The organism is Thermus hydrothermalis (assembly GCF_022760925.1).
In the GTDB taxonomy this organism is placed as follows: domain Bacteria; phylum Deinococcota; class Deinococci; order Deinococcales; family Thermaceae; genus Thermus; species Thermus hydrothermalis.
The window spans coordinates 1-51,187 of the sequence record NZ_JAKTNT010000007.1 but is presented as its reverse complement, the minus strand read 5'-3'; the positions used below and the strand labels follow the sequence as shown (position 1 = coordinate 51,187).

The following is a 51,187-nucleotide window of genomic DNA, read 5'->3' as shown; positions in this document are numbered from 1 at the left end:
CCCCCGTGAGGCCCACCAGAACCAGAAGGGGCACCTCTTTAGCGGGAAGGAGTCCCTCTAAGGGGTCCAGGGAAAAGGCCGCCTGCATGGGCCCATGCTACCTGGTAGGATGGGGGGGATATGAAGCGCGCCCTGGCTTTCCTCTTCCTCCTGGGCCTGGCCCTGGCCCAGGCCCCGGCCTACCCGGAAAACACCCTGGGCGTGGGCTACGCCCCGGACAAGGGAGCCTACCTGCAAGGAAGCCTTCTCCTCCCCTTTAACCCCTTGGGGATTGACACCGGGCTAGACGCCGAGGCCCTCCTTTCGCCAAGCCCCGAGGTCTACGCCCTCCTTAAGGCCAACCTTTTCCCCGGGCTTGTGCTGGGAGACTTCTACACCTCCTTGGGTCTCGGGCTTGACCTGCGCTACCCCTTGGGGGCCCACGTGGGGCCGGTGGCGAGCCTGGAGCTTCCGGGAGGAGCCCTTTCCGGCACCTTGGGCCTTGGGTACCAGACGGGTAGCGGGCTCCACCTGGCCTGGGGGCTAGGGCTCAGGCTCTACCTGGAGCCCATCGCCCTCGAGGCCGCCACCTCGGACCGCTTTCCCTTCCGCCTAAGCCTCCTCTACCTCTTCTAGCGTGCGCCGCCTGCCCTTAGTCCTCTTTTCCCTTCCCGCCCTCCTCACCCTGGGGGTCTTCGTCCTCTACCCATTTTTGGATGTAATCCGTTTTTCCACCTGGGAGTGGTCGGGCCTTTCCGAGCCCAAGCCCGTGGGGCTCAAAAACTATAGGGACCTCCTCCTAGACCCCGCCTTCTGGGGAAGCCTCTGGGTGACGCTCAAGTTCATGCTCCTGGCCCTTCCCCTTTTCGTGGGGCTTTCCCTAGGGCTTGCCGTGGCCCTGGAAGGGGCGCCTTACGAGCGCTTCGCCAAAAGCCTCCTCTTCCTCCCCGGGCTCGTCACCCTGGGCGGGGCCACCCTCTCCTGGTACACCCTCTTCACCCCGGAGTACGGGGCCTTGGCCCAGTTCCTCCCCATCCCCCCGTGGGACCGGGAGGGGTTCTGGGCCTTGGCCATGGTGGTCCTCTTCACCCTCTGGCGGCACCTGGGCTACGGGGTCCTGGTGGCCTCGGCAAGGCTCAAGGCCATCCCCAAAACCCTCCTGGAGGCCGCCTACGTGGACGGGGCGGGGCCTTGGGAGGCCTTCCGCTATGTAATCCTCCCCCTCATGCGGCCGGCGGTGGCCTTTTTGGTCGTGGTGGGCACCATCCTCTCCCTCCAATCCTACGCCGCCGTCTTCCTCCTCACCCGGGGCGGGCCCTACGGGGCCACCCGGGTCCTGGGGTACTACCTCTACGAGGCGGGCTTTGAGAACTTCCGCTTAGGCTACGCCGCCGCCGTCACCGTGGTCATCCTCCTCCTCACCCTGCTTTTCGCCTACGCCCAGCTAAAGCTCCTCCGCTACGGGGAGGAGTAGCGGTAGCGGGCGAGGTCTTGGAGGTGGGCGGCAAAGTCGGCGTTCAGGTACAGCTTCCCTTGGGCGTGGAAGAAGTAGAAGTAGGGCCGGCCCTTGGGGTCCTGGCGGATGGGGTTTAGGACGGCGAGGAGGGCCGCCCGTCCGGGGTTGCCGATGGGGCCAGGGGGAAGGCCAGCGTAGCGGTAGGTGTTGTAAGGGGAGTCCACGGCGAAGTCCCCCGCCCTCCGGGAAAGCTCGGGCAGGCGCTTGCCCAGGGCGTAGGCCACGGTGGGGTCCGCCTGGAGGGGCATCCCCCTTTCCAGGCGGTTCAGGAAGACGCCGGCGATGTAGGGCATCTCCGCCTCGCTTCCCGCCTCCGCCTGCACGATGGAGGCCAGGGTCACCCAGGCGTGGATGGAAAGCCCCCGCTCGGCCAAGAGGGCCCGCACGGGCGGGGTGAGCTCCGCTTCAAAGCGGCGGAGCATGGCCCGCACCACCTCCTCCGGGGTGGCCAGGAGGTCAAAGGTGTAGGTGGCGGGAAAGAGGAAGCCCTCCAAGGTCCTTCCCTCCACGTACGGGGGCTTTAGGCTTCCGGGGTTTTCCACGAGGCCCAGGAAGCCTTCCCCGTCCAGGCCCGCCTGGGAGAGCCGGGCCGCATAGTCCTTGGCCCTTTCCCCCTCGGGGAAGGTGAGGGTGAGGGTCAAGGGCCTTTCCCCCCCGGTGAGGGCGCGGGCGAGGCGGAAGGCCCCTTCCCCCTCGAGGCGGTAAACCCCCGGCACGAGCCGCCTTTCCCGGCCGGAAAAGCGCAGGTAAGCAGAGAAAAGATACCCCGAGCGCAAAAGCCCCGCCTCCTCCAAGATCCTCGCCACCTCCGCCCCCTTGGCCCCCCGGGGGATGCGCACCAAGGCCTCCTTCCCCGTGGGCCCCAAAAGCCAAAGGGCGTAGGCGAGGAGGAGGGCGAAGGTGAGGAAGAGGGCCAAAACCCCCCGCCAAAGCCACTTCCTAGAGCCTTCGGGCAAGGTAGTCCTCCAGCAACACCACCGCCGCCAGCTCGTCCAGCTTCCCCTTCTCCCGCCGCACCCGCTTGGGGGCGTGGGCGAGCCGCCTTTGGGCGAGCTTGGTGGTGAAGCGCTCGTCCACGAGCTCCACCGCCACCCCGCGGGCCCTTAGGGCCTCCACCAGGGGAAGGACCCTTTGGGCCTGGGCGCTTTCCTTCAGGTCGGTGCGCAAGGGGAGGCCCACCACCAGTTTGGCCAACCCTTCCCGCCGCACGAAGTCCAAAAGGGCCTCCACGTCCGCCTCGAGGCCTTTCCGCACCAAGTACCCCCGGCCGAAGGCGAAGGGGCTTCCCTCCTCCCCCACCGCCAGGCCGATGCGGGCCTCCCCCACGTCAAGCGCGCCCACCCGCATAGACGCTCCGGTCCGCCAGGACCACCCCCAGGTAGAGGAGGGCTACCCCCACGGCCCGCCCCAGCTCCTCGAGGCCCACCACCCCGAGCCGGTTCAAGGTGCTGGTGGAGGCGAGCACCAAGGCGGCCCCGAAGATGAGGGCCGTGCCCTGAGCCCGCAAGGGGTTCTGCCGCCAGAAGAGAAGGGTGGTATAGAGGGCCACCCCGGCCATGAGGAGGGTACCCAGGAGGTTAAAGGGGATGGTCCAAAGCCTGGGGGAGGTGAGGCTCGGCTCGGGAAAGGCTTTCCCCGAGGGGGCGTAGGGGGTGGGAAGGGCGGTGAGGTCCAGGGGGGCCGAGGCCACCAGGTAAAGCCCGTAAAGGATGAAGGGGCTTAGGAGGAGGAGAAGCCCCCGGGCCGCCCTGGGGTTAAGGAGGGCCAGGCTCCCTAGGCCCAGGAAGGTCACCCCGTGCATGGCCCCGGCCAGGTACCAAAGGCGGTAGAGGACGGGGTCCCAGGCCCCCGCAAGCCGCGCCCAAAGCTCCGCCGTCACCGCCAGGGCGAAGAGGAAAAGCCCCAGGGAATAGAGGGCGTTGTGCAATGCAGGCCGCCTCCGGTAGCGGGCGAAGGTGAGGGCGAAAAGGCCCCAGGAGAGGGCGGCCGCTAGAAGGCCCCATAGGGTTCCCATGGGGCTATTCTACGGGCAAAAGCCCGGGCAGGGCCTCCTTGGCCCTCGCCAAATCCAGCCCCGCCCCCTGGGCCAAGGCCCCTTTGCCGCCCCCCCGGCCCCCCGCCCGCTCCGCAAGGGCGCGGAAGAGGCTTCCCGCCTCGAGGCCCCTTTCCTGGGCGCGGGGGGAAAGCTTGAGCACCGCCTTCCCTTCGGAGAGCACCAGGGCCACATCCGCCCCCCGCGCCACCAGGTCGTCCGCCGCCCGGCGCAAGGCCTCCCCGTCCAGCCCCGGCATCTCCACCACGGCGTAGCGGAGGCCGCCCTTCTCGGAAAGGGCCACCTCCTTCCTGAGCTCCGCCTGGACCAGGCGCGCCTTAAGGCTTTCCACCTCCCGCTCCTTGGCCTTGAGCTCGGAAAGGAGCTTCTCCAGGCGCTCCTCCAGGACGCTTTCCCCCACGGAAAGCCTTTCGGCGAGGGCCCTGAGGCGGTTCAGGGTGCCCCGGGCGAAGCGGATGGCCGCCTCCCCCGCCACCGCCTCCACCCGGCGCACCCCGGCGGAAACCGCCTCCTCCCTCTGGACGAGGAAGGCCCCGATCTCCCCGGTGCGGCGCACGTGGGTGCCGCCGCAGAGCTCCTTGGACTCCAGGCCCGGCAGGGGGCTTCCCTCCACCCGCACCACCCGGACCACCTCCCCGTACTTTTCCCCGAAGAGGGCCATGGCCCCCTCCTTCTTGGCCTCCTCCAGGGGCATGTAGCGCCAGGTGACGGGGAAGTCCGCCATGATCCAGCGGTTGACAAGGAGCTCTATGCGCTCTAGCTCCTCCGGGGTCAGGGGCTCAGGGTGGGTGAAGTCAAAGCGGAGGCGGTCCGGGGCCACCAGGCTCCCCGCCTGGCGCACGTGGGGGCCGAGGACGGCGCGAAGGGCGGCGTGGAGGAGGTGGGTGGCGGTGTGGTGGCGCTCGGTGTCCCGCCGCCTCGGGTCCACCACCGCCCGCACCTTCTCCCCCACCCGCAGGACGCCCTCCTCCACCTTTGCCTTGTGGAGGAAGATGCCCCTTTCCGTCTTCTGGGTGGTCTCCACCCAGGCCCTACCCCCGGGCCACTCCAGGTGGCCGAAGTCCCCGATCTGCCCGCCCCCTTCAGCGTAGAAGGGGGTCTTGTCCAGGACCACCTGGACCTCGGTGCCGGGGCCCGCCTCCCCTAGGCCCTGGTCCCCAGCCAGGAGAGCCAACACTTCCCCCTCGGCCTCGAGGGTCCCATAGCCCAAGAACTCCGTGGCCCCCCGCTCGGCGTAGAGCTCCTCCAGCACCTGGGCGCCCTTCTTGAAGATCTCCCGCTCAAAGGCCATGGCCGCCCGGGAGCGTTCCTGCTGTTCCTCAAGGGCCTGCCTGAAGCCCTCGGTGTCCACGCCAAAGCCCTTTTCGGCGGCGATCTCCACCGTGAGGTCCAGGGGGAAGCCGTAGGTGTCGTAGAGGCGGAAGGCCTCCTCCCCAGGAAGCGCCTCCCCCGGCCTGAGCCCGGAGAGGAGGGCGTCTAGGCGCTTCAAGCCCCCTTCCAGGGTTTCCAGGAAGCGCTCCTCCTCGAGGCGGATCTGCTTCTCCACCATGGGGAGGTTCTCCCGCATCTCCGGGTAGAAGTCGCCCAAAAGCTCCGCCACCACGGGGGCGAGGCGGTGCAGGAAGGGCGTTTTGAGGCCCAGGAGGTAGCCGTGCCTCAGGGCCCGGCGGAGGAGGCGGCGGATCACGTAGCCCCGGCCCGTGTTGGAAAAGGTCACCCCGTCCGCCAGGGCCGCCACCACCGCCCGCACGTGGTCGGCGATGACCCGGTGGCTCACGCTCCCCTTGCCCTCGTAGGGCTTACCGCTCCAAAGGGCTACCCGCTCAATGAGGGGGAAGAAGGTGTCCGTGCGGTAGAAGTCCTCCACGTCCTGCAGGATGGCCGCCACCCGGTAAAGGCCCATCCCCGTGTCTATGTTCTTCTGGGGCAGGGGCTTGAGGATGCCGGGGCCGGGGATGGGGCCTTGGCGGTCGTACTGGGTGAAGACCAGGTTCCAGATCTCCACGAACCGGTCCCCGCTCCCCGTGTTGGGCCCGGTCTCGTCCGGGGTGCCAAAGGCCGGCCCCCGGTCGTAGAAGATCTCCGAGCAGGGGCCACTGGGCCCGTTGGGCCCGTGGGTGATGGCCCCGCCCGGCCAGTAGTTCTCGTCCTCCCCGAAGCGGCCGATCCTCTCCTCCGGCACCCCCACGAGGTCGCGCCAGATGGCGTAGGCCTCGTCGTCGTCCTGGTAGACCGTGACCCAAAGCCGGCTCGGGTCTAGCTTAAGGTGCTCCGTGAGGAACTCCCAGGCCCAGAGGATGGCCTCCTTCTTGAAGTAGTCCCCGAAGGAGAAGTTGCCCAGCATCTCAAAGTAGGTGTTGTGCCGGGAGGTGCGGCCCACGTTCTCAATGTCCCCCACCCGGAGGCATTCCTGGCAGGTGGTGATCCTTCGCCACTCCTTGCCCCCGAAGATGGGCTTGGCCCCCAGGAAGTAGGGCTTGAGGGGGGCCATGCCCGCCGAGGTAAAGAGGAGGGAGGGGTCGTTCTCGGGGATGAGGCTGAAGGAGGGCAGGCGCAAGTGGCCCTTGCTCTCAAAGAAGGAAAGGTACTTTTCGCGGATCTCCGCCGTGCGCATGCCTCTGATTATAGGACCGCCAAAGCCACCTCCTCCCCCTCGGGGAGGAGGAAGGCCCGTACCCCATCCATACCGAAGATGACGTAGGGCACGCGCCAGCGGGCCTCCCGGATGTCCGTGGGGCTAGGCAAGGCGGGGCCAGCGGGGTGGGAGTGGTAGATGGCGAGGAGGGAAAGCCCCTCCTGCTCCAAGGCCTTGAGCGCCTTTAGGAGGGCCAAGGGCTCCGCCAGGTAGCCCGTGAGGGGGTTGGGGTGGGCGTTGGGGAGGGGGATAACCCTTTCCACCTCCCTCCGCCCCGCCCACAACCCCACCCCTTCCCGAGGGGCCTCCCTTTGGAGGTGGGCCCGGGTTTCCTCCAGGAGCTTTTTCGGCACGTAAAGGATTTGGGACAATCGCCCCCTCCTTGGCCCTATACTATGGGCACCAAGAAGGAGGAACCATGATCCGTACCCTAGCCCTGGTGGGCCACGCAGGTAGCGGCAAGACCACCCTAACGGAAGCGCTCCTCTACCACACGGGCGCCAAGGAGCGGATGGGCCGGGTGGAGGAGGGCACCACCACCACGGACTACACCCCCGAGGCCAAGCTCCACCGCACCACGGTGCGCACCGGGGTGGCTCCCTTGCGCTACAAGGAGCACCGCATCTTCCTCCTGGACGCCCCCGGCTACGGGGACTTCGTGGGGGAGATCCGGGGAGCCTTGGAGGCGGCGGACGCCGCCTTGGTGGCGGTGTCCGCGGAAAGCGGGGTCCAGGTGGGCACGGAGAGGGCCTGGACCGTGGCGGAAAGGCTGGGCCTCCCCCGGATGGTGGTGGTGACCAAGCTGGACAAGGGCGGGGACTACTACGCCCTCTTGGACGACCTCCGGGCCACCTTGGGACCCATCCTCCCCATTGACCTCCCCCTTTATGAAGGGGGGCGCTGGGTGGGGCTCATTGACGTCTTCCACGGCAAGGCCTACCGCCTAGAAGGGGGCAAGGAGGTGGAGGTGCCCCTGCCCGAAGGGGAAAGGGAGCGGGCGGAGCGCTACCGCCAGGAGGTGCTGGAGGCCATCGTGGAAACGGACGAGGGCCTCTTGGAGAAATACCTGGAGGGAGAAGAGGTCACGGGGGAAGCCTTGGAAAAGGCCTTCCACGAGGCGGTGCGCCGGGGGCTCCTCTACCCCGTGGCCCTGGCCTCGGGGGAGACGGGCATCGGCGTCCTGCCCCTTCTGGACCTGATCCTGGAAGCCCTCCCCTCCCCCGAGGAGCGCTTCGGGGAAGGCTCCCCCTTGGCCAAGGTCTTCAAGGTGCAGGTGGACCCCTTCATGGGCCAGGTGGCCTACGTGCGCCTGTATCGGGGGCGGCTCAAGCCCGGGGACACCCTGCAAAGCGAGGCGGGGACGGTGCGCCTTCCCCACCTCTACGTCCCCATGGGCAAGGACCTTTTGGAGGTGGAGGAGGCGGTGGCGGGCTACATCCTGGGCCTGCCCAAGGCGGAAACCCTCCACCGGGGGATGATCCTCTGGCAAGGGGAGAGGCCGGAAAGCGAGGCCGTGCCCTTCGCCCGCCTTCCCGAGCCCAACGTGCCCGTGGCCCTCTACCCCAAGGGGCGTACGGACGAGGCCAAGTTGGGGGAGGCTTTGAGGAAGCTCTTGGAGGAGGACCCTAGCCTCAAGGTGGAAAGGCAGGAGGAAACCGGGGAGTTCCTCCTTTGGGGGCATGGGGAGCTTCACCTCACCACCGCCAAGGAGCGCCTCGCCGACTACGGGGTGGAGGTGGAGTTCTCCGTGCCCAAGGTGCCCTACCGGGAAACCATCCGCAAGGTGGCGGAGGGGCAGGGTAAGTACAAGAAGCAGACCGGGGGGCACGGCCAGTACGGGGATGTGTGGCTCAGGCTCGAGCCTGCCCCCGAGTACAGCTTTGAGTGGCGCATCACGGGAGGGGTCATCCCCAGCAAGTACCAGGAGGCCATTGAGGAGGGCATCCTCGAGGCCGCCAAGAAGGGGGTCCTGGCGGGCTACCCGGTGATGGGCTTCAAGGCCATCGTCTACAACGGCTCCTACCACGAGGTGGACTCCTCCGACCTGGCCTTCCAGATCGCCGCCAGCATGGCCTTCAAGAAGGTCATGGCCGAGGCAAACCCAGTCCTCCTGGAGCCCATCTACCAGATCAAGGTCCTAGCCCCACAGGAACGGGTGGGGGACATCCTTTCCGACCTCCAGGCCCGCCGGGGCCGCATCCTGGGCATGGAGCAGGAAGGCGCCTTGAGCGTCGTGCGGGCCGAGGTGCCTTTGGCCGAGGTGCTGGAGTACTACAAGACCCTCCCGAGCCTCACCGGGGGGGCTGGGGCCTACACCCTGGAGTTCAGCCACTACGCCGAGGTGCCCCCGCACCTGGCGCAGAAGATCGTCCAGGAGCGCCGGGCCCAGGAGGGGTAGGTGGAGGCCCTAAAGCGCCTCCAGGAAGCCCTGAACGAGACCCTCTTCGGCCAGGAAGAGGCCGTTGAGGCCCTCCTGGCCACCCTCCTCGCCCGCGGGCACGCCCTTCTGGAAGGGGTCCCGGGCCTGGGCAAGACCCTTTTGGCGGAAAGCTTTGCTCGGGGAAGCGGCCTGTCCTACAAGCGCATCCAGTTCACCCCCGACCTCCTCCCCCAGGACCTCACGGGGAGCGAGGTTTTCCGGGAGGGGAAGTTTGCCTTCGTCAAGGGCCCTATCTTCGCCCAGGTGGTGCTGGCGGACGAGATCAACCGGGCCCCGCCCAAGGTGCAGTCGGCCCTCCTCGAGGCCATGCAGGAGCGCCACATCACCGCAGGCGGGGTGCGCTACCCCTTGCCCGAGCCCTTCTTCGTCATCGCCACGCAAAACCCCCTGGAGCTGGAGGGCACCTACCCCCTCCCCGAGGCCCAGCTGGACCGCTTCACCGCCAAAATCCCCTTCCGCCCCCCAAGGCGGGAGGTGTGGCTTAGGATCCTCACGGAAGAGCCCAAGCTCCCCGAGCCCCAGGGCGTGGACTTCCTCCAGGCGCAACGGGAGGCCCAGGAGGTGCGGGTGGCCAAGGAGGCCCTTTCCACCATCACCCACGTGGCCTTCCTCACCCAGGAGGACAGGCGGCTCCGCATGGGGCTTTCCCCCCGGGGGGCCAAGGCCTGGCTCGCCCTGGCCAAGGCCCTGGCCTACCTGAGGGGCAAGCCCCTGGTGGACTGGAAAGAGCTCAAAGACGCCGCCTTCCTCGCCCTTCCCCATCGCCTTTTCCTCACGGAGGAGGCCCTTTACGAGGGGGAAAGCGCCGAAGGGGTGCTGAAAGAGGTGTTGAGGAAAGGAGGGGTGCCATGAGGTGGGTGCGGTTTTTCCACGAGGTGGGCCTGGAGGACGTCCCCTTGGTGGGCGGCAAGAACGCCTCCTTGGGGGAGATGATCCGGGAACTTGCCCCCTTGGGCGTCAGGGTGCCCGGGGGCTTCGCCACCACCAGCGAGGCCTACTGGTACTTTCTGGAGCATAACGGCCTAAAGGAGGCCATCGCCCAGGAGCTAATGGGCCTGGATGTGGAAGACCCCAGGGCCCTCCAAGGGGCAAGCCGCCGCCTGCGGAACCTGATCCTTAAAGGGGAGTACCCCAAGGACCTGAAGGAGGAGATCCTCTCCGCCTACCGCCGGCTTTCTGAGGAGGCGGGGGAGGAGGAGATCCCTGTGGCCGTGCGCTCCAGCGCCACGGCCGAGGACCTGCCCACGGCGAGCTTCGCCGGACAGCAGGAAAGCTACCTTTACGTCCAAGGGGAAGAGGAGCTCCTCCTCCACGTGAAGCGGGCCATGGCCAGCCTCTTCACCGCCCGGGCCATCAGCTACCGGGCCCACATGGGCTTTGACCACCTGAAGGTGGCCCTTTCCGTGGGGGTGCAGCGCATGGTGCGGGCGGATAGCGCCGCCAGCGGGGTCATCTTCACCCTGGACCCGGACACGGGCCACCGGGGCTTCGTCTACCTCACCGCCATCTATGGCCTTGGGGAGAACCTCGTCCAGGGGCGGGTGGTGCCGGACGGGTACTACGTGCACAAGGAGGCCCTAAAGGCGGGGTACAAGGCCCTCGTGTACAAGCGCCTGGGGGCCAAGGAGCTCACCCTGGTCTTTGACCCCAAGGAAGGCCGGCTGAAAAACCGCCCCACCCCCCCTTACCTGCGCCAGCAGTTCGCCCTAAGGGACGAGGAGGCCCTGGTGCTTGCCGACTGGTCCTTGAAGATTGAGGACCACTACTCCAGGAAGCGGGGCGCCCCCACCCCCATGGACATTGAGTGGGCCAAGGACGGGCCCACGGGGGAGCTTTTCATCCTCCAGGCCCGGCCCGAAACCGTGCACTCGCAAAAAAGCCCCGTGCTTAAGGTCTATAGGCTTTTGGCCCGGGGAGAGGTGCTGGTGGAGGGCCTGGCGGTGGGGGAGGCCATCGCCGCAGGGCGGGCCCGCATCCTCAAAGACCCTAAGGAGATGGACCGCTTCCAGGAGGGCGAGGTTCTGGTCACGGAAACCACCAACCCCGACTGGGAGCCCATCATGAAGAAGGCGGCGGCCATCGTCACGGAACGGGGCGGGCGCACCTCCCACGCCGCCATCGTGGCCCGGGAACTGGGGGTGCCGGCGGTGGTGGGGGCGGTGGGGGCCACGCGGGCCATCCCCGAGGGGGAGGAGGTCACCGTCTCCTGCGCCGAGGGGGAGGTGGGCCGGGTCTACCGGGGGGCCTTGCCCTTTGCGGTGGAGGAGACCCACCCAGAAAGCCTGCCCCGCACCCGCACCCAGATCCTGGTCAACGTGGGCACGCCGGAGGAGGCCCTGAAAGCGAGCCTCCTTCCCACGGACGGCGTGGGGCTTGCCCGGATGGAGTTCATCTTCGCCAGCCACGTGCGCATCCACCCCCTGGCCCTCACCCGCTTCCACACCCTGCCCCCCAACATCCAGCGGGAGGTGGAAGCCCTCACCGAGGCCTATGGCGACAAGCGGGCCTACTTCGTGGACCGCCTAGCCCAGGGCATCGGCCTCATCGCCGCCGCCTTCCACCCGAGGCCCGTGGTCCTGCGCTTTTCCGACTTCAAGACCAACGAGTACGCCCGCCTGGTGGGGGGGCACCTCTTTGAGCCCAAGGAGGAGAACCCCATGCTGGGCTGGCGCGGGGCGAGCCGCTACTACCACCCGGATTACAAGGAGGGCTTCCTTTTAGAGGTGGCCGCCGTGAAGCGGGTACGGGAGGAGATGGGCCTGAAAAACCTCCACGTCATGGTGCCCTTCTGCCGCACCCCGGAAGAGGGGGCCAAGGTGTTGGAGGCCATGGCGGAAGGGGGCTTAAGGCGGGGGGAGGAGGGGCTTAGGGTCTACGTCATGGCGGAGATCCCCTCCAACGTCCTCGAGGCCGAGGCCTTCGCCGAGCTCTTTGATGGCTTCTCCATCGGCAGCAACGACCTCACGCAACTGGCCCTGGGCCTGGACCGGGACTCCGAGCGGGTGGCCCACCTCTTTGACGAGCGGCGGGAAACGGTGAAGGCCCTCTGCGCCCTCCTCATAGAAAAAGCCCACGCCCGGGGCAAGACGGTAAGCATCTGCGGCCAGGCCCCTTCCGACTACCCCGAGTTCGCCGCCTTCCTGGTGGAACGGGGGATTGACGCCCTTAGCCTCAACCCCGACGCCCTTTTGCGCACGGTGCGGAAGGTAGCCGAGGTGGAAAGGAGCCTGGGCTTGGGGTAAGCTTGGGCATGGTCCGCGAGCCCTTCAACGCCCTAAGCCACGCCGTAGGAGTGCCCTTAGCCCTTCTGGGTAGCCTTTTTCTCCTCCTTTTGGCCCCCAAAGAAGCCTGGGGCGGCGTCCTCCTCTTCGGCCTCACCATGGCCCTGATGTTCGGGGCCAGCGCCCTCTACCATGCCCTAAAGACGGGGGAAAGGGCCCTCGCCTGGCTAAGGCGGCTGGACCACGCCGCCATCTTCCTCTTCATCGCCGGGAGCTACACCCCTTTCCTCCTGGAAGGCCTGCGGGAGGGCGCCGGATGGGCCCTGGGCCTGGTCTGGGGGCTTGCCCTTTTGGGCGTGGCCTTCCGCCTCTTCTTCCTCAGGGCCCCCCGTTGGCTTTATACCCTGGCCTACCTGGGCCTGGGGTGGCTTTCCGTCTTTTTCCTTCCCCGTTTGGCCCTACCCCTTTCCACCTTCGCCCTCATGGCCCTGGCGGGGGCTTTCTACACCCTGGGGGCCTTGGTCTACGGGCTTAAGCGCCCCAACCCCTGGCCACACGCGATGGGCTTCCACGGGCTTTGGCACCTCCTCGTGCTTTTGGGAAGCCTCTTCATGTACCTGGCGGTCCTCAGCCTCTACACCTAGCTTTCTCATGAGAAAGTGAGTATCCTGGGGGGTATGGAACCCCCTTTGATCCTCATCGTGGAGGACGAGAAGGACATCGCCCGCTTCATAGAGCTAGAGCTCCAGGCGGAGGGCTACCGCACAGAGGTGGCCCACGACGGCATCACCGGCCTTTCCCGCTTCCGCGAGGTGAACCCCAACCTGGTGATCCTGGACCTGATGCTTCCCGTGATGGACGGGATTGAGGTGGCCAAGCGCATCCGCAAGACCTCCAACGTGCCCATCCTCATCCTCACCGCCAAGGACCGGGTGGAGGACAAGGTGGAGGGCCTGGACGCCGGGGCGGACGACTACCTGGTGAAGCCTTTCTCCATTGAGGAGCTCCTCGCCCGGGTGCGGGCCCACCTGCGCCGGGTAAGCCCGGCCATCACCGGGGAGATCCGGGTGGCGGACCTCATCATCAACGTGGAGGGGCGGGAGGTCTTCCGGGCAGGACGGCGCATAGAGCTTTCCAACAAGGAGTTTGAGCTTTTAGAGCTCCTCGCCAAGAACCCGGGCAAGGTCTTTAGCCGCTACGAGATTGAGGAAAAGGTCTGGCCAGGCTACCAAGGGGGAAGCAACGTGGTGGACGTGTACATCGGCTACCTGCGCAAGAAGCTGGAGGCCGGGGGGGAGCGCCGCCTCATCCACACGGTGCGGGGCGTGGGGTACGTCCTGAGGGAGGACTAGCCCTCCTCCATGACCCTGCGCACCCGCATCACCCTCCTCACGGCGGGCCTCCTCTTCGTCACCCTTCTGGTCCTGGGGCTAGCCCTGGAAGGGGTCTTGCGGAGCTTCCTCTACCGTAGCCTCCGGGCGGAGCTTTTGGAGGCCAGCAACCAGGTGGTGCGCCTCCTCAACCTGGGGGGGCAGCCCCTCCTGGAGGCGGGCCTTCCCGCTGGCCTTTACGCTGAACTCCAGCTCCTACCCGAGGAAGACCCCGCCCTCCTGGCCCGGGAAGGGGGGATTAGCCTCCAGAAAAGCCCCGCCTTGGGAAGCGGGCGCCTCCTCCTGAAGGAGGAGGACTACCGCCTCCTCCTGGCCCGGGGCGAGGTCTGGGCCCGGGTGGAGCTACCCCGGGAAGGGAGGCCCCTTCCCCTTCTCGTCTACGCCCGCCGGGTGGAGGTGAACGTGGCCGGCACGGTGTGGAAGGGCCTCCTCCTGGTGGGGCGGCCCACGGAGGAGATAGAGGCCACCCTCACCCAGTTCACCCGCATCTACGCCGGCACCGCCCTTTTGGTGCTCCTCCTTAGCGTCCTGCTGGCGCGAAGCCTGGTGGCCCGGGCCCTTTCCCCCCTGGAGTGGGTGGCCAAAAAGGCGGAGGCCATGCCCGAGCGCCCCGAGCCCCTGCCCGAGCCCGAAGGGGAGGACGAGGTGGCGGCCTTGGTCAAGGCCCTAAACGGGATGCTTTCCCGCATGCAGAAGGCCTTTTTGGCCCAGACCCGCTTCCTCCAAGACGCCTCCCACGAGCTTAGGACCCCCATCACCGCCATCCTGGGCCACGTGGGCTACCTCCTCCGCCGCACCCCCCTCAACGAGGTCCAGCGGGAAAGCCTGGAGACCGTGAAGCGGGAGGCCGAGCGCATGGGAAAGCTGGTTTCCGACCTCCTGGAGCTTTCCCAAAGCGGAAGCTGGCGCATAGAGCCCGTCCCCGTGCGCGTCCTAGACCTCCTGGAGGAGGTGCGGGAGGAGTTCAAGCGGAGCTTTGAGGGGGAGATCCTGGTGGAGGCCCCCCCGGAGGTGTACGTGCGGGGGGACCCGGATAGGCTCCACCAGGTCCTGGCCAACCTGGTGTCCAATAGCCTCAAGGCCGGGGCCCGGCACGTGTGGCTAAGGGCCTTTGACCTCGAGGACAAGGTGGTGGTGCGGGTGGAGGACGACGGGGAAGGCATCCCCGAGGAGCACCTCCCCCACCTCTTTGAGCGCTTCTACCGGGTGGACAAGGCCCGGGACCGGGAACGGGGGGGCTCGGGGCTTGGGCTTTCCATCGTGAAGGCCATCCTCGAGGCCCACGGGGGAGAGATCTGGGTGGAAAGCGAGGTGGGCAAAGGAACGGCCTTCAGCTTTTCCCTCCCCGCAAGCGCGCCACCGCCTCCTCCACGCTGATCTCCCCCTTGCGCAAGGCCTCCAGGACCTCCAGGCGCGCCGCCTCCGCCCCCTCCGGCTCCGCCTCGTCCTCGTAGCCCAAAGCCCGAAGCAAAGCGTCCAACCGGGCCCGCACCGTGGGGTAGGAAACCCCGAGGAGGCGCTCCACTTCCTTGAGGTTCCCCCGGGCCTTCACGAAAAGCCGCAGGAAGTCCAGGTGTTCCTTGGAAAGGAGGGCGAACTCGTTTAGGGCGAAGCGCCCGGAGACCTCCGTGGCGCAGGCGGGGCAGAAAAGGACCTTCGCCGCCAACGGGCTTTCGCAAACCGGGCAACGCACGGGAAGCGGTCGCATCACCATAGTCCCACCTTTACCTTCACCCCCTCCGCCTCCACCTCCAAGAAGACCACGGGCGGAAGCGCCCGCAAGGCAAAGACCGCCCTAGGGGGAAGGGAAACCCGAGGGGGCTGGCCCCGGAGGGCCCGCCTCTTCTCCACCCAAAGGAGCCCCAAGAAGAGCCCTTCCAGGAGGCAAAGGGGAAGGAGGAGCCCCAATGGAACCTTTCCCACCCACACCCACAGGTAGAGAAAGCGAGGACGAAGGGCAAAGGACGCCTTCAAACCACCTCCACCAGGATGCGCACGGGCTTGCCTTCCTCCTCCGCCTCTATCTCCACCAGCTTCCCCTCCGGCACCCCTTGGCCCAAGGCCGCCAGGAGTTCCTTCAGGTTTACCCCCTGGCGCCCCAGGGTGAGCTGGGCCTCCTCGGGGAGGAGCTTCTCCAAGAGCTCCGCCAAGGCTAGGGGGAGGTTAACGTGCACCTTCACCGGCTTCCCCTCGTCGTGGCCGTCCACCCGCACCCGCAAAAGCCGGGCCGGGGAGGAGGCCTTGGGCCCACCCCCCAGGGCTTCTAGAAGGGCCAGGGCCTCCTCCACTCCGATCTCCCCCGCCTTCACCATCTCCAGGACCTTCCGCTTCTCTTCCATCACGCCTCCTTCGGGCAAAGCTCCCGATTGCCAAGCCGCACCCAGGCCTCCAGGCGGGCCCAGCCGTCCCCAAGCCCATTCCCTCCCCAGGCCACGTGGCCCCCTTGGGCTTGGGCCACCACCGCCTTCCTGGAGCCAGGGAGGAAAGGGAGCTTAGCGTGGCCTAGCCCCACCCAAAGCCGGCGTGCACCCCCCCGCACGGGAAGGCTTGCCTCCAGGTTGCCCACCGGGAGCTCCACGCCCCATCCCCCCAAGGCCTCCTCCGGGGTAGCGGCGCCTGCCCGTAGCGTCTCCAGAAGGGGTCCCTTAGCCTCCACGGGCCACCTCCCACCGCTCCTCGGGCGCCAAGGCCTGGGCCAGGCGCCACAGGGCCTGGGCAAGCCGTACCCGCCAGGGGCGGCGCAGGGGAAGGAGACGCCTCTCCCGCTCCGCCTCCCAAAGGCGCTCCCGGTACCGCTCCAGGAGGGCCTCCCGGTCCCAGTGCCCAAGCCCCATGGCCACCTCCTGTTTAAAAGAGTAAACCATTGATTTATAGATTGTCAAGTGTTGGTTTCTATATTTAAAGGGGAAGCCTCGAGGGGTGCCGGGACCCCAGGAAGGGCGCCCCCAGGAAGGCGAAGAGGAAGAGGGCGTAGGCGAGGAGGAGAAGCGCGGCCCGAATCCGGCCCCGAAGCCGGTCTTCCAGAAGAAAGTAAATGGTAAATAGGAACCACCCCCAAAATGCGGAAAGCTCCTTGGGGTCCAAGCTCAAAGGGCTTCCGAAGTAGCTAAAGGCCCAGGCCATGCCGCTTCCCAGGCCCAAGGTGGCCGCCCAGTAACCCACCCGCAAATACCCCCGCTCAAGCCGCCTTAGGCTCCAAAGGGGTGGAGCCCCCAAGGCCTTCTCCGGGTGGGCCCGCAGGCGCAGGTCCTGAAGCGCACACATAACCCCCGCCCCCACCCCCACGGCCAAGGCCAAGTAGGCCACCAAAAAAGCCCCGGCGTGGAGGAGGGTGAGGAAAAGGGGAAGCTCCCCTCTGGGATGGGGCAGGGCCTTGAGGGCGAAAAGGCCCAGGACCAAGGAGAGGGCGAGGAGGTAGCGGCGCAAGGGGGAAAGCCTAGGGCGGAGGGCGAGGGCCTCGCCCCGCAGGGCCAGCAGGCCCCCAAGGACCAGGGCGGGCTGGGCCGGCCCGGAGAAAACCCCCTTGGACAACGCATCCGCCAAGGCGGCCCCTAGGTAGAGCCAGGCTCCAAGGCCAAGCCCTCGAGGCCAAAACCACCCCAGGGCCAAGAAGGCCACCCCCAGAAAGGCCAGGGCGCTCGCCGAGGTCATGGCCGGGCCTGGGCCTTGAGGGCCAGGATCAAAGGGTGGGCCCGGCGGCCCGCCTCCTTGTGCCAGGTGAGGGGGTCGGCGTGGGGGAGTTCCCGGGCCACCTCCCTAAGAAGCCTCTCCTCCAGGGCCCGGATGGCCTCCCGCACCCGGTGGCCGGCGTACCACTCCAGGTAGTCCCCCAGGGCCTTCTCTATCAGGGCCTCCACCTTGGGCACCTCGCCCAGGCGGGCCTTAAGGTTTTTCTCCACCACCCGTTCCAGGTCATCCAGATTGTAGAGGTAGGCGTGGGGAAGCCGTCCCACCCGGGGGTCAATGTTCCGGGGAAGGGCGATGTCAATGAGAAAAAGGGGCTTAGCCCGCCGGGGCAGGTCCTCGGGGCGCACCAGGTAGTGGGGGGCGGCCGCCGAGGCCACCACCAGGTCCGCCTCCGCCAGGACCTGGGGCAGGGCTTCCAGGGCAAAGGCCTCCCCGCCCAAGCGCTCCGCCAAGGCCCTGGCCCTCTCCGCCGTGCGGTTCACCACCAAAACCCGCCCCACCCCGTGGGCGCGGAGGTGGGTGAGGAAAAGCTCCGCCATCTCCCCCGCCCCCAAAACCGCCACGGCAAGCCCCGTGAGGTCGCCATAGACGGCCTGGGCCAGGTCCAAGGCGGCGTAGGCCACGCTTACCGCCCCAGCCCCGATGGCGGTTTCGCTCCGGGCCCGCTTGCCCAGGGCGATGGCGGACTGGAAAGCCTTTTCCAAAAGGCTTTCCGTGGCCTTGTGCGCCCTGGCCAGGAAAAGGGCTTCCCGCACCTGGCCGAGGATCTGCGCCTCCCCCACCACCAAGGAGTCTAGCCCCGCCGCCACGCGGAAGAGGTGGCGCAGGGCCTCCGTCCCCTCCCGAAGGTACAGGTACCGGGGTTCCACGCCCCGTTCCCGAAGGAGGGCCCTGGCCTCCTCGGGGGTGCCCACCCCGTAGATCTCCGTGCGGTTGCAGGTGGAAAGGACCACCGCCTTGCCCAGGCGCCGGAGGGCGGCGGGAAGGGCCACGGCCGGGTCCAAAGCCGCCCTTTCCCGCACCTCCACAGGGGCGGTCTTGTGGGAAAGGCCCACCAGGTAGAGGGGTAGGGCCATAGCCTTCCGCCAGTATACCCAAGCCGGGTAGGGACACCTGTCCCTCAAAGGGCCTCTAGGATAGCCTCCCATAGCCCCTCCAGCCCCGGGCGGGGGGCTTCGTACACGGGAAAGCCAAGCCCCCTCGCCGCCTCCGCCGTGGAAGGGCCGATGCAGGCCGCCTTGGGCCGCCTCGAGGTCCAGCGGGCGTAGGCCCGCACCCCGCTTGGGCTAAAGAAGGCCGCCACCTCCGCCTCCTCCAAGAGGCGGCGCTCCCTTTGGGAAAGCTCCCTCTCCCGGGTGGCGTAGACCTCGAGGCGCACCACCTCCACCCCCCGCGCCCTAAGCCCCCGCTCCAACCCCTCCCCCGCCAGGTCCCCGGCCACGAAGAGGACCCGCTTGGCCTCCGGAAAAGCCCGGGCTAGGTCCTTGGCCGTGGCCCTTTCCGGGAGGAAGGTGGGGGGAAGCCCCCCTTGCCGCAGGACCTCCCCCGTCCCCTCCCCCACCGCCGCCACCCTAAGGGGGGGCCTTCCCGCCCGCTCCCAGGCCCCAAGGAGGCGCCTCGCCCCCTCCTTGGAGGTCACGGCCACCCAGTCAAACCCCTCCCCGAGGGCCTCGGGAAGGCGGGCGAGGCCCGGGAGGTCCACCTGTTCCAAAAGGGCCACCTCCGCCGCCCTTACCCCCAAGGCGGCAAGCCTCTCCAAAAGCGCCCTATCCTTCCCCCTCGTGAGGAGCACCACGGCCCTTCAACACCTTTTGGAAAAGCCGCATGGCCGCCAGAGCCCGGGGAAAGCCCAGGAAAAGGGCCGACTGGAGGATGGCCTCCCGCACCTCCCGTTCCGTGGCCCCCACCCTAAGGGCCCCTTCCAGGTGGGTGGCGAGCTCCTTGGGGCTTCCCAGGGCGATGAGGGCGGTGATGGCGAGGAGCTCCCGCGTCTTCAGGTCCAGCCCCGGGCGGGCCAGGACCTCCTCGTAGGCGAAGTCGCGGATGTAGCGGAAAAGGTCCTCGTCCACCGCCTTGAGGCTCTCCTCTATGGCCTCTTGCTTCTCCCCCCAGATGGCCGCCCGCACGCTCATGGCAGGAAGTCTAGCACCCTCTCCAAGGGGTGGAGGGCCTTCGGGTTTTGGCCCAGGGGGTCAAAGAGGAGGGGCCTCACCCGGGCGGCCTCCGCCCCCAGGAGGTCCGCCTCCGAGTCCCCCACATGCACCGCCTCCTCCGGGGCCACGCCCAGGGCCTCCAAGGCCTCCTGGAAAAGCCTGGGGTCGGGCTTGGCCACCCCGGAGAGGGCGCTCACCGCCAGGTGGTGGAAGTAGGGCCTAAGCCCCACCACCTCCAGGATCTCGGGCAAGGTGGCGTCCCAGTTGGACACCACCGCCAGGGAATACCCCCGCTCCCTTAGGGCCCTGAGGACCTCTTGGGCCCCGGGGGTGATGGGCCAGAAACGGGGGTTCTTCCAGTTTTCCACCAGTTCCTGGGAAAGGGCCTCCGCCTCGGCCTCGAGGCCCATGCCCACAAAGAGCCGCTTATGGAACTCCCGCCACAGGGCCAGGGCCGTGGGGAGGTCCTTGGCCTTTAGGTGGTTTTCCTCGTAAAAGCGGAAAGCGGCCAGGGCCGCCTCCTTGGGGTCTTTCCTCGGCTTTAGGCCCCGCTCCTCCAAAAAGGGCAGGAGCCAAAACCGGGGGCTTGCCAGGATCAAGGTGTTGCCCACGTCAAAGAGCACGGCCCGGGTCATGGCTCAAGTTTACGCCCCTTCCCTCTAACCTGGGTCTAACCCTCCCTAGCTACGCTTTTTATAGCAAGGGGGTGAACGGGATGCGGTGGCTTGCGTGGAGCTTGGCCCTTCTCCTACCGGCCCTGGCCCAGACCTTTGAGGTGGCCTCGGGGGAGGCCCGCTACCGGGTGAGGGAGGAGCTTTTGCAGGTGGGCATTGCCGACGCCGTGGGCACCACCAAGGCGGTGGAGGGGCGGGTGGTCCTCCAGGGAGGGCGGATTAGCGGGGAGTTCGTGGTGGACCTGAGGGAGCTTAAAAGCGACCAGTCCCGCCGGGACAACTACCTAAGGCAAAACACCCTGGAGACGAGCCGCTTCCCCACCGCCACCTTCCGCCCCAAGGAGGTGAAGGGCCTTCCCAACCCCCTGCCCCAAAGCGGCAAGGTCCCCATCCAGGTGGTGGGGGACCTGACCCTCCGGGACGTGACGGCGGAGGTGGTCTGGGAGGGGGAGGCGGAGTTTCGGGGCCAGGAGGTGCGGGTCTTTTTGAAAACGGAGTTCCCCTTTGAAAAGTTCCGCCTCACCCAGCCCCGGGTGCCCATCGTCCTTAGCGTGGAGAACCGGATCCGGCTAGAGGTGGACCTCCTCCTAAGGAGGCGGTGATGCAAAGGCGTGCGGTTTTGGGCCTTTTCCTCCTCCCCTTGGCCCGGGCCCAGGGGGCTTGCCGCCCCACCCCCGCCCTCACGGAAGGCCCCTATTACCTCCGGGAGGTGCCCCGGAGGCAGGACCTGCGGGAGGGGCTTCCCGGGCTTCCCCTGCGCCTCACCCTAAGGGTGCAAAGCGCCGCCTGCCGCCCCCTGCCGGGGGCCCGGGTGGACCTCTGGCACACGGACGCCCTGGGCCGCTACTCCGGGGTGGACGCCCCCGGCACCTTCTGCCGCGGGTGGCAGGCCACGGACGAAAAGGGGGAGGTGGCCTTCCTCACCCTCTTTCCCGGTTGGTACCCAAGCCGCACCCCCCACCTGCACCTAAGGGTGGAGGCGGGGGGCAGGGCCTTCGCCACCCAGCTCTTCTTCCCCGAGGAGGTGCAGCGCCAGGTCTACGCCCAGCCCCCCTACGCCCCCAGGGGGATGCCCCGGGTGGGCAACCGCCAGGACGGCATCTTCCGCGCCGACCTCCTCCTCGCCCTAAGGCCCGAGGGGGAAGGCTTCGCCGCCGGCTTCACCCTCACCCTGCCCTTCTAGTGGGGACATCCTCCCTTCCATCACCAGGGCATAATGGGGGTATGGAAACCCTGGCCTGGATGCAAGCCAAGCTCCCCGAGTTTCTCAAGGACCTCGAGGCCTTCGTGCGCCGGGAGTCCCCCTCGGGGGACCGGGCGGGCCTGGAGGCGGCCGCCGCCTTCCTGGAAGAGGCCTTCGGGCCCCTGGAGGGGCGGCTTTCCCGCAAGGACACCCCGGCAGGGCCCGTCCTCCTCCTGCGGCGGGAGGGGGAAGGGGCGCCTGTCCTGGTGCTTTGCCACTACGATACCGTCCACCCCAAGGGGAGCTTCCCCGAACCCTTCCGCCTGGAAAAGGACAAGGCGGTGGGCCCTGGGGTCTACGACATGAAGGGGGGGATCATCGCCCTCCTCTACGCCCTCCGCCACGCCGAGGCCACGGGAAGGCGGCTCCCCGCCCTGGAAATCCTCTTCACCCCCGACGAGGAAACGGGCTCCAAGGAAAGCCGCCCCCTCATTGAGGCGGCGGCCAAGAAGGCCAGGGCCGCCTTGGTCCTCGAGCCCCCTACGGCCACGGGGGACCTGAAGGTGGCCCGCAAAGGGGTGGGGCTTTACCGCCTAAAGGCCCGGGGCAAGGCCGCCCACCAAGGGGTGGAGCCGGAAAAGGGGGTGAACGCCATCCTGGAACTCGCCCACCAGATCCTCCGGGTGGCGGCCCTGGAGGACCGGGAGAAGGGCACCACCCTAGGCCCCAACGTGGTGCGGGGAGGAACGGTGAGCAACGTGGTGGCGGAGGAGGCCTGGGTGGAGTTGGATCTCAGGGCCTGGACCCTCGAGGAGGTAAGGCGGGTGGAAGAGGCCCTTAAAAACCTCACCCCCGCCCTCCCCGGGGCCCGGCTAGAGGTCTCGGGGGGCCTGAACCGCCCCCCCATGGAGCCCACCGAGGCCAGCCTCGCCCTCTTCGCCAAGGCCAAGGCCATCGGGGAGGCCCTGGGGCTCCGCCTGGAGCCGGGCCGGGTGGGCGGGGGGTCCGACGGCAACTTCACCGCCGCCCTGGGGGTCCCCACCCTGGACGGCCTGGGGCTTTTCGGCGGGGACGCCCACCAACGGACGGAGTACGTGGTGGTCTCGGAAATCCCCAGGCGCGCCGCCCTTTTGGCCGAGCTCCTCTACGCCCTATGAGCCCTTCCGCCCTCCGGGTGCAGGAAGCCCTAGAGGCCAAGGGTTTTGGCCACCTGAAGGTGGTGGAGCTGGAAGTCTCCACCCGCACCGCCCAGGAGGCGGCGGAGGCGGTGGGGGCCGGGGTGGGGCAGATCGTGAAGAGCCTGGTCTTCGTGGGGGAAAAGGGGGCTTACCTCTTCCTGATGAGCGGGAAAAACCGCCTGGACCTGAAGAAGGCCGAAGCCCTGGTGGAGGACTCCTTGCGCCGGGCCACCCCCGAGGAGGTGCGCGCCCTCACCGGCTTCGCCATCGGGGGCGTGCCTCCCTTGGGCCACGCCACCCCCCTGCCCGCCTTTTTGGACCAGGATCTCCTGGTCCACGAAGAAGTCTGGGCGGCGGCAGGCACGCCCAGGGCCCTCTTCCGGGCCACGCCCAAGGAGCTCCTCGCCCTCACGGGGGCGAGGGTGGCCGACCTCAAGGAGGCGTGATGTGGCCCTTCCGCCAAGACCCCCACGTGAAGCCGGAGGGCCCCTTGGCCTTCCGGGTGCGGGTGCGCACGAAAAGCGGGGAGGTGGTGGAGCTTAGGCTCTCCAAGAGCATGGAGATTAGCCCCACGGAAGGGGGCTACTACGTGCGCAAGGAGATCGTGGCTCCCCAAAGCCTGGACCGGGCGGTCTTGGAGATCTGGTTTGACCGCCGCTACCGCCCCGTGCGGAAGCAGGTGGAGGGGGGCGAACTCGTGCCCATCCGGGAGTGGAAGGGGTAGAATGGGAATATGGAAAAAATCCTGCTCCTCCTCGGGCTTCTCCTCATGGTTTACAACGTCCTTTACGGCCTCCGGCTCAAGCGGGCCATCCCCGGCGGGGTGATGGGGGAACGGAGTGGGCAGATGCTCTTCCTCATCGCCTTCTTTGCCCTGGCCTACCTCGCCATCCTCCTCCTCACCTAGGGAGCCCTCCAGCCTCCTCCTCCTTCTCCTCTCCTTGGTCCTCCTCTTGGGGGCGGTCTTCGTCTACCTGGTCCTGCGCCTGGTGGACGCCATCGTGGCCTCCTTGTAGCCATGGTCTTCCGCCGCAACCCCAGCCCTCCCGAGGCCGAGTGGAAGCCCACCCCCGAGGAGTGGCGGGTCTACACCCTCTGCGACGGCCGGCGCACGGAGGAGGAGGTGGTGCGGGATAGCGGCTTAGGGGAAAAGGCCTACGCCATCCTGGCAAGCCTCCTCAAGCGGGGGCTCATCCTGCCCGTGGAGGGCCCCAAGGAGCTTTGCGCCAAACTTGTGGGCCTCCTCAAAGCCCGCCTAGGCCCCCGGGCCGAGCCCCTTACCGCCCGGCTTCAGGCCTGCGAAAGCCGGGAGGCCCTGGAGGAGGAGGCCTTGCGCGTGGCCCTCAAGGTGAAGCTCACCCTGGACCGCAAGGCAGGGGAGGAGTTGGAAAAGGCCATCCGGGAACTTTTCCGCTAGCGGGGCGGCACCCAAGGCTCCCCGCGGAAGAAGCCGTAGACCAGGCGGCCCACCACGGGACCCAGGAGGACGAGCCCCAGGAGGTTGGGGATGGCCATGAGGCCGTTGAGGGTGTCGGAGATGGCCAAGAAGGCCTCGAGGCCCCCCAAGGGCCCCACGAAGGCCAAGACGGCGAAGGTCAAGCGGTAGGGCCAGCGCACCCCCTCCCCGAAGAGGTAGGCCGCCGCCTCTTCCCCGTAAAACCCCCAGGAGACCATGGTCCCAAGGGCGAAAAGGGCCACGGTGGCGGCCAGGATCACCCCTCCCAGGGGATGGGCCTGGAAGAGGGCCTGGGCGGCCTCGGCGGCGCTTCCCCCTTGGCGCCAAAGCCCCGAGGCGATGAAGGTGAGGGCGGTGAGGCTCGTGACCAGAAAGCTCACGAACATCTCCGTCACCCCCCAGAAGCCCTGGCGCACGGGGTGGTCCACCTGGGCCTGGGCGTGGGCGATAGCCGCCGAGCCCAGCCCCGCCTCGTTGGCGAAGATGCCCCGGCCCAAGCCAGCGTTGATGGCGGCGTAGAGGCTATACCCCGCCGCCCCTCCAAAAGCGGCCTCCGGGGTAAAAGCCGCCTGGAACACCAGGGCCAAGGCCTCGGGGATACCCCTGCCGTACAGGACGAGAAGGGGCAGAACCGCCACCAAAAAGAGGAGGAGCTTCAGGGGCACCACCACCTGGGCGAAGCGGGCCACCCGCGCCACCCCTCCCCCTAGCACCACCCCCACCAGAAGGGCGAGGCCAAGCCCCACCAAGGCCGGGGGCACCCCCAAGGAAACCAAGGCCCCTCCCACCGCCCCCGCCTGGGCCAGGTTGCCGATGCCAAAGGCGGCCACGGCGGCGAAAAGGGCGAAGAGAAAGCCTAAAAAACGGAGGCGGGGCAAGCCCCGGGAAAGGTAGTACATGGGACCGCCGGACACGGAGCCGTCGGCGAAGCGGCGGCGGTAGTGGACCGCCAAGGTAGCCTCGGCGAACTTGGTCCCCGTGCCGAAGAAGTAGCCCACCCACATCCAGAAGACCGCCCCCGGACCCCCCACCAAAACCGCCGCCAGCATCCCCAGAAGGTGCCCGGTCCCCAGCGTGGCGGAAAGGGCCACCATGGTGGCCTGGAAGGGGGTGATCTGGCCGCCGAAGCCGTAGGCCCTTTCCCGGATGGCCCCGAAGGTCTCGCTGAAGGAGACCCGCATCATCCGGAAGGGGGCGCTAAACCAACGGATCTGGAAAATAACCAGATAAGCCCCCACGAGCAGGAAGACCAGCTTCATGGGGAAGCCGTATACGATGCGGTTGAGATACTCGTTTAGGGTCAGGATATCCATAGGCTACACCTCCGGCACCGCTTCCACCTTATCCCCACGCCTGAGGCGCAGGCGCCTCAGGTCCTCCTCCAAAAGCCCAAGCCGCCCAGGGATGTTGGGCCTAGGCCGCACCTCCATGGTGGTCCCAGGCGGGGTGACCCGCAAGCGGAAAGCATGGCGGATGGCGCGGGCCCACGCCGCATAAAGGGCCTCGTCCACGTAGGCGATCCCGTGCCCCGGGCCGTAGATGGGCAGGACCAAGAGGTGCTCTGGGGCCACCTCCACCACGGGCACCGCCTCCAAGGCCCCCATCCCGAGGAGGGTATGGAGGATGCGGGCGAGGCGCAAGACCCCAGGGGCCGCCAGGACCTCGGCGATGCGCTTCCCCTCCACCTGGGCCAGGACCCTTAAGGCCTCCGGGGTAAGTTCCGCCGTTCCTCCCTGGCTCGGCAGGCGCAGGACATACCCCCAGTCCGAAGGGAGGTTTAGGGACTGCCACACCGCCTGGGCCTCCGCCAGCCGGGCGGGCACGGCAAGCCCCCCAAGGAGGGTGGTGTGGGGGGGAAGGGTTTCCGGCTCAAAGCGGAAAGGGGCCCGCCTAAGCCCCACCAGGAGGTCCAAGGCCTCCTCCCCTTCCAAGGCCCGCTCCCCCGCCTGGACCCGGGCGTGGACCACCTGGCCGCCCTGCAGGTAGACCTCCCCCTCGAGGTGCGGGGAGCGTACGAGAAGCCTCCCCGTGCGCCCAGCGCTCATCAGGGCGCCCACCAGGGAAGGAAAGGGGAACTCCGCAAGGTTACCCTCAAGCATTCTCCCCCGTTTTACCATGCCGCCTTGGGGGCGTCCAGGCGGGGTATTCTGGAGTATGCACCTCCTTCTCCTGCACGGCTTCACCTCCCATCCCGTGCTCACCCTGGGGCCCTTACCCGGGGTGTTGCGGGAGGCGGGCTTCGCCGTGGCCCAGCCCGCCCTGCCCGGCCACGGCACCCGCCCCGAGGACCTCTTAAGGGTCCGCTGGCAGGACTGGCTGGCCGCCGCAGAGGAAGCCTACCTGGCCCTCCCCGAGCCCCGGGGAGTGGTGGGGCTTTCCATGGGAGGCCTCCTCGCCGCCCACCTGGCGGCGGCCCACCCCACGGGGGCCCTGGTGGCCCTGGCCCCCGCCTTCTCCCTGAAAAACCCCCTGGCGCCCCTGGCCCCTTACCTCGCCTGGCTCATCCCCCGCTTTCCTGGGCCCAACTCCATTGAAGACCCAGCGCTCAGGAAGCAAAACCCCAACTACCCCTACTTCCCCACCCGGGCGGTGGGGGAACTCCTCCACCTCATGCGCCAAACCCCAGAGGTCCTCCCCCGGGTCAAGGCCCCCGCCTTGGTGGTGGAGGCGGGGCGGGACCGGGTGGTGCGGGGGGTGCGCCGCTACCATGCGCTTTTGGGAAGCCGGGAGAAGGCCTACCAGGTCTTCCCGGAAAGCGGGCACGACCTCCTCCTGGACCGGAACCAGCAGGAGGTGGCGGAGGCAGTGCGGGACTGGCTTATTGCTATTAGTAATCGCTTGCAGTAAAGTAGAGGCGGTATGGAGGCTTTACCCATTTCCCCCTGGAGCGTTTTCCTCTACGCCTTCCTCACCGCCGTCGCCACAGGCCTGGGTGCCTTGCCCTTCCTGTTTACGAAACACATCCTCCGGCGCCACCTGGGCCTGGCCAACGCCGCCGCCGCCGGGCTCATGCTGGCGGCGAGCTTCGGCCTCATCTACGAGGGGGTGGGCTACAGCCTGGGCCGCACCCTTTTGGGCATAGCCTTGGGGCTTCTTTTCATCCAGCTATCCCACCGCTACCTGCAAGGCCGGGAGGTGAGCTTCGGGGACCTCAAGGGCCTGGACGCCCGCAAGGCCCTCATGATCGTGGGCATCATGACCCTCCACTCCTTCGCCGAGGGGGTGGGGGTGGGGGTGGCCTTCGGGGGCGGGGAGGCCCTGGGGGTCTTCATTACCTTGGCCATCGCCATCCACAACATCCCCGAGGGGCTCGCCATCAGCCTGGTGCTCATTCCCCGGGGCGTGAGCGTCCTGGGGGCCGCCTTCTGGAGCGTCTTCTCCAGCCTGCCCCAGCCCCTCATGGCCGTGCCCGCCTTCCTCCTGGTGGAGGCCTTCCGGCCGGTCCTCCCCGTGGGCCTTGGTTTCGCCGCCGGGGCCATGATCTGGATGGCGGTGGCGGAAATCCTTCCCGACGCCCTCAAGGAGGCGGAGGCCGAGGGGGTGGCCACGGTCCTCACGGTGGCGGCGGCCCTCATGGTGGCCTTCCAGATCCTCCTAGGGGGCTAGCCAAACCCAAGGGAGTTCCTCCTCCACCTCCAAGGCCGCCAAGGTGGGCCGCACCCGGTAGGCCCGGAGGACGACCCCCGCCTTCAGGGCCTCCCGGGCCGCCTGGTGGAGGGCCCCATCGTTCGGGTCCAAGGCGAAGGCCTCCGCCAGGGGGTGTTGCACGAACCAGAAGGCATAAGCCCCCTTCCCCTCCCGGGCCAAGGCGGCGAGAAGCCTTAGGTGCCGCGCTCCCCGGGCGGTGGGGGCGTCGGGAAAGAGGGCCAGGCCCTTCTCCACCCGGTTGCAGTTTTTCGCCTCCAAATAGGCTTCCCGTCCCCCAAAGAGGGCGAAGAAATCCAGCCTCTCCCCGGCCAAAGGGACCTCCCGCCGAAGCGCCTCCACGGGGCCCAGGTGGCCTTCTCGCAAAAGGGCCTCCAGGAGGCGGCCCGCCAGGCTTGCATCCACCCCCACCAGAACCCCTTGGGACTCCACCAGGACCATCCGGCCCAGGGTCTTGGGGGTGGGCCTCGGGTGGTAGTAGCAGGGCGTCAGGGGAAGGAGAAGCTCCGCCATGCGCCCGGAGTTGGCGAGGTGCAAAGGCCCCACGTCCGCCTCCACCAGGAAGCGGTTTTTCCGCCTTAGGAAGCGGCAGGGCTTAAGGGGAGGAAGGGGAAGCACCATACACCAAGGCCCGGCCTCGAGGCCGGGCCAGCTTGGCGGAGAGGGCGGGATTCGAACCCGCGGCACCGGTTTTCCCGGTGCAACACCTTAGCAGGGTGCCGCCTTAGACCACTCGGCCACCTCTCCATGCCCTTGGCGGAGGGTGAGGGATTCGAACCCCCGGTGGGCGCAAGGCCCACAGCGGTTTTCAAGACCGCCGCCTTCAACCGCTCGGCCAACCCTCCAAGGTATGGCCGCAAGCCTTACTATGCGGCAAAGCCCGGGGCGTGTCAAGGCTTTAGCCAACCCGATAAAAAGCGCTCCACCAAAGCCTCCATGGCCGGCACCACGGCGTGGTGGAGGTCGGGGAAAAGGACCAGGTGATCCTCCCCTAAGGGCCCAAACCCCGTGGGCCTAAGACAGGCCCGCCCCTTGGTGAGGGGGCCCGTCCAAGGCGTCCCCTCCCGGGTCAGGGCCACCTGGAAGACCCGGCGGCCCGAGGCCTCCCGCACGTCCCGGAGCGAGCAGGCCTGGGTGGGGGGGATAAGGGGGTCGTTGCCCGCATGGAGGACGAGGAGGGGGGCTTGGAGGCGGGCCGCCTCCGGCAAGGGGCTTTGCCGGGCGTAGCAGGCAGGGCAGTCCTCGGGCAGGCCCCCAAAGACCTCCCGCCACCGCTTAAGGGCTTCTGGGCGGCTTCGGCGCAGGAGGGCCACCTGCTCGGCGAAGTCCACGGGGCCGATGACAAAAGCCACCCCCCTGGAAGCGCCTTCCCAGGCGGCAGCCTTTAGAGCCACGCAGGCCCCCAGGGAGTAGCCGGCGTAGGCGTGCCGCCTCACCCCGAGCCGGGGCAGGAGGCGGGCCAGGTGGGCAAGGTCCTCCGCCTCCTCCAGGCAGCCCGTAATCCCGCCCCCGCTTTTCCCCCGGCCCCTCAGGTGGGGTACCACGGCCAAGAAACCCTTTTCCGCATAGCGCCGGCACCGCTCCCCCATGGCCTCCGTGGGGGGGCCAAAGCCCCCGGGCACCAGGAGGACCGCCGCCTCGGCCTTCCCCGAAGGACGGCAGAGGTGGGCATAAAGGGAAACCCCTTCCCGGGCGTAACGGAGGCCTTGGTCCTCGAGGCGAAAGGAAACCCCAGGGGGCCCTAAAGCCCCCCAAAGCCCGAGAAGGGCCAGGGCAAGGAAAAACCAGAGAACCCTCATCGCCCAAACACCAAGGGGGAAACCCGCAAGCGGGCGAGAAAACGGGCCAAGAAGAGGGGTAGGGCCAGGGCCAAGAGGAAATAGATGAGAAAAGCGGGCTTTAGGCCTAAGGGCTCAGGGAAATCCGGGTACTTCTCCAAAAGGCGCACCACCATGGGATGGAGTAGGTAGATCTGCAGGGAGTACCGGCCCAAGAAGGCCAGGGGGGCCCGGAGGGACCCCTGGGCCAGGCGGTGGGCTAGGGCGAGGAGGAGAAAGGCCATCCCCGTGGTGTAGGCCCAGTGGAAGGCTTGGTAGCGAAAGGTGTTTACGGGCAAGCCCTGCAAGGCCTCCAAGGCCAAGGGCAGGTAGCCCCCAAGCCCCACCCCCGCCAGGAGGAGGTAAAGGGGCCAGAGGCGCAAGGCGCGGGGAAGGCGGTCTAGGTGTGCCGCCAGGTAAAGCCCCAGGGCGATGGCCGGCGTATACCAGAGGACGAAGCTCCCGGGGTAAGGCAGAAAGCGGTAGTACCGGTTCAGGAAATAGACGAGGAGGGTCAGGCCCACGGCCAACAGGAGAAAGAACGCCCCTGGCGGGCGCCGCCTGAGAAGGGGAAGAAAGAGGGGGAGGAGGAGGGTGAGCTGGAGGGCTACGGCCAGAAAGTAAAGGTGGAAGTAGGCCTTGCCCCAAAGGAGCTGGTGGGGAAGCCGCTCCGGTTGGAAAACCCCATGGTCCCAGTAACGGAAGAGGAGGTAAATCCCGCTCCAGAGGAGGTAAGGCCAGAGAAGGCGCAGGGCGCGGTTGGAAAGGTAGCGGCCCAGGCGGAACTCCCGCAGCATCCCCGCCCCCAGGACCAGGGCGGTCATGAGGAGGAAGGCGGGCACGGCGAAGTGCAGGGTGCGGTTTACCGCCGCCAGGAAGAGCCACTCCGGGCTTCCCGGGATAAGCTCCCGGAGAAAACGGCCCGTGAGGTGGTGGAGCACCACCTCCAAGATGGCGAGCCCCCGGAAGACCTCCACCCAGGGAAAGCGCTCCACCCCCCCATTTTTCCCCAGGCTTATGAGGCTTCCCCGAGAAGGGGCCTAAGCGCCTCCCGCAGGGCGCGGCGCCGGGGGTAAGCCTGGACCAGGGCCCGGGCCATCTCCTGGGCCTGTTTGGGGTCTAGGCGGGAAGCCCTTTGCAATAGCGCCGCCGCCTCGAGGTAGCGGGCCCGTCCCCCCGCCTCCGCCAGGCGGAAGGCCGCCTCCCGGTAAAGCCGCAGGGCCTCCTCGGGGAGGCGAGGGGAAAGGGCTTCGGCCAGGGCGGGGTAGTCCTCCGGGGAGGCCCGCTTGAGAAGGCGGTCCAGGGCCTTCCAGTCCTCCTCCAGGAGGTAGATCTGGGCGAGAAGGGCCGGGTCGCGCACCTGGCGGAGGAGGGCGGGCCTCTCCTCGGCGAAGGCCTTTCCCAACTTGGCCTTTAGGGCCAGGTAGTCCTCCAGGTTCGGCCTTAGGGCAAAGCGCGCCCTGTGGTCCTCAGCCCGGCCAAGGTGGGCCACCAGGAGGTCCAAAAGGGGAAGGAGCCTGGGGTCCTTACCGAACCAGTCCCGGGCCTCCTCGGCGTAGAAGAGGGCTTCCTCCAGGCGGCCTAGGCGGAGAAGGCGCCCCACCAGGAGGAGGTAGTCCTCCACCCCTTCTAGCCCCTCCTTGAGGACCTGAAGCGCCTCTTCCTCCCGGCCCAAGCGGAAGAGGAGCTCGGCCTTTAGGGCCCGCTTGCGTCCAGTAGGGTCCTGCCCCTTTAGGAGGGAAAGCGCCTCCTCGGGAATGCCCTCCGCCGCCTGCAAGAAGGCTTCCCCCAGGGCCTCCGAGGGGTGGCGGAGGTAAAGCCCAAGGAGGAAGGAAGGCCTGGGCGAGAGGGCCCCGTAGCGCTTGAGGGCCTCTTTCAGGTAGGGCTCGGGGTCAAAGGGGGCCTCGAGGAGAACTTTTAGCAAGGCCTCCACCTCCTCCCTCCCCGCCCCCTCCAGCCGCAGGAGGAGGGCCTTCGCCTCCTCCTCCCCTCCCCCCAGGCGGAAGGCCTGGCGCAACCGCCGGATGCCCTCCCGGAAGGCCTCCTCGGGGGCAAGGATCTCCTTTAGGAGAAAGGCCACCTCCGGCACCCGGGAAAGGCGGAGGAGAAGCCGCTTCGCCTCCTCGGGGGAAAGGGCCTCCAGGCGGGCCTCGAGGTCCTGGGGCCGCCTCTCCAGGTAGGCGTAAAGGAGGGCGGCGGCGTGCTTGCAGGGAAAGCCCGGATAGGGGCAGCCGCACCGGCCGGAAAGGCCCGGCCCCACCTCCACCCGGTAGGGCGCGGGGGCCGAGCCCTGCACCTCGCCCAAAAGCCTCTCCCCCACCCGGAAAACCCGCCTTACCCGCCCCTCCCGGGCATAGGCCAGGCCCCGGGCCAGGACCTCCTCCGGGAAGAAGGGGGCGAAGTCCTCCTCGGCTTCTGGGGGGAAGGGCCGCACCCTTCCAGTCTAGGGCGTGCTATTCTGGGATGAGAAGCCTATGAAATGACGGTGGCCACGCTACGGGAAGCGGACCTACAGCGTCCCTTGCCCAAGGGGTACGTGCAGTGCCGGGCCTGCGCCCACTACTGCGCCATCCCCGAAGGAGGTGCGGGCAAGTGCGGGGTGCGGCGCAACCTGAAGGGGAAGCTTTTCCTCGTCACCTACGGCAAGGCCGCCGCGGTCCACCTGGACCCGGTGGAGAAGAAGCCCCTCTACCACTTCCACCCCGGGGAGGCCATCCTCTCCGTGGGCACGGTGGGGTGCAACTTCTTCTGCGCCTTCTGCCAGAACTGGCAGATCTCCCAGTTCCGGGAGTTCCAGGTGAGCCCGGAAGGCGTCCTGGACCGCTTCGTGGGGGAGGACTGGCCCCCAGAGAGGCTCGTGGCCGAGGCGGAGGCCTTAGGGGTGCGGCTTCTCGCCTACACCTACAACGAGCCCGCGGTCTTCGTGGAGTACGCCCACGATACCGCCCGCCTGGCCAAGGCCCGGGGCATGAAGAACGTCTTCGTCACGAGCGGCTTTGAAACCAAGGAGGCCTGGGACTACATGCGGCCCTACCTGGACGCCGCCAACGTGGACCTCAAGGGCTTCACGGAGAAGTTCTACCGGGAGATCTGCGGGGCCCGGCTCAAGCCCGTCCTGGAAAGCCTGGAGTACCTCGTGGGCCTCGGCGTCTGGGTGGAGGTCACCACCCTGCTTCTGGAAGGGTACAACGATGGCGAGGAAGAACTCCGGGCCATGGCCCGCTTCCTAAAGGGGCTTTCCCCCGATATCCCCTGGCACCTCACCGCCGCCCACCCCGACTACCGCATGCCCCACCTGAGGCCCACCCGGCACGCCACCCTGGTGCGGGCCCACGCCATCGCCAAGGAGGAGGGGCTAAGGTTCGTCTACGTGGGCAACGTCCTGGACGAGGAAAGGAGCTCCACCCACTGCCCGGACTGCGGCCGGCTTCTCCTCCGGCGGCGGGGCTTCCGGGTGGAGGCCCTTTGGGAAACCCCTGGCGTCTGCCCGGGGTGCGGGAGAAGGATCCCCGGGGTATGGGCCTGAGGAAGCCGGCGGTGGCGGGGTACTTCTACCCCGGGGAGAAGGAGGCCCTGGCGCGGGAGGTGGAGGGCCTCCTGGCCCAGGCCCGCACCCCGCCGGAGCCCCGGGCCCGGGGGGTGCTCTCCCCCCATGCGGGCTACCGGTATGCGGGGCGGGTGATGGCGGAAAGCTTCCGGGCCCTCGCCGCCTGGCGGGGAAGGGCGGGGCGGGTGTTCCTCCTCGGGCCGAGCCACTTCGTGCCCTTCCTGGGCGTGGCCCTTTTCCCCCACCGGGCCTGGGCCACCCCTTTGGGGGAGGTGGCGGTGGACCGGGAAGGGGTAGAGGGGCTTCTCGCCCTGGGCAAGCCCTTCTTGGCGTACGAGGCGCCCTTTCTAGAGGAGCATAGCCTCGAGGTCCTCCTCCCCTTCCTCCAGCGCCTCCTCCCCCAAACCCCCATCCTCCCCCTCCTCTTCGGGGAGGTGGACCCCAAGGAAGTGGCGGAGGCCCTCCGCCCCCACCTGGGCCCCCAAGACCTCCTGGTGGCGAGCAGCGACCTCTCCCACTACCACCCCGACCCCGTGGCCCGGGCCCTGGACGGAAGGACCCTGGAAAAGGCCCTGGCCCTGGACGCAGAAGGCCTGGCCCGGGCGGAGGCCTGCGGCCGGCTCCCCTGGGCCACCCTCACCCACCTGGCCCGGGGGTGGGGGTGGAGGCCCAGGCTCCTCGCCTACGCCACCAGCGCCGAGGCGGGGGGCGGGCGGGAGCGGGTGGTGGGCTACGCCGCCCTGGCCTACCTAGAACCGGAGGAGGGGCCGGAACCAGGGGATGGAAAGGAGGAGCGCCAAAAGGGCCAAGGCGAAGAGGAGCCGAGCCCTCGGCCTTCCCTTACGGGCCTGGGCGAGGCCGGCGTGGGCTAGCCCCAAGGCCACAAGCCCCCCCACCCAGTGCTCCGCCACGAAGTAGCGGGGCTCACCCCCCGTGGCCATCACCGCCCCCAGGTTGGCCAAGGCCCCTTGGAAAAGGGGGCTTGCGAAGGCCAGAAGCACCCCCAGGACCACCTGCAGGGTGAGGGCGTGGGCGAAGAAGCCGGCCGGGCGAGGCTCGGGCCGGAAGAGCGCCCAAAGGCCAAAGAGGAGGACGAACCAGCGGACCCAGCTATGGAGGAAAAGGAGCACCTCGTGCATGGGGGGAGTCTACCGGAAAGCCCCCAAAGCCCCTGTGAAGCGCCTCACGAAAGGAGGGCCAGGGCTTCCTTGAGGTCCTTCACCTCCAGGTGGGCGGGGTAGCGGGGGTCGGGCGGGCGGTGGCCCCGGTCCACGAAGACGGCACGGATCCCCGCCGCCAAGGCCCCTTGGACGTCCCTTTCCGGGTTATCCCCCACCATCACCGCCTCCTCCGGAGGGGCCCCGAAGGCGCAGAGGGCCATGCGGAAAAGCCTAGGGTCGGGCTTGCCCAAGCCCACCTCCCCGGAAACCAGGGTGAGGTCAAAGGCCCCCTTGAGCCCCGAACCCACGAGCTTTTCCCGTTGCAGGTCGGGCACCCCGTTGGTGAGGAGGACCAGGGTGGCCCCCCTCGCCCTAAGGGCCTCCAAAAACGCCGGCACCTCCGGGAAAAGGGGGTATTGGCGCCGCCTCTCGTAAAAGGCCTCGGCGAGCTCCCGGGCCCTTTCCAAAGGCCCTTCCAAGGCGGCCAAGGCCTCCCGGAAGACCCGCTCGCGAAAGGGCCAGGCCCAGGCGGCCAGGTCCTCGAGGCCCGGGGTGGTGTAGCGGGCCCAAAGGGCCTCGAGGGCCGAGTGGCCGATCCGTTCCGCCCACGGGTAAAAGGGGGCCTCCCGGAAAAGGGCCTCGGCCCGCGCCCTCACCGCCCCGTAAAGGCCCTTTACCCCCACCTCCTCCCCCAAGGCCTCCAGCACCTCCCGGCTCACCCCATGGTCCACCAGGAGGGTGTCGTCCAGGTCCAAAAGCCAAAGCCGCATCAGCCCTCCCGCACCACCACCGGGTTCTCCCCGGGGTCAAAGAGGAGGAGGTGGTCCCCCGCCTCCCGGTAGGCCAGGCCGTACTTGGCGAGGCGAAGCCGCTCGTGGGCAAGGCTTTCCACCAGGAAGGTGAGCCGCCCCTCCTCCAGGCGGAGCCGGGCGAAGCCCTGCCCCTCGGGTCTCGGCCGGCTTGGGCCCCGCTCCACCCCGCCCGCCCCCGGCCTTAGGAGGAGGAGGGGGCCTTCCTTCGGGACCAAAAGGGCCTCATGGGGCACGAGCTCCTCCAGGGCCAGGCCCAGGGCCTGGTAGAAGCTCACCCCCTGGCCGAGGTCGGGCACGTGGACCACCAGGGTTTCCATCATAGGCTTCTTAGAAAGCGGCGCAGGTTCTCCTCGTCCGCCACCACCTGGAGGAGGGCGAGGTCCTCCGGGGCGATCTCCCCGTGGGCCTTGAGGAGGCCAAGCCAGTAGGGGTCCACCGCCAAGGGCCGGCCCAGGCCCCGCCGGAGGTAGAGGAGGTTCCAGGCGAGGACAAGCTCCGCCAGGGTGCCCACCCCGCCGGGCAGGGCCAGGTACCCCGCCCCCAGGTCCAAAAGCCGGCCGATGCGCTCAGGAAGGCTAGCCGCGGGGAGCTCCAGGTCCACGTGGGCGTTGGGGCCCCGCCGCTCGGGAAAGAGGGCGGGGGCCGTGACCCCCACCACCACTCCCCCCTTGGCCTTCACCCCCCGGGCCAGGGCCTCCATGCCCCCTCCGTAGCCCCCGCAGGCCAGGCCAAACCCCTCCTCGGCCAACACCTCCCCATAGCGGACGAGCCTAGGGTACAGGGGGTCCTGGGGGGATAGCCTCGAGGAAACGAAGACGGACAGGAGGCGCATCTAGCGGCAACGCACCACCAGAACCGGCACGGAAACCCGGTGGAGCACCCCCTCCGTCACCGAGCCCAGAAGGAGCTTGTCCAGCCCCGTGCGCCCGTGGGTGCCCATGACGAGAAGGTCAAAGCCCTTGGCCGCCTCCACGATGGTGGGGATAGGGGTGCCCTCCTTCACCTCCCCCGTGGCCTCCACCCCCTTTTCCCGGGCGAGGTCCAAGGCCTTCCGGATGGCCTCCTCCCCCGCCTTCTTCAGGTCCTCCAAAAGCTCAAGGCCATAGGGGACGCTCTCGGGGGCGATCCAGATGGCCTGGGCGGGGTTTTCCAGCACGTAGAGGAAGTGGACCTTGGCCCCCAAGGCCTTGGCCAAGGAAAGGCCATGCTCCAGGGCCTGGAAGCTACAGGGGCTTCCGTCCGTGGGCATAAGGATGGTCTTGTACATAAGGCCTCCTTCCCCCTCATCATACGGCGTAGACTCGGACCATGTGGATCTACGGGAGGAACCCGGTCCTCGAGGCCATCCGGGAAGGCCGCGCCCGCCGGGTCTTGGTGGCGAAGGGCGTGGAGGCCTGGCTTATACGGGAGTTGGAGCGGCTCGGGGCCCCCTTGGAGCTCGTCCCCCGGATTGAGCTGGACACCCTCCTCCGCACCACCCACCACCAGGGCCTGGCGGCGGAGGTGGAGGCGCCCCAGTACGCCACCCTGGAGGACGCCTTCCGCCTGGCCGAGGCCCGCGGCGAGCCTCCCCTCTTGGCGGTTCTGGATGGGATCACCGACCCCAGGAACTACGGGGCCATGATCCGGAGCGCCCTGGCCCTGGGGGCCCACGGGGTGGTTTCCGAGGAAAGGCGGGCCGCCCCCCTTTCCCCCCTGGCCCTCAAGGCGAGCGCCGGGGCCGCCCTTAAGCTTCCCGTGGTCAAGGTGAAAAACCTTCCCCGCACCCTGAAAGAGCTCAAGGAACGGGGGCTTTGGGTCTACGGGCTGGACGTGCGGGGGGAGAAGACGCCCAAGGACCTGGACTTCCGCAGGCCCCTGGCCTTGGTGGTGGGCTCCGAAGGGGAAGGGATGCGGCGGCTCGTGCGGGAGAGTTGCGACGAGCTCTTCCGCATCCCCATCCGGCCCGAGGCGGAGTCCTTAAACGCCTCCGTGGCCCTGGCCATCGCCCTTTACCAGGCGGGGCTTTCCCGGGGTGTAGGATAGGGGCGTGGACTGGGTGAAGCTCCTCTCCCGCCTCGTCCAGGCGGAAAGCCTCCCAGGGAAGGAGGAGGAGGTGGCGGGGCTTCTCCTGGAAGCCCTGAAGGCCCTAGGCCTTCCCGCCACCCTGGACGAGGCGGGGAACGTGGAGGCCCTTTTGGGGGAGGAGGGGCCCGAGGTGGTCCTCACCGGGCACATGGACGTGGTGCCCGTGGGCGACCCGGCCCACTGGCCCTACCCCCAGGGGGCGGTGGTGGGGGAAAGGCTCTACGGGCGGGGGGCCGTGGACATGAAAGGCGCCCTGGTAGCCATGCTCCTGGCCTTGGAGGCCCTTTCCCAAGGGCCCTTGAAGGGGCGGGTGCGCTTTCTCGCCGTGGTGCAGGAGGAGGTGGGCGGCTTAGGAAGCCGCTACGCCGCCCAGCGGCTTAGCCCCTTGGCCTTCATCCTGGGGGAGCCCTCCGGGGGGAGGCTCATGCGGGGGCACCGGGGCCGGGCCGAGGTCTGGGCGGATTTTGAGGGGGAGGAGGCCCACGCCGCCCTGGCCTCCGGGGAAAACCCCCTTTACGACCTTGGGGAGTACCTCCTCGCCCTCAAGGAGCTCCCCTTGCCCCAAAGCCTCAAGCTCACCCCCACCCGGGTGGACACCTACCCCGGGGCCACCAACCAGACCCCCGGGGTGGTGCGGCTTTACCTGGACGTGCGCTACGAGCCCGAGGCGGACCTAGAGGGGCTTTTGGAACGCCTGAAGACCTTGGGAAGCGCTTCCCTTTACATCCCCGAGGAGGAGCGGGCCTCGGGGGAGGTGCGGATGGCCATCCCCGCCCTCTGGCCCCCCTACCGCCTGCCGGAGGACCACCCCCTCCTCCAGGCCGCCCTAAGGGCCCTGGGCCAGGAACGGGCGGGCCTCTGGCCCTTCACCACCGACGCCCCTTACCTGGGCGCCAGGGCCCCGGTCCTGGGCCTGGGCCCGGGGGACCCCAGCCTGGCCCACACCCCCAAGGAGCACATCCTCCTTTCCCAAGTGGAGGCCGCCGGCCAGACCTACGCCCGCCTAGTGGAGACCCTATGGAACGCCGCACGGTAGCCGGAACCCCTTACGCCAAGCTCCTTTCCGCCCCCCGCCCGGTGGCGGAAGGGCTAAAGGCCCGCCTCGAGGCCCGGGGCATCCCCGTCCTCCTGGAAACCCCCTTCTCCGGCCTCCCCGAGGCCGCCTTGGGCACCTACATGGGGGACGTGGCCCTCTGGGTGCCCGAGGCCCTTTTGGGCGAGGCCGAGGCCATCCTGGCGGAGGAGGCGCCATGAGGGTGGTGGGCCTGGACCTGGGCGGCACCAAGATCGCCGCCGGGGTGTTTGACGGGGAAAAGCTCCTATCCAAGGTCATCCTCCCCACCCCCAAGGAAGGGGGGATGGCGGTGGTGCGGGCCCTGGCGGAGGCGGCCAGGCAAGCGGAAGTGGAGGCGGGAGCGGAAGGGGTGGCCATTGGCCTCGGCACCCCGGGGCCTCTGGACTTCCGCAAGGGGGTGATCCGCTTTACCCCCAACATCCCCGGCCTCGTGGACTTCCCCATCCGCGACCTCCTAAAAGAGGCCACGGGCAAGCCCGTCCACCTGGAAAACGACGCCAACGCCGCCGCCCTCGCCGAGCACCACCTGGGGGCGGCCAAGGGGGAAAGGAGCTCCCTCTACCTCACGGTCTCCACCGGCATCGGGGGCGGGGTGGTCCTCGGGGGAAAGGTCCTAAGGGGGGAAAGGGGCCAAGGGGGGGAGCTCGGCCACATCACCCTGCTCCCGGGGGGGCCGGTGTGCGGCTGCGGGCTAGAAGGGTGCCTGGAGGCCCTGGCCGCCGGGCGGGCCCTGGAGCGGGAAGCCGGCTACGCCTACCACCGCCCCCTCAGCAACCAGGAGCTCTTCGCCCTCTTCCAAGAAGGCGACCCCAAAGCGCGGCGCATCCTCCTCCAGGCGGCCCGTTACGTGGGCCTGGGCCTGGCCAGCCTGGTCAAGGCCTTTGACCCGGGTGCGGTGGTGGTGGGCGGAGGGCTTGCCCTGAACGCTCCGGAAGGCTACTGGGAGGCCCTGGAATCCGCCTACCGCCACTACCTGGCGGGCTGGGAGGTGCCCCCCTTGCGCAAGGCCAAGCTCGGGGGTGAGGCCGGCCTCCTCGGGGCCGCCCTCACCGCTTACCTGGAGGTGCGGGATGGAACTGGGTAAGGCGCTCGTTTACCTGGGGCTCTTCCTCCTCCTCTTAGGGCTTCTTCTCCTCTACTTTCCCAAGCTCTTCGCCTGGTTCGGCCACCTGCCGGGGGATATCCGCATAGAGCGGGAGGGCCTAAGGGTATACATCCCCATCACCTCGGCCCTCCTGCTTTCCCTTCTCCTCACCCTCCTCCTCCACCTCCTAGGCCAGTTCTGGCGACGCTAGACCCCTAGCGCAGATGGCTCAAAAACTCCTCCCGCGTCTTCTGGCTTTCCCGAAAGACGCCGAGCATGGCGCTCGTGACGGTGCGGGAGTGCTGTTTCTCCACCCCCCGCATCATCATGCAGAGGTGGACCCCCTCCACCACCACCCCTACCCCCTGGGGCTCGAGGACCTCCTGGATGGCCTCGGCGATCTGGACCGCCAGGCGCTCCTGCACCTGGAGGCGGCGGGCGAAGAGGTCCACGATGCGGGCGAACTTGGAAAGGCCCAGGATCTTGCCGTTGGGGATGTAGCCGATGTGCACCTGGCCGAAGAAGGGAAGGAGGTGGTGCTCGCAGAGGGAGTAGAACTCTATCCCCTTCACCACCACCATCTCGCTTCCCTCCGCCTGAAAGACGGCCCCGTTGACCACCTCCTTTAGGTCCTGGCGGTAGCCCCGGGTGAGGAAGGCCCAGGCCTTGGCCACCCGCTCCGGGGTCTTCAAAAGCCCTTCCCGGTTGGGGTCTTCGCCGATGGCCTGGAGCCAGTCCGCCGCCAAGCCTTTGAGGCGCTCTAGGTCTAGTTCGGTTTCAAAGGAAAGCCCGGTTTCTTCAATCTCCACCATCTTGCGCTCCATGGTGCCCCCCTTTTCCCCCGCCTTTTGTGGCCCCGGGCTCACTCGGGCGCAATAAGGCCCTCCTCCACGAGGGGCAAGGCCACCTCCGGGGCTAGGGGAAACCCCTGCGCCACCTGGCGCAGAGCCTCCAAGGCTTCCCGCTTCTGCCGCTTAAGCCGCAGGTGGAGCTCGCTAAAGGGGTTGAGGGCGTCCTGGCCCCTTAGGGTGAGGCGGTAGCGCCTGGGGGGCTCCACGGGGAAAAGCCCCTTCCGGTAGCGCTCGGCCAGGGCCTGGTACCGGGGAGCGTTGCCGGGGGGGTCCACAGGGCGCACCACCCGGGCCGGGACGCCCAGGGCCAGCATCCCCTCGGGCACCTCCATCCCCGCCGGCACCACCGCCCCTGCGCCCACCACGGCGTTTTTCCCAATCCTCGCCCCATTCAGGACGATGGCCCCCATCCCGATCAAGGCCCCCTCCTCCACCACCGCCCCGTGGACCACCGCCCGGTGGCCCACGGTGACGGAAGGCCCAAGAAGGCAGGGAAAGCCGGGGTCGGCGTGGAGGATGGCCCCGTCCTGCACGTTGGTCCCCGGACCCACCACCACCCTTTCCAAATCCCCCCGGGCCACGGCGCCAAACCAAAGGGAAGCCCCCTCCCCCACCTCCACCGCCCCCACCACATAGGCCCCGGGGGCCAGGAAAGCCGTGGGGTGGACCTTGGGGAGCTTGTCCTCAAAGCGGTAAACGCTCAAGGGCCACCTCCAAAAGGCCCAGGTCCTCGGGGAAGGAGAGGAGGGCCCGGGCCTCCTCGGGGGCGAACCAACCCACCCCGCTCATGCCCCTTTCCAACCGGGGCTCCCCCTCCCCCCGCATGAGGAACCAGTGCACCTCCCGTTCCACCCCCTTGGCGTTCACGTAACGGGTGGGGTAGAGGGGGCCTAGGACCACCGCCTGGACCCCGGTTTCCTCCAGGACTTCCCGCACCGCAGCGCCTTCCAGGCTCTCTCCTTCCTCTATGTGCCCCTTGGGGAAGACCCAAAAGCCCATGCGGTCCCTTAGGAGAAGCACCTCCCGCTTAGCGTTGAAGACCACACCCCCGGCGCCTAGCTCCACCCGTACCTCCCCTTGAGGTGGTCCAAGGTGGCCTCGTCCACCTCGGGACCCCCTTGGTAGCGCTCCTCCAGGTTCTCCATGCCGATGAGGGCCAAAAAGGCCTCCTCCGTCGCCCGGTCAAAGACCCCGTGAACCTCCCCGGCGTAAAGGCCAAGCCCCCGAAGCACTCTTTGGAGCCAGCGCACCTCCTCCGGCCTCAGGGGGCGCTTGGCCTTGGGCCTTTCAAAGAACAAGCGGTGGAGGGAAAGGAGGCGGGAAAGCTCCGCCAGGGGCTCGGGGTGGTCGTCCACCCGCAGGTCTATGTAGCGGTCCCAAAGCCCTCCGTACCCCTTCCCCTCCCCCACCACCAGAAGGGCGGCGGACTGCCGGCCCCGCCTATCCCCCCCGGCCGCCTCCCCCGCCTTTAGGGCCCGCAAGAGCCTTTCGGGGAAAGGAAGGGCCTTTTCCCGCGCGAAGGTTTCCGCCATGGCCTCCACCACCTCGGGGCCCGCCAAGAGGTTGCCCTGGGCGGCGAAGCCCTCCCCCACCACCCCCCCGGCCCAGGGGTGGCAAAGGGCCCCGGTGAAGCTTAAGGCCTCCCCCCTGGCGCTCACCAGGCCGAACTGCCGCCTTTCCAGGTCGGGGTCGGTGCGGCGGAAGGCCTCCAAGACCCCTTCCGGGCCCGCCCCCTCCGCCAAGAGGGCCAGGCCCTGGGGCCCGAAGCGGGGGTTGGCGTAGGACTGGGTGGCGATGGCCCCCACCTGGGCCCTGGCGAAGGGCACCACGGCCCCCACCGCCAGGAACTTGCTGGCCACGGCCACGCCCAGGTCCCCGGTTTCCGGGTCCCGGGCCACCAGGGAGAAGGTGGCCACCACCATGCCCTTATCCTAAGCGCCTTCCCGTGGTAGAGTGGGGGGATTGGGTGCGCCCATGGAGATTAGAAACATTGCCATCATTGCCCACGTGGACCACGGCAAAACCACCTTGGTGGACGCCATGCTCCGCCAAGCCAAGGCCCTGAAGAAGGAGGAGGGGGAAAGGATCCTGGACTCCTTTGACCTGGAAAGGGAGCGGGGGATCACCATCCTGGCCAAGAACACCGCCGTGGCCTGGGGCGGGGTGAAGGTGAACATCGTGGACACCCCGGGGCATGCGGACTTCGGCGGGGAGGTGGAGCGGGCCCTTTCCCTGGTGGACGGGGTACTCCTCTTGGTGGACGCCGCCGAGGGCCCCATGCCCCAGACGCGCTTCGTCCTGAGGAAGGCCCTCGAGGCCGGCCTCAAGCCCATCGTGGTCCTCAACAAGGTGGACAAGAAGGAGGCCCGCCCCGACGAGGTCTTGAACCTCACCTTTGACCTCATGGTGGAGCTGGGCGCCTCCGAGGAACAACTGGACTTCCCCTACCTCTACGCCATCGGCCGCGAGGGAAGGGCCTGGCGGGAAGAGCCCCGGGAGGACCTGGCGGAGCTTTTCCAGACCATCTTGGACCACGTCCCCCCGCCCCGCTGGACGGAAGGCCCTTTCCAGCTCCTGGTGGCCAACCTGGACCACTCGCCTTACCTGGGCCGGGTGGCGGTGGGCAAGGTGGCCCGGGGCCGGGTGCGCCAGGGGGAAACGGTGGCCATCCTGAAGGAAGGGGGCCAGGTCCTGGCCAAGGTGGCGGCGGTCTACACCCACCAGGGCCTGGAGCGGGTGGAGGTGGAGGAAAGCCTTCCCGGGGACATCGTGGCCCTGGCGGGGGTGGAAGGGGCGGAGATCGGGGACACCCTGGCGAGCCTCGAGGCCCCCGAGCCCCTACCCCGCTTGGCGGTGGACGAGCCCACCGTGGCCCTCACCCTCACCGCCAACACCTCCCCCTTCGCCGGAAGGGAGGGGAAGTACGTCACGGGGCAGAAGCTCAAGGAGCGCCTGGAGCGGGAGCTCCGCACCAACGTGGCCCTGCAGGTCTTGGAGGTGGCCCCCGAGGTGTTTGAGCTACGGGGCCGGGGGGAACTCCACCTGGCTATCCTCTTGGAAACCATGCGCCGGGAAGGCTACGAGTTCAGCGTGGGCCAGCCCCGGGTCCTCCTCAAGGACGGCCTCGAGCCCTACGAGCTTCTGGTGGTGGAAGCCCCCAAGGAGCGCTTCGGAGCGGTCATGGAGGCCCTGGGGACCAGGCGGGCGGAGATGGTGCACATGGAGGGGGGAGAAAGGGTGCGGGCGGAGTTCCTCCTCCCCGCCCGGGCCCTCTTTGGCTTCCGTAGCCTGTTCCTTTCCCTCACCGGGGGGGAAGGGGTCCTGAGCCACACCTTCCACGGCTACGGGCCCGAAGCCGGCCCCATCCCCACCCGCACCACGGGGAGCGCCGTGGCCATGGAGGCCGGGGTGGCCACCCTGTATAGCCTCCACCGCCTGCAGGAAAGGGTGCGGTTTTTCATTGAGCCCGGCACCGAGGTCTACGTGGGCATGATCGTGGGGGAGCACGTGCGGGAGAACGACCTCGCGGTGAACGTCACCACCGCCAAGAAGCTCACCAACATCCGGGCGGCCGGGTCCGACGAGAACATCCGCCTCATCCCGCCCAGGAAGCTCTCTTTGGAGGAGGCCCTGGAGTTCTTGGCCGAGGACGAGCTCCTGGAGGTCACGCCCAAAAGCCTCCGCCTGCGGAAACAAGTTTTAGACCCCGCCAAGCGCAAGCGCCTGGTGGGGAAGTGAAAAGGGGGGCCTTAGCCCCCCGAGCTTACTCCTCGTCCCGCTCCCCGTAGGTTTCCAACGCCTCCTGCCACGCTTGGCTAATCTCCTTGGCCTGCTCCATGGCTTACCTCCTTAGCCTCAAGGGTAGCCCGCCGCCAGGCCAGAGGACTTGCGCTAAAGGCAAAACCCGTACACCCGAAGGCGGTGTAAGCGGGAGAGGGCTACACCGCTAGGTTTGCAGGAGGCTTTCCGCCTCGAGGCGGGCCAAAACCCGCTCCAAGCTCCCTCCCCGCCAGCGCTCCACGGCGTAGGCGGCCAAGGGAAAGCGCTCCTTAAGGCGCTTTAGAAGTCCGGCGGCGTCCTCCGGGCGGCTTCCCTGGAGGACCAGGAGATACCCCCCTTCCAGACGGAAGGCGAGGTCCCCCCGGCGAAGCTCCCTTACCAGGCGCTCCGGGGGCAAGGGGGCGGAAAAGTAGACCAAGACCAGCTCCCGCCTTAGGGCTAGCCCCTCCAGGGCCCCGGCCAGGCGCAAAAGGTCCTCCCGCGTCCCCACCCCTTCCAAGGCGGGAAGAAGGGGAGCCTCCCGCCCCGTTCCTAGAAAGAAGGCCGCCCCCAAAGCGGCCACCCCCAAAGACCCGGCCAGGGCGGTGTAAAGGAAGCCCTCCCGCCCGGTGAAGGCCCAGGCGCTCTCCAAGGCGAAGGCCGAGGCCAAAAGGCCAAGCCCCAGCACCAGGGCGAACTGCACCCGAAAGCCCACAGGGAAGCGGGAGTAAAGGCTCGCTGCCGCTGCCAGGAGGAGGCCCACCACGAAAAGGGCAAGCCCCCTTTCCACCTGGCCTAAGGCTTCCCCCTGCGCCAGGGGCAAAAGGCCCAGGAGGAAGAGAAGCCAAGGGAGCAAAAAGAGCCAGCGCATGCTCCCTCCAAGGCTACCACGCTCCCCCTTACGCCCGCCTTAGCATGAGAGGGTGGAACCCTTGGCGGAGCGCTTGCGGCCGAGAAACTTGGACGAGATCCTGGGCCAGCCCCACCTCACGGGGGAAAGGGGCCTCCTTAGGCGGATGCTGGAGGCCAAGCACCTGAGCTCCATGGTCCTCTTCGGCCCCCCAGGCACGGGCAAGACCACCCTGGCCCGCCTCTTGGCAGAGGGTGTGGGCAAGCCTTTCCTCTGGCTCTCCGCCGTGGAGGCAGGGCTTAAGGAGGTGCGGCAGGCCCTGGAAAAGGCGCGGGAGGCTGGGGGGCTCGTGCTCTTCCTAGACGAAATCCACCGCTTCAACAAGGCCCAGCAGGACGCCCTCCTCCCCCACCTGGAGTCCGGCCTCCTCACCCTCATCGGGGCCACGGCGGAAAACCCCGCCTTCCTCCTTACCCCCGCCCTGCGCTCCCGCCTCCGCCTCCTTCCCGTGCGCCCCCTCTCCGAAGAAGACCTCCTCGTCCTCCTAAAGCGGGCCCTCGAGGACCCCCGGGGCCTCCCCGGCATCCCTTACGAGGAAGAGGCCCTAAGGCTCCTCGCCCAGGCGGCAGGGGGGGACGCCCGTTTCGCCCTGAACACCCTAGAGCTCGCCGCCGCCTTCGGCGAGGTGAGCCAGGAAAGCGTGCGGGAAGCCCTGGGAGCGGAGCGCTTCGCCATGGACCGCAAAGGGGACCGGTTTTACGACCTCATCTCCGCCCTGCACAAGAGCCTTAGGGGTTGCCACGTGGACGCCGCCCTCTACTACCTGGCAAGGCTTCTCAAGGGCGGGGCCGACCCCCGGTACGTGGCCCGCCGCCTCATCCGGGTGGCAGCGGAGGACGTGGGCCTGGCGGACCCCCTCGCCCTCCGCCTGGCGGTGGCGGCCCTGGAGGCCTACGAGGCCTTGGGGAGCCCGGAAGGGGAGCTCGCCTTGGTGGAGGCCACGGTCTACCTGGCCCTGGCCCCCAAGTCCAATAGCCTCTACACCGCCTGGCAAAGGGCAGAGGAGGCGGCCCAGGCCCATCCCGAGGCCCCCGTGCCCCTAAACCTGCGCAACGCCCCCACCGCCCTGGCCCGAACCCAGGGCCACGGCCGGGGCTACGCCTACTACCACGAGGACAAGGAGGGAAGCTTCGCCCAGCGCTACCTGCCGGAGGCCCTCGAGGGCCTCCGCCTCTTTGAGGCCACGGGGGAAGGCTGGGAAGAACGGGTACGGGAGCGGCTCAGGGCCCTTCGGGAGCGGTTTTCCGGAAAAGGGCAATAGGCGCTAGCCCTTGAGCCCCTCCTCAAAGGTGGCCACCACCCGCCGTTCAAAGAGAAGGTACAGAAGGGCGATGGGCAAGACGCTAAAAAGGGCCGCCGCCGAGAGCAGGCCCCAGTCCGTGGGGTACTTGCGCTGGAGGTCGGTAAGCCAGGTCTGGAGCGTCCAAAACCTCGGGTCCGAAACCACCACCCTGGGGTAGAGCACCAGGTTCCAGTGGGCGGCGAAGGAGAGCACCCCCGCCGCCACCAAGGTGGGCCGGACCAAGGGGAAAAGGATGCGGAAAAGGAGCACCCTGTGCCCCGCCCCGTCCAGCCTGGCCGCCTCCAGAAGCTCCTCCGGCACCCCCCGCATGGCCTGGTAGACCAGGTAGATGACGAAAGGGCTAGCGGCGAAGGGCAAGACCAGGGCCCAGAAGGTGTCCAGAAGGCCAAACCCCTTTAGAATGCCGTAAAGCGGCACCAAAAGGAGCTCCGCCGGCACCGCCATGAGGAAGAGGTAAAAGGGCAGAAGCCCAAGCCCCGCCCTCAGGGCGTAAGCGGCCAGAAGGGCGGTAAAGAGCTGCAGGGCCACCACGCCCGAGGAAAGGCCCAAGGAAAAGAAAAGCCGGTTCCAAAAGCCCTCCCTGGCAAGCCCCCCAACGTTTTCCAGGCTGAAACCAATCCGGGAGAAAAGCTCTCCCGAGTACACCGCCTCCTTGGGCATGAAGGCGGCGTAAGCCATCCAGAGGAAAGGAAGAGCGATGAAAAGGAGGACGGCGAAGACGAAAAGGTGCTTGAGGAAGCGGCCCACGCCCCCACTATAAAGGGTTAGGATGCCCCCATGGGACCCCTTTCCGGCATCAAGGTCCTGGACCTTTCCCGCGTGCTTGCGGGGCCCCTTTGCACCATGATCCTGGCGGACCTGGGGGCGGAGGTCATCAAGGTGGAACCCCCCTGGGGGGATGAAACCCGAGGCTGGGGCCCTCCCTTCCGCCAGGGGGAAAGCGCCTACTTCCTCTCGGTGAACCGGGGCAAAAGGAGCGTGGCCCTGGACCTCAAGCACCCGGAAGGCCAGGAAGCGGTGCGGCGCCTGGCCAGGGAAGCCGACGTGCTGGTGGAAAACTTCAAGACGGGGGACCTCGCTCGCTACGGCCTGGATTACGCCCGCCTAAGCGCCCTAAACCCCCGCCTCGTCTACCTCTCCCTCACCGGCTTCGGTCAAACCGGCCCCCGGGCCAAGGAACCCGGTTACGACGCCGCCCTCCAGGGCTACACCGGCATCATGTCCGTGACCGGGGAGCCCCAAGGCCCCCCCATGAAGGTGGGGGTGGCCTGGATTGACGTGATGACGGGAATGATGGGGGCCATAGCGGTGCTCGCCGCCCTATGGGAAAGGGAACGGAGCGGCCTGGGCCAGCACATAGACCTCTCCCTCTTTGACGTGGGGCTCTTCGCCCTGGCCAACCTGGGCCAAAGCTACCTCCTCACGGGAAAACCCCCCAAAAGGCTCGGCAACGCCCACGCCCAGATCGTCCCCTACGGGGCCTTCCCCGCGGAGGACGGTTGGCTCGTCTTGGCCGTGGGAAACGACGAGCAGTTTGGGAGGCTCTGCCAGGTCCTGGGGCTTCCCGAGCTCCAGGAGCGCTTCCCCACCAACCCCGAGCGGGTAACGCACCGGGAAGAGGTGGTGGAGGCCATCACCCAGGTCCTCAAGACCAAGCCCAGGGCCCACTGGCTTAAGCGCCTCCAGGAAGCGGGCGTCCCCGCCGCCCCGGTGAACGACCTTTCGGAGGCCTTCCAGGACCCCCAGGCGGAGGCGCGGGGAGCGGTCTGGACCCTGGAACACCCCCTTTTGGGAGCCCTCCCCACCCTGGCCAACCCCTTGCGCTTCCTCTCCCGCACCCCCGCAAGCCCCCCTTCGCCCCCGCCCCTTCTTGGGGAGCACACGGAGGCCGTCCTCCTGGAGGCGGGCTTCACCCCAGAGGAGGTGCGCCGCCTTGTGGAAAAGGGCATCGCCCGGTTGGCCCCAAAACCCGGGGTGTAAGGGAAAGCGCCCTTCTGGAGGGCGCTTTTTCGCGAAAACCTCTGGCCAAGGGCGCAGAAGCCCTGTGGATAACCCTGTGGATAAATTGCCCCCGGCTACCCAGCGGCACCCGGACCGTGGCGCTTAGGGCTGCTTCCTTCCGGACCTGACCCGGTTCACGCCCGGTCCGCCGCGCTGGACCGGGGGCTTGGGTAGTATAGCACCCATGGAAGCCCTGAGGCTAGAGGGCGTGGGCAAGCGCTACGGCCGCAAACCCGTGCTGCAAGGGGTGAGCCTGAAGGTGGCCCCGGGGGAGGTCTACGCCCTGGCGGGCCCCAACGGCTCGGGCAAGACCACCTTGATCCGCCTGGTGACGGGCCTGGCCTTCCCCACGGAAGGCCAGACGTTCCTCCTGGGGGAGGACGTGCACAAGAACCCCTCGGCCAGGCGCTACCTGGGAGCAGTGGTGGAGGCCCCGGCGGCCTTCTACCCCTACCTCACGGGGCGGGAAAACCTCCGCTTGCAGGCCTACTTGGCCGGGGTTAAGGAGGAAAGCCGCATCGGCGAGGTGCTGGCCCGTCTAAAGCTCCTGGCAGTGGCGGACCAGAAGGTGGGGAGCTACTCCCTAGGGCAGCGGCAGCGCCTGGGCCTGGCGGCGGCCATCCTCCACCGGCCCAAGGTCCTGGTCCTGGACGAGCCCACGAGCGGCCTGGACCCCGAGGGGGTGGAGCTGGTCCATGGGCTCTTAAGGGAGCTCTCCCGGGAAGGGGTGGCGGTCCTCCTTTCCACCCACCACCTGCAGGAGGTGAGCCAGTACGCCCACAAGGTGGGGATCCTGGGCGGGGGAAGGCTTTTGGACGAGGTGGCGCTTTCCGGGCGGGAAGTGTACCGCCTCGAGGCCCACCCCCCGGAAGGGGCCCTGGCCCTCCTCAAAACCCTCCCCCAGGTGGCCCAGGCCCGGCTCCAGGGAGGGGCCATCCTCTTTGAGGGGAACCCGGAAGCGGCGTTAAAGGCCCTCCTCCAAGAGGGCTACCGGGTGAAGGCCCTTCACCCCGAGCGGTTTGACCTCCTCACCTACTACCAGGAGAGGGTGAAGCATGCTTAGGCTCTTCTTCTTTGAACTCTATAAGCTCTTCCGCTTGCGCTCCGTGGCCCTGGGGCTCCTCTTCGCCTTCCTCCTCCCCTTCCTCTGGGCCCTGGCCCCCGGGCTCAAGGAGGTCTACGGCCTCGTCCTGGCCTCGGGGTGGCAGGTGGTGTCCCTAAGCCTCCTCGCCGGGATGGAGTTCCTCTTCCCTTTCCTGGTGGTCATGGCGGCGAGCGAGTCCTTGGGGAGCGAGGTGGCCCAAGGCACCCTAAAGACCCTCCTCCTAAGACCCCTTCCCCGAAGCCTCCTCCTCTTGAGCAAGCTTTTCGCCACGCTCCTTTACCCTTTCGTGCTCCTTGGGGCCAGTTTCCTGGGAAGCCTCCTCGCCGGCCTGCCCCACGGGCTTGGCCCCTTCTTCGGCGGCACGGGCCTCGGGGAAGGGGGCTTCGCCGGGGTGGGGCTCCTGGCCCCAGGGAAAGCCCTAGCGGAGCTCCTAAGGGCGCACCTCCTGGCGGGGGCGGTGCTCGTGCCCCTCGCCGCTTTGGCCCTTCTCTACGGGACGCTTTTCCTCTCCACCACCGCAAGCGCCCTGGCGGCGGTGGCCACCCTCCTCCTCATGCGCCTCCTCGTGGCCTTTCCCGCCCTAACGCCCTTCCTCCTCACCACCTACCTGGACCTCCACCTAAGGCCCGAGGCGGCGGGGCTTGGGCTTTCCCTCCTTTTCATCTACACCCTGGGCTTCGCCTTCCTGGCGGCCCTCATCTTTGAACGCAAGGACCTCTAGCCCTCCAGGAAGCGGCCTTCGGAAAGAAGAGGCTTGCCGTCCAGAAGGAGTTTGCCTTCCTTCAGGGAAAGCACCAGGTCCCAGTGGAGGGCGCTTTGGTTCTTCCCGCCCGTTTCCGGGTAGCTTTGGCCCAAGGCCAGGTGGACCGTGCCCCCCATCTTCTCGTCCAAGAGGATGAGGCCCGTGGGCCGGGTGAGGCCGAAGTTGGTGCCGATCCCCACCTCCCCAAGCCGCCTGGCCCCCTCGTCCGTGTCCAGGGCGCGGAGCAGGTAGTCCTCCCCCACCGCCGCCCGGGCCTCCACCACCCGCCCCTCCTCAAAGCGGAGGTAGACCCCTTCCACCCGCCTGCCCCCCACGAAAGCGGGGAGGTTGAAGCGCACCTCCCCTTGGGCGCTATCCTCCACCGGGCCCGTGAAGACCTCCCCCGAGGGCATGTTCCGCTTCCCGTCGGAGTTCACCCACACCCTCCCCGCCACGGAAAGGGTAAGGTCCGTGCCCGGGGCCAGGATGCGGAGCTCTTTCCCCTGGGAAAGCCTCCGGATGAGGGCCTCCTGGAAGCGGGAAAGGGCTTTCCAGGCGGCGATGGGGTCCTCCTGGTCCAGGAAAAGCGCCCTTTCCAGGTAAGCCCTAAACGCCTCCGTGCCCATCCCCGCCCCCACGGCGTAGCCCACGGTGGGGTAGAGGGTGAGGGTCCAGCGCTTCCTCAGGCGCATCTCCTGCAAGGGCCGCCAGGCCCGCCTTTGGCGCAAAGCAAGCTCGGGGTCCAAGCCGGCCCCCTCCAGGGGGTTTTCCGCCGAAAGGACCCGCAAGAACTTGTCCGCCTTCTCGTAGAGGGCCCATTCGGCCTCGGGGATCCTCTCCAGCCACGCTCCCCCATGGAGGAGGAAGTCCCGCTCCTCCCCGGGGTAGGCCAGGCGGAAAAGGGGGTAGGCCCCCCGGGCGAGGAGGGCCCGCTTCAGGTGGGGGATGAGGGGAAGGGCCGGGGTTTCCGCCTCCACCAGGACGGTCTCGCCGGGGCCCGCCTCGAGGCAGTACCCGGCCAAAAGCTCGGCAAAACGCGCCTCCACCCTGCTATCATAGGGCCAAGATGGAAGAACCCAAGATCACGCCCCTGGCAAGGCGGCTCGCCGAGGAAAACGGCATTGACTGGCGCCGCCTTCAAGGCACGGGCCCCGAGGGCACCATCGTGGAGCGGGATATCCTGGCCTTTTTGGCCAAGGTGATGGCGGGAGAGGTGGACCTGCCCCCCATGCCGGAGGAGCCGCCCCCCGTCTTGCCGGAGGAAGACCTAAGGCGGGCCCAGGAGGCCCTGGGGAAGGAGGGGGTGGACCTCTCGGAGCTCCTCCCCGAGCCCCCCAAAACCCCCACGGTGCAGTTGGAAGAGTTGGAAGAGGAGGCCCTAGACTTGGAGCCGGTCCTGGAGGAGATGGACCTGGAGCTAGACCTGGAGGACGAGGTCCTTCTGGCAGAGGAGCCCCCGCCCCCGGTTCCCGAAGAGGACCTGGCCCCCCTCCCGGAGGAGGCCCTAGAACCCCCTACGCCAAGCCCCCTGGACGAGGAATTGGAAGCCCTCCTGGCCGAGGAGCCCTCCCCGGCGGGGCCGGCGGAAACCACCCCGGTGGAGGAGCTCGCCGCCCTCCTCGCCGAGGAAGAGCCCCTTCCCGAAACGCTTTTGGCGGAGGAGGACTTCCTGGCCGAGGAAACCACCCCGCCTCCCCCCGAGCCCACGCCCGCACCCCCTCCCCTAACCCCCATCCCCACCCC

Annotated in this window: 64 protein-coding genes, 2 tRNA genes, 1 other RNA gene and 1 pseudogene (1 of these 68 cut by a window edge); 31 read left to right on the top strand and 37 right to left on the bottom strand. The window is 68.2% G+C overall.

The features are described from left to right. On the bottom strand, positions 1–88 hold the 5' end (the start) of the coding sequence (locus L0C60_RS06020; protein ID WP_234506172.1) for an AAA family ATPase. It extends 632 nt beyond the left edge of the window; 88 of the gene's 720 nt are visible here — the first part of the coding sequence; it begins with the start codon at positions 86–88; its stop codon lies off the left edge, out of view. Positions 89–120: 32 nt separating this feature from the next. Here L0C60_RS06020 and L0C60_RS06015 point away from each other — a divergent pair, with 32 nt between their 5' ends. After that, the gene (locus L0C60_RS06015; protein ID WP_234506175.1) at positions 121–615 is read left to right on the top strand and encodes a bioflim formation protein; all 495 of its coding nucleotides are present in this window, start codon (positions 121–123) and stop codon (positions 613–615) included. Position 616: 1 nt separating this feature from the next. After that, complete coding sequence (locus L0C60_RS06010) at positions 617–1,453, top strand: carbohydrate ABC transporter permease (RefSeq protein ID WP_234506178.1); 837 nt, start codon at positions 617–619, stop codon at positions 1,451–1,453. On the opposite strand, the gene mltG is transcribed toward L0C60_RS06010, so the two are convergent. From mltG to L0C60_RS05985, 5 genes are read right to left on the bottom strand one after another with little or no spacing between them, the layout of a single operon-like run. After that, positions 1,438–2,451, bottom strand: a complete 1,014-nt coding sequence (gene mltG, locus L0C60_RS06005) for an endolytic transglycosylase MltG (RefSeq protein WP_243092601.1) — start codon at positions 2,449–2,451, stop codon at positions 1,438–1,440. The two genes, L0C60_RS06010 and mltG, sit on opposite strands and share 16 nt — an antisense overlap. After that, positions 2,435–2,842, bottom strand: coding sequence for a Holliday junction resolvase RuvX (gene ruvX, locus L0C60_RS06000; protein ID WP_234506184.1), 408 nt, complete (start codon positions 2,840–2,842; stop codon positions 2,435–2,437). Before ruvX ends, mltG begins: the two co-directional genes overlap by 17 nt. Further along, positions 2,823–3,509: a hypothetical protein gene (locus L0C60_RS05995; protein ID WP_234506187.1), complete on the bottom strand. Its 687-nt coding sequence runs from the start codon at positions 3,507–3,509 to the stop codon at positions 2,823–2,825. The genes ruvX and L0C60_RS05995 overlap by 20 nt, the downstream gene beginning before the upstream one ends. Before the next feature lie 4 nt (positions 3,510–3,513). Next, positions 3,514–6,162 carry an alanine--tRNA ligase gene (alaS, locus tag L0C60_RS05990; protein WP_234506191.1) on the bottom strand — a complete coding sequence of 883 codons (2,649 nt, stop codon included), beginning with the start codon at positions 6,160–6,162 and terminating at the stop codon, positions 3,514–3,516. Between the two features lie 8 nt (positions 6,163–6,170). Further along, positions 6,171–6,545 (bottom strand): M67 family metallopeptidase, encoded by a 375-nt coding sequence (locus tag L0C60_RS05985; RefSeq protein WP_234506809.1) that lies wholly within the window; start codon positions 6,543–6,545, stop codon positions 6,171–6,173. A 56-nt stretch (positions 6,546–6,601) separates the two neighbouring features. On the opposite strand from L0C60_RS05985, the gene L0C60_RS05980 reads away from it, so the two are divergent. From L0C60_RS05980 to L0C60_RS05955, 6 genes are read left to right on the top strand one after another with little or no spacing between them, the layout of a single operon-like run. After that, on the top strand, positions 6,602–8,581 hold the full coding sequence (locus L0C60_RS05980; RefSeq protein ID WP_234506194.1) for an elongation factor G: 1,980 nt from the start codon (positions 6,602–6,604) through the stop codon (positions 8,579–8,581). Further along, entirely contained in the window at positions 8,582–9,475 is an 894-nt protein-coding gene (locus L0C60_RS05975) for an AAA family ATPase (RefSeq protein ID WP_234506196.1), read from the top strand. After that, positions 9,472–11,865 (top strand): phosphoenolpyruvate synthase, encoded by a 2,394-nt coding sequence (gene ppsA, locus L0C60_RS05970; RefSeq protein WP_234506198.1) that lies wholly within the window; start codon positions 9,472–9,474, stop codon positions 11,863–11,865. The genes L0C60_RS05975 and ppsA overlap by 4 nt, the downstream gene beginning before the upstream one ends. Positions 11,866–11,873: 8 nt before the next feature. Then, complete coding sequence (trhA, locus tag L0C60_RS05965; protein ID WP_234506201.1) at positions 11,874–12,488, top strand: PAQR family membrane homeostasis protein TrhA; 615 nt, start codon at positions 11,874–11,876, stop codon at positions 12,486–12,488. Between the two features lie 33 nt (positions 12,489–12,521). Further along, a complete protein-coding gene (locus tag L0C60_RS05960; RefSeq protein WP_039455403.1) occupies positions 12,522–13,196 on the top strand; it encodes a response regulator transcription factor in 675 nt (224 codons plus the stop codon). A gap of 9 nt (positions 13,197–13,205) precedes the next feature. Next, positions 13,206–14,612, top strand: coding sequence for a sensor histidine kinase (locus L0C60_RS05955; RefSeq protein WP_234506204.1), 1,407 nt, complete (start codon positions 13,206–13,208; stop codon positions 14,610–14,612). Here the strand turns inward: L0C60_RS05955 and L0C60_RS05950 are convergent. The 10 genes from L0C60_RS05950 to L0C60_RS05905 form a co-directional block, all read right to left on the bottom strand. Then, positions 14,566–14,949: a DUF2089 domain-containing protein gene (locus L0C60_RS05950; protein WP_234506207.1), complete on the bottom strand. Its 384-nt coding sequence runs from the start codon at positions 14,947–14,949 to the stop codon at positions 14,566–14,568. The two genes, L0C60_RS05955 and L0C60_RS05950, sit on opposite strands and share 47 nt — an antisense overlap. Further along, entirely contained in the window at positions 14,943–15,158 is a 216-nt protein-coding gene (locus L0C60_RS05945; RefSeq protein WP_234506210.1) for a hypothetical protein, read from the bottom strand. Before L0C60_RS05945 ends, L0C60_RS05950 begins: the two co-directional genes overlap by 7 nt. 47 nt (positions 15,159–15,205) lie before the next feature. Further along, on the bottom strand, positions 15,206–15,574 hold the full coding sequence (locus L0C60_RS05940) for an SHOCT-like domain-containing protein (RefSeq protein ID WP_234506213.1): 369 nt from the start codon (positions 15,572–15,574) through the stop codon (positions 15,206–15,208). Next, positions 15,574–15,891 (bottom strand): hypothetical protein, encoded by a 318-nt coding sequence (locus L0C60_RS05935; protein ID WP_234506215.1) that lies wholly within the window; start codon positions 15,889–15,891, stop codon positions 15,574–15,576. The genes L0C60_RS05940 and L0C60_RS05935 overlap by 1 nt, the downstream gene beginning before the upstream one ends. After that, positions 15,881–16,069 (bottom strand): hypothetical protein, encoded by a 189-nt coding sequence (locus L0C60_RS05930; RefSeq protein ID WP_234506220.1) that lies wholly within the window; start codon positions 16,067–16,069, stop codon positions 15,881–15,883. The genes L0C60_RS05935 and L0C60_RS05930 overlap by 11 nt, the downstream gene beginning before the upstream one ends. 64 nt (positions 16,070–16,133) lie before the next feature. After that, positions 16,134–16,886 (bottom strand): cytochrome c biogenesis protein CcsA, encoded by a 753-nt coding sequence (gene ccsA, locus L0C60_RS05925; protein ID WP_234506222.1) that lies wholly within the window; start codon positions 16,884–16,886, stop codon positions 16,134–16,136. Then, complete coding sequence (hemA, locus tag L0C60_RS05920; protein ID WP_234506226.1) at positions 16,883–17,998, bottom strand: glutamyl-tRNA reductase; 1,116 nt, start codon at positions 17,996–17,998, stop codon at positions 16,883–16,885. The genes ccsA and hemA overlap by 4 nt, the downstream gene beginning before the upstream one ends. A 44-nt stretch (positions 17,999–18,042) precedes the next feature. Continuing rightward, entirely contained in the window at positions 18,043–18,717 is a 675-nt protein-coding gene (locus tag L0C60_RS05915) for a uroporphyrinogen-III synthase (protein ID WP_234506230.1), read from the bottom strand. After that, the gene (locus L0C60_RS05910; protein ID WP_234506233.1) at positions 18,689–19,054 is read right to left on the bottom strand and encodes a carboxymuconolactone decarboxylase family protein; all 366 of its coding nucleotides are present in this window, start codon (positions 19,052–19,054) and stop codon (positions 18,689–18,691) included. Before L0C60_RS05910 ends, L0C60_RS05915 begins: the two co-directional genes overlap by 29 nt. Beyond that, positions 19,051–19,710, bottom strand: coding sequence for an HAD family hydrolase (locus L0C60_RS05905; RefSeq protein WP_234506235.1), 660 nt, complete (start codon positions 19,708–19,710; stop codon positions 19,051–19,053). The genes L0C60_RS05910 and L0C60_RS05905 overlap by 4 nt, the downstream gene beginning before the upstream one ends. 80 nt (positions 19,711–19,790) lie before the next feature. On the opposite strand from L0C60_RS05905, the gene L0C60_RS05900 reads away from it, so the two are divergent. From L0C60_RS05900 to L0C60_RS05865, 8 genes are read left to right on the top strand one after another with little or no spacing between them, the layout of a single operon-like run. Next, on the top strand, positions 19,791–20,351 hold the full coding sequence (locus tag L0C60_RS05900) for a YceI family protein (protein WP_234506238.1): 561 nt from the start codon (positions 19,791–19,793) through the stop codon (positions 20,349–20,351). After that, entirely contained in the window at positions 20,351–20,932 is a 582-nt protein-coding gene (locus L0C60_RS05895; RefSeq protein ID WP_234506241.1) for an intradiol ring-cleavage dioxygenase, read from the top strand. The genes L0C60_RS05900 and L0C60_RS05895 overlap by 1 nt, the downstream gene beginning before the upstream one ends. A 41-nt stretch (positions 20,933–20,973) precedes the next feature. Continuing rightward, complete coding sequence (locus tag L0C60_RS05890) at positions 20,974–22,089, top strand: M20 family metallopeptidase (RefSeq protein ID WP_234506244.1); 1,116 nt, start codon at positions 20,974–20,976, stop codon at positions 22,087–22,089. Beyond that, complete coding sequence (locus L0C60_RS05885) at positions 22,086–22,556, top strand: YbaK/EbsC family protein (protein ID WP_234506248.1); 471 nt, start codon at positions 22,086–22,088, stop codon at positions 22,554–22,556. The genes L0C60_RS05890 and L0C60_RS05885 overlap by 4 nt, the downstream gene beginning before the upstream one ends. After that, entirely contained in the window at positions 22,556–22,834 is a 279-nt protein-coding gene (locus L0C60_RS05880; RefSeq protein ID WP_234506251.1) for a hypothetical protein, read from the top strand. The genes L0C60_RS05885 and L0C60_RS05880 overlap by 1 nt, the downstream gene beginning before the upstream one ends. Positions 22,835–22,843: 9 nt before the next feature. Then, positions 22,844–23,017 (top strand): hypothetical protein, encoded by a 174-nt coding sequence (locus L0C60_RS05875; RefSeq protein ID WP_234506254.1) that lies wholly within the window; start codon positions 22,844–22,846, stop codon positions 23,015–23,017. Beyond that, positions 22,980–23,126, top strand: coding sequence for a hypothetical protein (locus tag L0C60_RS05870; RefSeq protein WP_234506258.1), 147 nt, complete (start codon positions 22,980–22,982; stop codon positions 23,124–23,126). Before L0C60_RS05875 ends, L0C60_RS05870 begins: the two co-directional genes overlap by 38 nt. A gap of 2 nt (positions 23,127–23,128) precedes the next feature. Continuing rightward, positions 23,129–23,527 (top strand): hypothetical protein, encoded by a 399-nt coding sequence (locus L0C60_RS05865; protein ID WP_234506260.1) that lies wholly within the window; start codon positions 23,129–23,131, stop codon positions 23,525–23,527. Here L0C60_RS05865 and L0C60_RS05860 read toward each other — a convergent pair. Continuing rightward, complete coding sequence (locus L0C60_RS05860; protein WP_243092600.1) at positions 23,524–24,879, bottom strand: alanine/glycine:cation symporter family protein; 1,356 nt, start codon at positions 24,877–24,879, stop codon at positions 23,524–23,526. The genes L0C60_RS05865 and L0C60_RS05860 overlap by 4 nt on opposite strands. A gap of 3 nt (positions 24,880–24,882) precedes the next feature. Then, complete coding sequence (locus L0C60_RS05855) at positions 24,883–25,665, bottom strand: DUF4388 domain-containing protein (RefSeq protein ID WP_243092599.1); 783 nt, start codon at positions 25,663–25,665, stop codon at positions 24,883–24,885. 55 nt (positions 25,666–25,720) lie between these two features. Between L0C60_RS05855 and L0C60_RS05850 the strand changes: the two genes are divergently transcribed. Continuing rightward, positions 25,721–26,413 carry an alpha/beta hydrolase gene (locus L0C60_RS05850; protein ID WP_234506270.1) on the top strand — a complete coding sequence of 231 codons (693 nt, stop codon included), beginning with the start codon at positions 25,721–25,723 and terminating at the stop codon, positions 26,411–26,413. 12 nt (positions 26,414–26,425) lie between these two features. Then, positions 26,426–27,172 (top strand): ZIP family metal transporter, encoded by a 747-nt coding sequence (locus tag L0C60_RS05845; protein WP_234506273.1) that lies wholly within the window; start codon positions 26,426–26,428, stop codon positions 27,170–27,172. On the opposite strand, the gene L0C60_RS05840 is transcribed toward L0C60_RS05845, so the two are convergent. From L0C60_RS05840 to L0C60_RS05815, 6 genes are all read right to left on the bottom strand, one after another. Then, entirely contained in the window at positions 27,161–27,832 is a 672-nt protein-coding gene (locus tag L0C60_RS05840; RefSeq protein WP_267962682.1) for a DNA/RNA nuclease SfsA, read from the bottom strand. The genes L0C60_RS05845 and L0C60_RS05840 overlap by 12 nt on opposite strands. Before the next feature lie 33 nt (positions 27,833–27,865). Further along, positions 27,866–27,958: transfer RNA gene (locus L0C60_RS05835), tRNA-Ser, on the bottom strand. A gap of 7 nt (positions 27,959–27,965) precedes the next feature. Further along, positions 27,966–28,056 (bottom strand) — tRNA-Ser (locus L0C60_RS05830). A 45-nt stretch (positions 28,057–28,101) separates the two neighbouring features. Further along, complete coding sequence (locus tag L0C60_RS05825; protein WP_234506276.1) at positions 28,102–29,010, bottom strand: alpha/beta hydrolase family protein; 909 nt, start codon at positions 29,008–29,010, stop codon at positions 28,102–28,104. After that, the gene (locus tag L0C60_RS05820) at positions 29,007–30,023 is read right to left on the bottom strand and encodes an acyltransferase family protein (RefSeq protein ID WP_234506278.1); all 1,017 of its coding nucleotides are present in this window, start codon (positions 30,021–30,023) and stop codon (positions 29,007–29,009) included. The genes L0C60_RS05825 and L0C60_RS05820 overlap by 4 nt, the downstream gene beginning before the upstream one ends. A gap of 20 nt (positions 30,024–30,043) precedes the next feature. Beyond that, a complete protein-coding gene (locus tag L0C60_RS05815) occupies positions 30,044–31,462 on the bottom strand; it encodes an SWIM zinc finger family protein (protein WP_234506281.1) in 1,419 nt (472 codons plus the stop codon). Between the two features lie 45 nt (positions 31,463–31,507). Between L0C60_RS05815 and amrS the strand changes: the two genes are divergently transcribed. Together amrS and amrB are read left to right on the top strand one after the other, a co-directional pair. Continuing rightward, positions 31,508–32,554 (top strand): AmmeMemoRadiSam system radical SAM enzyme, encoded by a 1,047-nt coding sequence (amrS, locus tag L0C60_RS05810; protein ID WP_243092598.1) that lies wholly within the window; start codon positions 31,508–31,510, stop codon positions 32,552–32,554. Continuing rightward, positions 32,545–33,447 (top strand): AmmeMemoRadiSam system protein B, encoded by a 903-nt coding sequence (amrB, locus tag L0C60_RS05805; protein WP_234506286.1) that lies wholly within the window; start codon positions 32,545–32,547, stop codon positions 33,445–33,447. Before amrS ends, amrB begins: the two co-directional genes overlap by 10 nt. Here the strand turns inward: amrB and L0C60_RS12905 are convergent. From L0C60_RS12905 to L0C60_RS05785, 5 genes and pseudogenes are all read right to left on the bottom strand, one after another. Continuing rightward, positions 33,331–33,714: pseudogene (locus tag L0C60_RS12905) on the bottom strand (hypothetical protein); the annotation flags it as partial. The gene amrB and the pseudogene L0C60_RS12905 overlap by 117 nt on opposite strands. Before the next feature lie 44 nt (positions 33,715–33,758). After that, a complete protein-coding gene (locus L0C60_RS05800; RefSeq protein WP_234506289.1) occupies positions 33,759–34,505 on the bottom strand; it encodes an HAD family hydrolase in 747 nt (248 codons plus the stop codon). Continuing rightward, positions 34,505–34,867, bottom strand: a complete 363-nt coding sequence (locus tag L0C60_RS05795) for a hypothetical protein (RefSeq protein ID WP_234506295.1) — start codon at positions 34,865–34,867, stop codon at positions 34,505–34,507. Before L0C60_RS05795 ends, L0C60_RS05800 begins: the two co-directional genes overlap by 1 nt. Further along, positions 34,864–35,379: an LOG family protein gene (locus L0C60_RS05790; protein WP_234506298.1), complete on the bottom strand. Its 516-nt coding sequence runs from the start codon at positions 35,377–35,379 to the stop codon at positions 34,864–34,866. Before L0C60_RS05790 ends, L0C60_RS05795 begins: the two co-directional genes overlap by 4 nt. After that, a complete protein-coding gene (locus L0C60_RS05785) occupies positions 35,380–35,814 on the bottom strand; it encodes a universal stress protein (protein ID WP_234506302.1) in 435 nt (144 codons plus the stop codon). It lies immediately after the preceding gene. 41 nt (positions 35,815–35,855) lie between these two features. On the opposite strand from L0C60_RS05785, the gene rlmB reads away from it, so the two are divergent. The 5 genes from rlmB to L0C60_RS05760 are packed head-to-tail and all read left to right on the top strand — an operon-like array spanning position 35,856 to position 38,984. Then, positions 35,856–36,572: a 23S rRNA (guanosine(2251)-2'-O)-methyltransferase RlmB gene (gene rlmB, locus L0C60_RS05780; RefSeq protein ID WP_234506304.1), complete on the top strand. Its 717-nt coding sequence runs from the start codon at positions 35,856–35,858 to the stop codon at positions 36,570–36,572. A gap of 4 nt (positions 36,573–36,576) precedes the next feature. After that, positions 36,577–37,650, top strand: coding sequence for a M20 family metallopeptidase (locus tag L0C60_RS05775; RefSeq protein WP_234506307.1), 1,074 nt, complete (start codon positions 36,577–36,579; stop codon positions 37,648–37,650). Beyond that, a complete protein-coding gene (locus L0C60_RS05770; protein ID WP_234506310.1) occupies positions 37,632–37,868 on the top strand; it encodes a hypothetical protein in 237 nt (78 codons plus the stop codon). The genes L0C60_RS05775 and L0C60_RS05770 overlap by 19 nt, the downstream gene beginning before the upstream one ends. Continuing rightward, entirely contained in the window at positions 37,865–38,773 is a 909-nt protein-coding gene (locus L0C60_RS05765; RefSeq protein ID WP_234506313.1) for a glucokinase, read from the top strand. The genes L0C60_RS05770 and L0C60_RS05765 overlap by 4 nt, the downstream gene beginning before the upstream one ends. After that, entirely contained in the window at positions 38,760–38,984 is a 225-nt protein-coding gene (locus L0C60_RS05760) for a DUF2905 domain-containing protein (protein ID WP_234506316.1), read from the top strand. The genes L0C60_RS05765 and L0C60_RS05760 overlap by 14 nt, the downstream gene beginning before the upstream one ends. 4 nt (positions 38,985–38,988) lie before the next feature. Here the strand turns inward: L0C60_RS05760 and folE are convergent, their stop codons facing one another. Genes folE through L0C60_RS05740 form a run of 4 tightly spaced genes read right to left on the bottom strand, consistent with a single transcriptional unit; the run spans position 38,989 to position 41,546 of the window. After that, a complete protein-coding gene (gene folE / locus L0C60_RS05755; RefSeq protein ID WP_234506319.1) occupies positions 38,989–39,597 on the bottom strand; it encodes a GTP cyclohydrolase I FolE in 609 nt (202 codons plus the stop codon). 38 nt (positions 39,598–39,635) lie between these two features. Then, positions 39,636–40,328: a gamma carbonic anhydrase family protein gene (locus L0C60_RS05750; RefSeq protein WP_234506322.1), complete on the bottom strand. Its 693-nt coding sequence runs from the start codon at positions 40,326–40,328 to the stop codon at positions 39,636–39,638. Further along, entirely contained in the window at positions 40,309–40,689 is a 381-nt protein-coding gene (locus L0C60_RS05745; RefSeq protein ID WP_234506325.1) for an NUDIX hydrolase, read from the bottom strand. The genes L0C60_RS05750 and L0C60_RS05745 overlap by 20 nt, the downstream gene beginning before the upstream one ends. Then, a complete protein-coding gene (locus L0C60_RS05740) occupies positions 40,680–41,546 on the bottom strand; it encodes a DUF1028 domain-containing protein (RefSeq protein WP_234506327.1) in 867 nt (288 codons plus the stop codon). Before L0C60_RS05740 ends, L0C60_RS05745 begins: the two co-directional genes overlap by 10 nt. Before the next feature lie 52 nt (positions 41,547–41,598). Here L0C60_RS05740 and typA point away from each other — a divergent pair, with 52 nt between their 5' ends. Then, positions 41,599–43,362: a translational GTPase TypA gene (gene typA, locus L0C60_RS05735; protein WP_234506332.1), complete on the top strand. Its 1,764-nt coding sequence runs from the start codon at positions 41,599–41,601 to the stop codon at positions 43,360–43,362. A gap of 208 nt (positions 43,363–43,570) precedes the next feature. Here typA and L0C60_RS05730 read toward each other — a convergent pair whose 3' ends face one another. Continuing rightward, positions 43,571–44,254 carry a hypothetical protein gene (locus L0C60_RS05730; protein WP_234506336.1) on the bottom strand — a complete coding sequence of 228 codons (684 nt, stop codon included), beginning with the start codon at positions 44,252–44,254 and terminating at the stop codon, positions 43,571–43,573. A gap of 52 nt (positions 44,255–44,306) precedes the next feature. Here L0C60_RS05730 and L0C60_RS05725 point away from each other — a divergent pair, with 52 nt between their 5' ends. Continuing rightward, positions 44,307–45,554 (top strand): replication-associated recombination protein A, encoded by a 1,248-nt coding sequence (locus L0C60_RS05725; protein WP_234506338.1) that lies wholly within the window; start codon positions 44,307–44,309, stop codon positions 45,552–45,554. A 3-nt stretch (positions 45,555–45,557) separates the two neighbouring features. On the opposite strand, the gene L0C60_RS05720 is transcribed toward L0C60_RS05725, so the two are convergent. Next, positions 45,558–46,343: a carbohydrate ABC transporter permease gene (locus L0C60_RS05720; protein ID WP_234506341.1), complete on the bottom strand. Its 786-nt coding sequence runs from the start codon at positions 46,341–46,343 to the stop codon at positions 45,558–45,560. A 30-nt stretch (positions 46,344–46,373) separates the two neighbouring features. On the opposite strand from L0C60_RS05720, the gene L0C60_RS05715 reads away from it, so the two are divergent. After that, the gene (locus L0C60_RS05715) at positions 46,374–47,576 is read left to right on the top strand and encodes a CaiB/BaiF CoA transferase family protein (RefSeq protein ID WP_234506342.1); all 1,203 of its coding nucleotides are present in this window, start codon (positions 46,374–46,376) and stop codon (positions 47,574–47,576) included. Positions 47,577–47,661: 85 nt separating this feature from the next. Here L0C60_RS05715 and ffs read toward each other — a convergent pair. Then, positions 47,662–47,762, bottom strand: an RNA gene (gene ffs / locus L0C60_RS05710) — signal recognition particle sRNA small type. Positions 47,763–47,781: 19 nt separating this feature from the next. Here ffs and L0C60_RS05705 point away from each other — a divergent pair. Together L0C60_RS05705 and L0C60_RS05700 are read left to right on the top strand one after the other, a co-directional pair. After that, positions 47,782–48,660, top strand: coding sequence for an ABC transporter ATP-binding protein (locus tag L0C60_RS05705; RefSeq protein WP_234506348.1), 879 nt, complete (start codon positions 47,782–47,784; stop codon positions 48,658–48,660). Continuing rightward, positions 48,653–49,423 (top strand): ABC transporter permease, encoded by a 771-nt coding sequence (locus L0C60_RS05700; protein ID WP_234506351.1) that lies wholly within the window; start codon positions 48,653–48,655, stop codon positions 49,421–49,423. The genes L0C60_RS05705 and L0C60_RS05700 overlap by 8 nt, the downstream gene beginning before the upstream one ends. Here L0C60_RS05700 and L0C60_RS05695 read toward each other — a convergent pair. Further along, positions 49,420–50,490: an aminopeptidase gene (locus tag L0C60_RS05695; RefSeq protein WP_234506355.1), complete on the bottom strand. Its 1,071-nt coding sequence runs from the start codon at positions 50,488–50,490 to the stop codon at positions 49,420–49,422. The genes L0C60_RS05700 and L0C60_RS05695 overlap by 4 nt on opposite strands. 20 nt (positions 50,491–50,510) lie before the next feature. Here L0C60_RS05695 and L0C60_RS05690 point away from each other — a divergent pair. Beyond that, the coding region (locus tag L0C60_RS05690) for an E3 binding domain-containing protein (protein WP_243092597.1) at positions 50,511–51,187 on the top strand (677 nt) is incomplete at its 3' end.

What these genes read in the sequence shown, in the direction of transcription:
- L0C60_RS05895 (WP_234506241.1), top strand. Translation starts at nt 20,351, where the DNA reads ATGCAAAGGCGTGCGGTTTTGGGCCTTTTCCTCCTCCCCTTGGCCCGG.
- L0C60_RS05760 (WP_234506316.1), top strand. Translation starts at nt 38,760, where the DNA reads ATGGAACTGGGTAAGGCGCTCGTTTACCTGGGGCTCTTCCTCCTCCTC.
- amrS (WP_243092598.1), top strand. Translation starts at nt 31,508, where the DNA reads ATGACGGTGGCCACGCTACGGGAAGCGGACCTACAGCGTCCCTTGCCC.
- hemA (WP_234506226.1), bottom strand. Translation starts at nt 17,998, where the DNA reads ATGGCCCTACCCCTCTACCTGGTGGGCCTTTCCCACAAGACCGCCCCT.
- L0C60_RS05790 (WP_234506298.1), bottom strand. Translation starts at nt 35,379, where the DNA reads ATGCGCCTCCTGTCCGTCTTCGTTTCCTCGAGGCTATCCCCCCAGGAC.
- L0C60_RS05825 (WP_234506276.1), bottom strand. Translation starts at nt 29,010, where the DNA reads ATGAGGGTTCTCTGGTTTTTCCTTGCCCTGGCCCTTCTCGGGCTTTGG.
- typA (WP_234506332.1), top strand. Translation starts at nt 41,599, where the DNA reads ATGGAGATTAGAAACATTGCCATCATTGCCCACGTGGACCACGGCAAA.
- L0C60_RS05865 (WP_234506260.1), top strand. Translation starts at nt 23,129, where the DNA reads ATGGTCTTCCGCCGCAACCCCAGCCCTCCCGAGGCCGAGTGGAAGCCC.
- L0C60_RS06015 (WP_234506175.1), top strand. Translation starts at nt 121, where the DNA reads ATGAAGCGCGCCCTGGCTTTCCTCTTCCTCCTGGGCCTGGCCCTGGCC.
- L0C60_RS05890 (WP_234506244.1), top strand. Translation starts at nt 20,974, where the DNA reads ATGGAAACCCTGGCCTGGATGCAAGCCAAGCTCCCCGAGTTTCTCAAG.
- L0C60_RS05730 (WP_234506336.1), bottom strand. Translation starts at nt 44,254, where the DNA reads ATGCGCTGGCTCTTTTTGCTCCCTTGGCTTCTCTTCCTCCTGGGCCTT.
- L0C60_RS05995 (WP_234506187.1), bottom strand. Translation starts at nt 3,509, where the DNA reads ATGGGAACCCTATGGGGCCTTCTAGCGGCCGCCCTCTCCTGGGGCCTT.
- L0C60_RS05960 (WP_039455403.1), top strand. Translation starts at nt 12,522, where the DNA reads ATGGAACCCCCTTTGATCCTCATCGTGGAGGACGAGAAGGACATCGCC.
- L0C60_RS05765 (WP_234506313.1), top strand. Translation starts at nt 37,865, where the DNA reads ATGAGGGTGGTGGGCCTGGACCTGGGCGGCACCAAGATCGCCGCCGGG.
- L0C60_RS05855 (WP_243092599.1), bottom strand. Translation starts at nt 25,665, where the DNA reads ATGCTTGAGGGTAACCTTGCGGAGTTCCCCTTTCCTTCCCTGGTGGGC.
- L0C60_RS05880 (WP_234506251.1), top strand. Translation starts at nt 22,556, where the DNA reads ATGTGGCCCTTCCGCCAAGACCCCCACGTGAAGCCGGAGGGCCCCTTG.
- L0C60_RS05905 (WP_234506235.1), bottom strand. Translation starts at nt 19,710, where the DNA reads ATGACCCGGGCCGTGCTCTTTGACGTGGGCAACACCTTGATCCTGGCA.
- L0C60_RS05950 (WP_234506207.1), bottom strand. Translation starts at nt 14,949, where the DNA reads ATGGTGATGCGACCGCTTCCCGTGCGTTGCCCGGTTTGCGAAAGCCCG.
- L0C60_RS05930 (WP_234506220.1), bottom strand. Translation starts at nt 16,069, where the DNA reads ATGGGGCTTGGGCACTGGGACCGGGAGGCCCTCCTGGAGCGGTACCGG.
- L0C60_RS05980 (WP_234506194.1), top strand. Translation starts at nt 6,602, where the DNA reads ATGATCCGTACCCTAGCCCTGGTGGGCCACGCAGGTAGCGGCAAGACC.
- L0C60_RS05860 (WP_243092600.1), bottom strand. Translation starts at nt 24,879, where the DNA reads ATGGATATCCTGACCCTAAACGAGTATCTCAACCGCATCGTATACGGC.
- L0C60_RS05940 (WP_234506213.1), bottom strand. Translation starts at nt 15,574, where the DNA reads ATGGAAGAGAAGCGGAAGGTCCTGGAGATGGTGAAGGCGGGGGAGATC.
- rlmB (WP_234506304.1), top strand. Translation starts at nt 35,856, where the DNA reads ATGTGGATCTACGGGAGGAACCCGGTCCTCGAGGCCATCCGGGAAGGC.
- L0C60_RS05770 (WP_234506310.1), top strand. Translation starts at nt 37,632, where the DNA reads ATGGAACGCCGCACGGTAGCCGGAACCCCTTACGCCAAGCTCCTTTCC.
- L0C60_RS05705 (WP_234506348.1), top strand. Translation starts at nt 47,782, where the DNA reads ATGGAAGCCCTGAGGCTAGAGGGCGTGGGCAAGCGCTACGGCCGCAAA.
- alaS (WP_234506191.1), bottom strand. Translation starts at nt 6,162, where the DNA reads ATGCGCACGGCGGAGATCCGCGAAAAGTACCTTTCCTTCTTTGAGAGC.
- L0C60_RS05900 (WP_234506238.1), top strand. Translation starts at nt 19,791, where the DNA reads ATGCGGTGGCTTGCGTGGAGCTTGGCCCTTCTCCTACCGGCCCTGGCC.
- ruvX (WP_234506184.1), bottom strand. Translation starts at nt 2,842, where the DNA reads ATGCGGGTGGGCGCGCTTGACGTGGGGGAGGCCCGCATCGGCCTGGCG.
- L0C60_RS05840 (WP_267962682.1), bottom strand. Translation starts at nt 27,832, where the DNA reads ATGGTGCTTCCCCTTCCTCCCCTTAAGCCCTGCCGCTTCCTAAGGCGG.
- L0C60_RS05715 (WP_234506342.1), top strand. Translation starts at nt 46,374, where the DNA reads ATGGGACCCCTTTCCGGCATCAAGGTCCTGGACCTTTCCCGCGTGCTT.
- ppsA (WP_234506198.1), top strand. Translation starts at nt 9,472, where the DNA reads ATGAGGTGGGTGCGGTTTTTCCACGAGGTGGGCCTGGAGGACGTCCCC.
- L0C60_RS05700 (WP_234506351.1), top strand. Translation starts at nt 48,653, where the DNA reads ATGCTTAGGCTCTTCTTCTTTGAACTCTATAAGCTCTTCCGCTTGCGC.
- folE (WP_234506319.1), bottom strand. Translation starts at nt 39,597, where the DNA reads ATGGAGCGCAAGATGGTGGAGATTGAAGAAACCGGGCTTTCCTTTGAA.
- L0C60_RS05885 (WP_234506248.1), top strand. Translation starts at nt 22,086, where the DNA reads ATGAGCCCTTCCGCCCTCCGGGTGCAGGAAGCCCTAGAGGCCAAGGGT.
- L0C60_RS05875 (WP_234506254.1), top strand. Translation starts at nt 22,844, where the DNA reads ATGGAAAAAATCCTGCTCCTCCTCGGGCTTCTCCTCATGGTTTACAAC.
- L0C60_RS05795 (WP_234506295.1), bottom strand. Translation starts at nt 34,867, where the DNA reads ATGATGGAAACCCTGGTGGTCCACGTGCCCGACCTCGGCCAGGGGGTG.
- amrB (WP_234506286.1), top strand. Translation starts at nt 32,545, where the DNA reads ATGGGCCTGAGGAAGCCGGCGGTGGCGGGGTACTTCTACCCCGGGGAG.
- trhA (WP_234506201.1), top strand. Translation starts at nt 11,874, where the DNA reads ATGGTCCGCGAGCCCTTCAACGCCCTAAGCCACGCCGTAGGAGTGCCC.
- L0C60_RS05910 (WP_234506233.1), bottom strand. Translation starts at nt 19,054, where the DNA reads ATGAGCGTGCGGGCGGCCATCTGGGGGGAGAAGCAAGAGGCCATAGAG.
- ccsA (WP_234506222.1), bottom strand. Translation starts at nt 16,886, where the DNA reads ATGACCTCGGCGAGCGCCCTGGCCTTTCTGGGGGTGGCCTTCTTGGCC.
- L0C60_RS05785 (WP_234506302.1), bottom strand. Translation starts at nt 35,814, where the DNA reads ATGTACAAGACCATCCTTATGCCCACGGACGGAAGCCCCTGTAGCTTC.
- L0C60_RS05800 (WP_234506289.1), bottom strand. Translation starts at nt 34,505, where the DNA reads ATGCGGCTTTGGCTTTTGGACCTGGACGACACCCTCCTGGTGGACCAT.
- L0C60_RS05740 (WP_234506327.1), bottom strand. Translation starts at nt 41,546, where the DNA reads ATGGTGGTGGCCACCTTCTCCCTGGTGGCCCGGGACCCGGAAACCGGG.
- L0C60_RS05845 (WP_234506273.1), top strand. Translation starts at nt 26,426, where the DNA reads ATGGAGGCTTTACCCATTTCCCCCTGGAGCGTTTTCCTCTACGCCTTC.
- L0C60_RS05850 (WP_234506270.1), top strand. Translation starts at nt 25,721, where the DNA reads ATGCACCTCCTTCTCCTGCACGGCTTCACCTCCCATCCCGTGCTCACC.
- L0C60_RS05955 (WP_234506204.1), top strand. Translation starts at nt 13,206, where the DNA reads ATGACCCTGCGCACCCGCATCACCCTCCTCACGGCGGGCCTCCTCTTC.